General features: G+C 70.1%; 32 protein-coding genes, 2 tRNA genes and 3 pseudogenes (1 of these 37 cut by a window edge). 20 read left to right on the top strand and 17 right to left on the bottom strand.

Going from position 1 to position 43,388, the window contains the following annotated elements; all coding sequences use genetic code 11:
- Nucleotides 1-1,415: 1,415 nt before the first annotated feature.
- A pseudogene (locus tag AB0L59_RS30530) lies at nucleotides 1,416-1,643 on the top strand (site-specific integrase); the annotation flags it as partial.
- Nucleotides 1,644-1,672: 29 nt separating this feature from the next.
- Here the strand turns inward: AB0L59_RS30530 and AB0L59_RS30525 are convergent.
- Nucleotides 1,673-1,790, bottom strand: a tRNA-OTHER gene (locus AB0L59_RS30525).
- Between the two features lie 961 nt (nucleotides 1,791-2,751).
- On the opposite strand from AB0L59_RS30525, the gene AB0L59_RS30520 reads away from it, so the two are divergent.
- Nucleotides 2,752-3,765 (top strand): AAA family ATPase, encoded by a 1,014-nt coding sequence (locus AB0L59_RS30520; protein ID WP_365589847.1) that lies wholly within the window; start codon nucleotides 2,752-2,754, stop codon nucleotides 3,763-3,765.
- Between the two features lie 579 nt (nucleotides 3,766-4,344).
- On the opposite strand, the gene fxsT is transcribed toward AB0L59_RS30520, so the two are convergent.
- Nucleotides 4,345-6,774: an FxSxx-COOH system tetratricopeptide repeat protein gene (fxsT, locus tag AB0L59_RS30515; RefSeq protein WP_365589854.1), complete on the bottom strand. Its 2,430-nt coding sequence runs from the start codon at nucleotides 6,772-6,774 to the stop codon at nucleotides 4,345-4,347.
- Nucleotides 6,775-8,042: 1,268 nt separating this feature from the next.
- On the opposite strand from fxsT, the pseudogene repSA reads away from it, so the two are divergent.
- The 3 genes and pseudogenes from repSA to AB0L59_RS30500 all read left to right on the top strand — a co-directional run.
- Nucleotides 8,043-9,167: pseudogene (repSA, locus tag AB0L59_RS30510) on the top strand (replication initiator protein RepSA); the annotation flags it as partial.
- The gene (locus AB0L59_RS30505) at nucleotides 9,164-9,352 is read left to right on the top strand and encodes a helix-turn-helix domain-containing protein (protein ID WP_365589846.1); all 189 of its coding nucleotides are present in this window, start codon (nucleotides 9,164-9,166) and stop codon (nucleotides 9,350-9,352) included. The pseudogene repSA and the gene AB0L59_RS30505, both read left to right, overlap by 4 nt.
- Nucleotides 9,352-10,520: pseudogene (locus tag AB0L59_RS30500) on the top strand (site-specific integrase). Before AB0L59_RS30505 ends, AB0L59_RS30500 begins: the two are co-directional and overlap by 1 nt.
- A gap of 97 nt (nucleotides 10,521-10,617) precedes the next feature.
- Here AB0L59_RS30500 and AB0L59_RS30495 read toward each other — a convergent pair.
- The 3 genes from AB0L59_RS30495 to AB0L59_RS30485 all read right to left on the bottom strand — a co-directional run bounded on the left by AB0L59_RS30495 (nucleotide 10,618) and on the right by AB0L59_RS30485 (nucleotide 12,515).
- Nucleotides 10,618-10,691: transfer RNA gene (locus AB0L59_RS30495), tRNA-Pro, on the bottom strand.
- A gap of 65 nt (nucleotides 10,692-10,756) precedes the next feature.
- Nucleotides 10,757-11,515 (bottom strand): Pr6Pr family membrane protein, encoded by a 759-nt coding sequence (locus AB0L59_RS30490; RefSeq protein WP_365589845.1) that lies wholly within the window; start codon nucleotides 11,513-11,515, stop codon nucleotides 10,757-10,759.
- A 73-nt stretch (nucleotides 11,516-11,588) separates the two neighbouring features.
- A complete protein-coding gene (locus tag AB0L59_RS30485; RefSeq protein WP_365589844.1) occupies nucleotides 11,589-12,515 on the bottom strand; it encodes a metallophosphoesterase in 927 nt (308 codons plus the stop codon).
- 94 nt (nucleotides 12,516-12,609) lie between these two features.
- Here AB0L59_RS30485 and AB0L59_RS30480 point away from each other — a divergent pair, with 94 nt between their 5' ends.
- Nucleotides 12,610-13,077, top strand: a complete 468-nt coding sequence (locus AB0L59_RS30480) for a GatB/YqeY domain-containing protein (RefSeq protein ID WP_365589843.1) — start codon at nucleotides 12,610-12,612, stop codon at nucleotides 13,075-13,077.
- A gap of 123 nt (nucleotides 13,078-13,200) precedes the next feature.
- Here the strand turns inward: AB0L59_RS30480 and AB0L59_RS30475 are convergent, their stop codons facing one another.
- Entirely contained in the window at nucleotides 13,201-15,531 is a 2,331-nt protein-coding gene (locus tag AB0L59_RS30475; protein WP_365589842.1) for a transglycosylase domain-containing protein, read from the bottom strand.
- 494 nt (nucleotides 15,532-16,025) lie between these two features.
- Between AB0L59_RS30475 and wblA the strand changes: the two genes are divergently transcribed.
- Complete coding sequence (gene wblA, locus AB0L59_RS30470; RefSeq protein WP_063777071.1) at nucleotides 16,026-16,364, top strand: transcriptional regulator WblA; 339 nt, start codon at nucleotides 16,026-16,028, stop codon at nucleotides 16,362-16,364.
- A 537-nt stretch (nucleotides 16,365-16,901) separates the two neighbouring features.
- Here the strand turns inward: wblA and AB0L59_RS30465 are convergent.
- Both AB0L59_RS30465 and AB0L59_RS30460 read right to left on the bottom strand, forming a co-directional pair.
- On the bottom strand, nucleotides 16,902-18,266 hold the full coding sequence (locus AB0L59_RS30465; RefSeq protein WP_365589841.1) for an ArsA family ATPase: 1,365 nt from the start codon (nucleotides 18,264-18,266) through the stop codon (nucleotides 16,902-16,904).
- Entirely contained in the window at nucleotides 18,263-19,240 is a 978-nt protein-coding gene (locus AB0L59_RS30460; protein WP_365589840.1) for an ArsA-related P-loop ATPase, read from the bottom strand. The genes AB0L59_RS30465 and AB0L59_RS30460 overlap by 4 nt, the downstream gene beginning before the upstream one ends.
- Nucleotides 19,241-19,382: 142 nt before the next feature.
- Between AB0L59_RS30460 and AB0L59_RS30455 the strand changes: the two genes are divergently transcribed.
- From AB0L59_RS30455 to AB0L59_RS30440, 4 genes are all read left to right on the top strand, one after another.
- The gene (locus AB0L59_RS30455; RefSeq protein WP_003975360.1) at nucleotides 19,383-19,544 is read left to right on the top strand and encodes a DUF4177 domain-containing protein; all 162 of its coding nucleotides are present in this window, start codon (nucleotides 19,383-19,385) and stop codon (nucleotides 19,542-19,544) included.
- Nucleotides 19,541-20,005, top strand: a complete 465-nt coding sequence (locus AB0L59_RS30450) for a RidA family protein (protein WP_365589839.1) — start codon at nucleotides 19,541-19,543, stop codon at nucleotides 20,003-20,005. Before AB0L59_RS30455 ends, AB0L59_RS30450 begins: the two co-directional genes overlap by 4 nt.
- Nucleotides 20,006-20,084: 79 nt before the next feature.
- The gene (locus AB0L59_RS30445) at nucleotides 20,085-21,074 is read left to right on the top strand and encodes an NUDIX hydrolase (RefSeq protein ID WP_365589838.1); all 990 of its coding nucleotides are present in this window, start codon (nucleotides 20,085-20,087) and stop codon (nucleotides 21,072-21,074) included.
- Entirely contained in the window at nucleotides 21,071-21,901 is an 831-nt protein-coding gene (locus tag AB0L59_RS30440) for an MBL fold metallo-hydrolase (RefSeq protein WP_365589837.1), read from the top strand. Before AB0L59_RS30445 ends, AB0L59_RS30440 begins: the two co-directional genes overlap by 4 nt.
- 646 nt (nucleotides 21,902-22,547) lie before the next feature.
- Here AB0L59_RS30440 and AB0L59_RS30435 read toward each other — a convergent pair.
- Nucleotides 22,548-23,222: a Crp/Fnr family transcriptional regulator gene (locus AB0L59_RS30435; RefSeq protein ID WP_351618669.1), complete on the bottom strand. Its 675-nt coding sequence runs from the start codon at nucleotides 23,220-23,222 to the stop codon at nucleotides 22,548-22,550.
- A gap of 276 nt (nucleotides 23,223-23,498) precedes the next feature.
- Here AB0L59_RS30435 and nth point away from each other — a divergent pair, with 276 nt between their 5' ends.
- From nth to AB0L59_RS30420, 3 genes are all read left to right on the top strand, one after another.
- Nucleotides 23,499-24,437 carry an endonuclease III gene (gene nth, locus AB0L59_RS30430; RefSeq protein ID WP_365589836.1) on the top strand — a complete coding sequence of 313 codons (939 nt, stop codon included), beginning with the start codon at nucleotides 23,499-23,501 and terminating at the stop codon, nucleotides 24,435-24,437.
- A 54-nt stretch (nucleotides 24,438-24,491) separates the two neighbouring features.
- Nucleotides 24,492-25,187, top strand: coding sequence for a CoA pyrophosphatase (locus AB0L59_RS30425; RefSeq protein WP_365589835.1), 696 nt, complete (start codon nucleotides 24,492-24,494; stop codon nucleotides 25,185-25,187).
- Nucleotides 25,188-25,279: 92 nt separating this feature from the next.
- Nucleotides 25,280-26,479, top strand: a complete 1,200-nt coding sequence (locus AB0L59_RS30420; RefSeq protein WP_365589834.1) for a MarP family serine protease — start codon at nucleotides 25,280-25,282, stop codon at nucleotides 26,477-26,479.
- A 14-nt stretch (nucleotides 26,480-26,493) separates the two neighbouring features.
- Here AB0L59_RS30420 and AB0L59_RS30415 read toward each other — a convergent pair whose 3' ends face one another.
- From AB0L59_RS30415 to AB0L59_RS30390, 6 genes are all read right to left on the bottom strand, one after another.
- Nucleotides 26,494-26,673: a hypothetical protein gene (locus tag AB0L59_RS30415; RefSeq protein ID WP_365589833.1), complete on the bottom strand. Its 180-nt coding sequence runs from the start codon at nucleotides 26,671-26,673 to the stop codon at nucleotides 26,494-26,496.
- 208 nt (nucleotides 26,674-26,881) lie between these two features.
- Nucleotides 26,882-27,802, bottom strand: a complete 921-nt coding sequence (locus tag AB0L59_RS30410) for an alpha/beta hydrolase (protein ID WP_365589832.1) — start codon at nucleotides 27,800-27,802, stop codon at nucleotides 26,882-26,884.
- Nucleotides 27,799-28,287, bottom strand: coding sequence for a phage holin family protein (locus AB0L59_RS30405; protein WP_365589831.1), 489 nt, complete (start codon nucleotides 28,285-28,287; stop codon nucleotides 27,799-27,801). The genes AB0L59_RS30410 and AB0L59_RS30405 overlap by 4 nt, the downstream gene beginning before the upstream one ends.
- A 105-nt stretch (nucleotides 28,288-28,392) precedes the next feature.
- Nucleotides 28,393-29,835 (bottom strand): Na+/H+ antiporter NhaA, encoded by a 1,443-nt coding sequence (nhaA, locus tag AB0L59_RS30400; protein WP_365589830.1) that lies wholly within the window; start codon nucleotides 29,833-29,835, stop codon nucleotides 28,393-28,395.
- 204 nt (nucleotides 29,836-30,039) lie between these two features.
- Complete coding sequence (acs, locus tag AB0L59_RS30395) at nucleotides 30,040-31,995, bottom strand: acetate--CoA ligase (RefSeq protein WP_365589829.1); 1,956 nt, start codon at nucleotides 31,993-31,995, stop codon at nucleotides 30,040-30,042.
- 116 nt (nucleotides 31,996-32,111) lie between these two features.
- The gene (locus tag AB0L59_RS30390; protein ID WP_365589828.1) at nucleotides 32,112-34,433 is read right to left on the bottom strand and encodes a SulP family inorganic anion transporter; all 2,322 of its coding nucleotides are present in this window, start codon (nucleotides 34,431-34,433) and stop codon (nucleotides 32,112-32,114) included.
- Nucleotides 34,434-34,711: 278 nt separating this feature from the next.
- On the opposite strand from AB0L59_RS30390, the gene AB0L59_RS30385 reads away from it, so the two are divergent.
- The gene (locus tag AB0L59_RS30385; protein ID WP_365589827.1) at nucleotides 34,712-35,977 is read left to right on the top strand and encodes a hypothetical protein; all 1,266 of its coding nucleotides are present in this window, start codon (nucleotides 34,712-34,714) and stop codon (nucleotides 35,975-35,977) included.
- 3 nt (nucleotides 35,978-35,980) lie between these two features.
- On the opposite strand, the gene AB0L59_RS30380 is transcribed toward AB0L59_RS30385, so the two are convergent.
- Nucleotides 35,981-36,973: an ATP-binding protein gene (locus AB0L59_RS30380; RefSeq protein WP_365589826.1), complete on the bottom strand. Its 993-nt coding sequence runs from the start codon at nucleotides 36,971-36,973 to the stop codon at nucleotides 35,981-35,983.
- A 101-nt stretch (nucleotides 36,974-37,074) separates the two neighbouring features.
- Between AB0L59_RS30380 and AB0L59_RS30375 the strand changes: the two genes are divergently transcribed.
- Complete coding sequence (locus AB0L59_RS30375; RefSeq protein WP_365589825.1) at nucleotides 37,075-37,899, top strand: Fic family protein; 825 nt, start codon at nucleotides 37,075-37,077, stop codon at nucleotides 37,897-37,899.
- A gap of 417 nt (nucleotides 37,900-38,316) precedes the next feature.
- Here AB0L59_RS30375 and AB0L59_RS30370 read toward each other — a convergent pair whose 3' ends face one another.
- Complete coding sequence (locus AB0L59_RS30370; protein ID WP_365589824.1) at nucleotides 38,317-39,147, bottom strand: HAD-IB family hydrolase; 831 nt, start codon at nucleotides 39,145-39,147, stop codon at nucleotides 38,317-38,319.
- A gap of 592 nt (nucleotides 39,148-39,739) precedes the next feature.
- On the opposite strand from AB0L59_RS30370, the gene ssd reads away from it, so the two are divergent.
- From ssd to AB0L59_RS30350, 4 genes are all read left to right on the top strand, one after another.
- A complete protein-coding gene (gene ssd, locus AB0L59_RS30365) occupies nucleotides 39,740-40,846 on the top strand; it encodes a septum site-determining protein Ssd (protein ID WP_365589823.1) in 1,107 nt (368 codons plus the stop codon).
- Nucleotides 40,843-42,048 (top strand): TadA family conjugal transfer-associated ATPase, encoded by a 1,206-nt coding sequence (locus AB0L59_RS30360; RefSeq protein WP_365589821.1) that lies wholly within the window; start codon nucleotides 40,843-40,845, stop codon nucleotides 42,046-42,048. The genes ssd and AB0L59_RS30360 overlap by 4 nt, the downstream gene beginning before the upstream one ends.
- Entirely contained in the window at nucleotides 42,038-42,901 is an 864-nt protein-coding gene (locus AB0L59_RS30355) for a type II secretion system F family protein (RefSeq protein ID WP_365589819.1), read from the top strand. The genes AB0L59_RS30360 and AB0L59_RS30355 overlap by 11 nt, the downstream gene beginning before the upstream one ends.
- Before the next feature lie 106 nt (nucleotides 42,902-43,007).
- A protein-coding gene (locus AB0L59_RS30350; RefSeq protein ID WP_365589817.1) for a type II secretion system F family protein crosses the window boundary here: on the top strand, nucleotides 43,008-43,388 show its start. It continues 399 nt past the right edge of the window; 381 of the gene's 780 nt are visible here — the first part of the coding sequence; it begins with the start codon at nucleotides 43,008-43,010; the stop codon falls past the right edge of the window.

The raw sequence follows: 43,388 nt of genomic DNA, 5'->3' as shown, positions 1-43,388 counted from the left end.
CCTGCTCCCACGCCAGGAGCCAGATCACCTGAGGCGACGAGCGAAACGGACCAGATCATCTGAGATTCCGACCAGACCGACTGAGACGGGACAGCTTGGTGCCGTTGGTGGGGCCTATGGCGTCGGGTTGGCGGGATTTGAACCCCCGACCTCTTCGTCCCGAACTATCGGCTGCATGGCCCTCGCGGCCCAGGACGCTTGTCGTGAGGTCTTCGAAGACCTTTGCTGGGCGCCTGCGGTTGCGGTGCTTGCTGTACTCCGCTGCTGTACAGCAACCACCAGCGTGCGCTCGTTACCTTGGGGGATTGGCCGCCAGCCGGCAGGCACCGTTCGCGGCGCCGCCCGGCACGCCGGCCTCGGTCAGGCCCTTCACACAGCCTTGTAGGTCGTTGTGCACACCTTGGGTGCATGCCGTTCTGACGGCATCCGAGACTTCGACGCCCGCCCCCTGGACCAGGTTTGTGCAGGCCGGGATGTCCGCATGGGCGGCGGGGGCGGCGAAGACGACGCCAAGTACGAGGGCTAGACCGGTGAGGAGACCGGCTGCGCGGGACGACGTGCACATGGGAGCCACCTACTCTCCGGGATTGGTCGGGACTCGCGGATTCAAGGCGCCGAGCAGCGGACGTGGCGGTGTGCAATCGGAGTCCCGCCCCGGCGACCCTCGGCTCGGCAGTATCTCCCCTCCCCCATACGACGCTAGAACAGCCCGTCACCCCGCGCACTTCGGTCCGGCCGCGGGGCAATCCTTGTAGGGCGAGCACCACCTGAAAGGCGAAGACCGCTTCAGCGTGCCGACGTTGGCGAAGATGGCTGGCACCGCAGCTTGTAAAGAGTTCGTGCGCGCGGCAGGAGACCAGGTCCGAGTTGCGTCGTCTCACCGGAGGTTGAGTAGTGCGGGCACGTCACGTTCTGCGCAGAGAGCCCCGACGGATCTGCCAGACCATCAAAAGCCACCTGTACACGGCGATTCTCCATGATGCCAGGGCCGCCATCCCGCCCGTCTGGTCCGGCGCGCTCAGGTAATGCTTTCCGAGTGCCCGTCGGGGAACCTGCACGTGGGGCCGGAGTAGGGGCCGCCCGGGTGGACCGTTCCGCCCTGGGCCGTGCACTGTTCGGCCGAGATAGTCGGATACGTCGATGCCTGAGCGGTGGCGGCGCCGGCGGCACTCACGCAGGCGAGGGTTGCTGTGGCGAGGGCGAGCCCAAGCAGTCGTCGTATGTGCATGGCTTTCTCCTCTCGCGTGCCCCTGGTTCGGTGCTTCGGGATGACCGGGCTTATGCCAGGGACGGCCTATTACTCAGAATGGGTGACGATGAGCAGACATGCGAGTCGTGGCGGGCGGGCGCCGCAACCCCTCCGACGCTGGAGGGGGCGAAGAGAAAAGACGTCGATCCCCATGGCCTTCCCGACCGAACTCCACTTCCACGACCTTCGGCACGCGGGCGACACGCTCGCCTCGACGGCCGGGGCGAGCACCCGGGAGCCGATGACCCACATGGGCCACAGCAGCTCACGCGCCGCGCTGATCTATCAGCACATGGCCAGAGACCGTGACCGGGACAGGGCCACCGCGGATCGGCTCGGGGCCATGATCCGGGGTGGCGGGGGAGCGGGCTCCGACTCCGACGAGAAGGGCTGAGAACCCTCCCGAGTCGGCCCTTCTCTCTGTGCCCCCGGCGGGATTCGAACCCGCGACACCGCTTCGCCGGAGGAACAGGAAGTGGCGAAGGCGGCGGCAAAGGATCTCTGGACGGAATCGGATCTCGTCTTCACCACGCGCTACGGCATTCCGGTCGAGCCCCGGAACTCTACCCGCGAGTTCAACCGGCGGTGCGACCGCGCCAAGGTGCGGCAGATCCGACGTGCACGGCACCCGCCACGCCTGCGCCTCGCTCCTGGCAGCCCTGGACGTCCGCCCCCGGATCGCGACGCAGATCCTTCGGCACTCCGAGATCGCAGTGACGATGGAGGTCTACACGCACGTACCTTCCGCCGAGACCCGGCGGGCGCTCCGGAAGCTCGGAAAGGCCACTCGGCGGGAGCAAGCAGAAGGACGGCAGGAAGAAAGGCACGAGCGAGCAGGAAGAGCAGCCGGACAGGGACGGCCAGCAAGAGCCATAGAGGTTGCTGTACTCCGCTGCTGTACAAACGCTCAGAGGCCCATTCGCGATCATGCGAATGGGCCTCTGGCCTGTGTCGGGGTGGCGGGATTTGAACCCACGACCTCTTCGTCCCGAAGCAACTCAGTAGAGGCCTCCGCCTTGGGCTAGGTCATCTTTCACCTGCGTTGATGGTCCGCTGACGCCCATGCTCGTCTGCCGTTGCCCGTGGGCGTTGTCACGCAGCCAGACACTCAGTGGGGCCAGCGGCCGACCGGCCATGCGCCGGCGGTCAACTCCATGGTCACTTCCGGCCCAACACAGATTTCGCGGATTCTTGCCGAGATCACTCAAAAGGCGTGCGGATGTGACGCATGTTTAGCATCATGGGTGGTGGAGCTGACCGGCGTGATGTGAGGGTGGGGTATGGAAACTCTAGAAAATATCGGAGACGCTAGCCAGTTTTCGGTAGGCCTCTCTGGGGTCACTTTGCCCGGAGGGTAAAGTATTGATTTTCCAAAACCTGGCGTTACAGTTTTCGTCGGACCTAATAATGTCGGAAAGTCGACCATTCTTAAGCAGATTCAGGTGCGACTAAATCAAGGGGCTAGGTCGCATTTCCATCCCGCGCCAACCTTGATCGAAGCTGTGGGCGTTCAGATCACAGGTAAAGAGGAAGACGCGATTGCCTGGCTTGAGGAGACTTCTCACGTAAATAGATACGTCCCCAATCCGACCTTCTCCAGACACGTGGCTGGGAATGTGAACTTGTTCGAGGTGAGCCAGTGTCTGGCTGGCGCGGCAAGCGGTATGGGGCTGAATTCACTAACATCATTTGTACTTTTCTATGGCGACCCATGGCACAGGATTAATTTTGTCAATCCAGTAGAGATGCGTAATACGCTTGAAGAGCATCCGACTCACCCAGTGCATGCGCTTCAAGACCAGCATGAGCTATTTGAGGAGCTAAGCGACCTATCCATGCGTGTTTTCAAGAGCCCGCTTACATTGGACCTCTTGAGTAAAATGTTGAACATTCGAGTCGGCGCCCCGTCCGTAGAGGCCCCTCCGTTCGATAAGGTCACACTAGAATACAGAAACGCAATTTCCGTTTTGCCGCGATTGGATAGTCAAGGTGATGGCATGCGGAGCTTCATTGGATTGATGCTTCCGCTGATTACGGCTACTTACCAAGTAGTGATGATTGATGAACCAGAAGCTTTCCTCCATCCGCCGCAGGCAACACAACTTGGCCGAGTTCTCGGCCAACTGGCTAAAGAAATGTCGATGCAGGTCGTGCTGGCGACCCATGACAAAAATCTGCTGGCTGGCTTGCTCCAGTCAGATGCAGACATCTCCATTGTTCGGTTGGATCGCTCCCCGTCCAACGTGACGACGGCTCATCAACTGAGCGTTGCCAACCTGCGGCGTATTTGGGCCGATCCTGTGTTGCGTCACACGAACGTCCTCGACGGGTTGTTCCACAAGCTGACTGTCCTCGCTGAGGGGGACCGCGATTGTACTTTCTACAGTGCCGCCTTGGAGTTTCTGGATACTCAACAGGAACTACCAGTGCCCCCGTCGGAGATCCTCTTCGTTCCTTCCGGCGGAAAAGGAGGCCTGCCTGTGCTGATCGACCGTGATTTTGAAGTCATTGAATGATGCCTTCAAGGGGCGTGAGGGGAATGTTTTCGATTCGGCTACCGCCGATGAATTTCGCACTTTGGTCCGCTCGAAGGAAAGTCCATGGAAGGCGCTCAAGCAATACGGTGAATCAGCTTGGCGGGGCAACCCGGGTGCTGCTGCGGCGGCTGTGCGTCTCCTGGAGAATTTGGATGAGCTTGGGATTGTCGCAGTGAAGGTGGGGGAGCTTGAAGGCTTCGCTCCTACGCTAGATGTGAGGAAAGGGCCCGAATGGGTCCCTGCTGCTATTTGGGGTGGCTATCATGAACAGTCGGCGGCGCAGGATCACTTGAGGAGAATGATCAGGCGGGCCGTAGGATGATGTGACCGAAGCTTCCTGGCGTGTTGATGTAGTGAGCCGGCAGTGTCACCTTGCACGATCGTAGGCGCTGTGAGAACGGCCTCTGACCCGGGTTTTCGGTCGGGGGCCGCTCTTGTGTTCCAAGTGCCGTGACTGCCCGATGTTTCCCGTTGTTCCTCGCTTGCTCGGGCACGACTGGGGCACGGCACCTTCTGATCCGTAGCTCTACAGAGATTGGCCGGAGACGGTCATACCGGTCACTTAGGCGTTTCTGAGGGGGGTTGGCGGTCGGGTGTGGTTGACGGGGTTGCTGTATCTGGTTGCTGTACAGCGGTCGCAGCTTCGCGGGCCCGGGCAAGGTTGTTGCGGACTTTGAGGGTGTCGGGGTGGTCGGGGCCCAGGATCCGTTCGTAGTCGGCCAGGACCCGCTCGCGCAGGTCGAGGGCGTCTTGGACCCGCCCGGCTGCGCCGTAGAAGAGGGCGAGGTTGTTGCGGGCTTTGAGGGTGTTGGGGTGGTCGGGGTCCAGGATCCGTTCGTAGTCGGCCAGGACCTGCTCGCCGAGGTCGAGGGCGTCTTGGACCCGCCCGGCATCACGGTAGAAGAGGGCGAGGTTGTGGCGCGCGGTGAGGGTGTTGGGGTGGTCGGGGCCCAGGATCCGTTCGTAGTCGGCCAGGACCCGCTCGCCGAGGTCGAGGGCGTGTTGGACCCGCCCGGCATCACTGTAGAAGTTGGCGAGGTTGTTGCGGGCTTTGAGGGTGTTGGGGTGGTCGGGGTCCAGGATCCGTTCGTAGGCGGCCAGGACCTGCTCGCCGAGGTCGAGGGCGTCTTGGACCCGCCCGGCATCACTGTAGAAGAGGGCGAGGTTGTGGCGCGCGGTGAGGGTGTTGGGGTGGTCGGGGCCCAGGATCCGTTCGTAGGCGGCCAGGACCTGCTCGCCGAGGTCGAGGGCGTCTTGGACCCGCCCGGCATCACTGTAGGAGTTGGCGAGGTTGTGGCGCGCGGTGAGGGTGTTGGGGTGGTCGGGGCCCAGGATCCGCTCAAAGTCGGCCAGGACCCGCTCGCGCAGGTCGAGGGAGTCTTGTACCCGCCCGGCTGCGCTGTAGCAGAGGGCGAGGTCGCCGCGGGCTTGCAGGGTGTGGGCGGGGTGGTCGGGGCCCAGGATCCGTTCGTAGTCGGCCAGGACCTGCTCGCCGAGGTCGAGGGCGTCTTGGACCCGCCCGGCATCACGGTAGGAGTTGGCGAGGTTGTTGCGGGCTTTGAGGGTGTCGAGGTGGTCGGGGCCGTGGATGCTGTTGCTGAGCCTCACGGTCGTTACGTTGTACTCAATCGCCTGGTGGTAAAGACCTGCTTCGGCCAGACTGTGGCTGACCCTGTAGATGCATGGGTGGGCTGCGGGCTGCCACAGGGCCGGCCGGGTCAGCTGGTCGAGATGGACCACGTTGGCGCGGAGCAGGGCGGCCAGTTCCCGCTTTTCATGGTCGTGGCGAGGCCACAGACTCCTGATGGCGCTGGCGGCGGTGCGAGCTGTGGTGGGCAACGTGCCGGGCGGGATGGTCTCACGCACGGCGCGGGCGGTCAGGGCATGCATACGCAAGGGGGCGGTGGCGGCGTCCTGGGTGATCAGGGCGTAGGTACGCAGGCATTCCAGCGCGTAGTGCACTTCCATCTCGGTTACGGGCGGGTAATGCTTGAGTAGCCACCGGCGTTGCGGCGGACGTGCGGTGCGCAGGTGGTCGAGTGCTTCGGGTGTCGTCCATGCGGCGGCGGGGTGGCCGAGGGGGTCCATGAGGGAGGCGAGGTGCAGCAGGGGCCTAGCCAGGCGACCGGCGTCGGACTCCTCTACCGCGTCGAGGGAGAGCAGCAGCGAAGCGGTGACGGGACGCCCGTAGCTCTCGGTGTCCGCGCTCGCCGGCAGTAGATCGCCCAGCTGGCTGCCGTTGTCGCGCAGCAGGGCGAGATAGTCGGCCATCGAGGTCCGCTTGTTGATGAGATACGCGGCAGCATGACCAAGTGCGAGGGGAAGGTGACCGAGTTCAGCGGCCATCTCGCCCGCTTGGGCGCGATCGTGCAGATAGGCGTGACCGGCATCGGCGAGCCGGCGCTTCAGGTAGGCGCGGGCCTCGGGGTCCGTGTAGAGGCCGATCCGGATTAGGGCGCGCCCCTGACCGCTGAGCTGGGCGTCCTCACGCCGACTGGTGGCGAGGACCCAGCCGTGGCCGGTCCCGCTGTCGGGCCACCAGTCCCGAACGCAGGTAGGGTCGCCGATGTCGTCCAGTACCACCAGCCACCGCCGCCCGGTCGCCGCCAGCCACCGCAGAAACAGCCGTGCCGCACCCTCCTCATCCTCAGGGGACACTCCGGGAATGTGTAACCGGCCGGCCGCTTCCGCGTACGCGCTGATGATTTGGTCAATGCCGGTGGCACGCACCCACACCAGCACATCCACCCCGGCCTCATCCGCACGCTCCTGATCCCGTAGCTCCCGCGCCAGGGACGCCGCAAGCTGGCTTTTGCCTACCCCGCCAGGACCGGACAGCACTACGTCACGGCCCCCGCCACGCGCCGCCTTCACCTTCTTGTGCACCTGTGCGCGGGGCTGGAAAGCCGCGGCCGGACGCGGGACATCCCCTACCCATACTGGCCACTCGACCGACGGATCCTGCACCGGCGCAGGATGCACATGCATGTCCCCCGCCACCTGCGTCACATTGCCGTGCGCCTGTGCCTGCTGGCGCACACGGTGCTGCCCCGAGCCCCCCGCCACCCCTCGCCTCCTTGGCCTCAGGCCCGGTCCCCGCCGACCTGATCGATGTCCCCTGCGCCGTCGGAACGGGCCTTCTGCCGCAGGTCCTCACCCACCGCAGCACCTGGCGACCCGGCCCCTACGCCCTGACTGCCACCCGTCTGCCGGATGCGGCCCCCACCGCGGGCAGACTGTCGCACCCGACGAGTCCCGGCCCCGCCGGCCTGCGATGCCCACCAGCCCAGGGCGGCCAGTACCCCCGCTGCCACCACACCCGCCACCGGACTGATCACATCCCACGGAACATCGCCCCCCGTCGACAGCACTGCCCACGGCACCGCCACCACAGCGAACGCCAGAGCCGAACCCACCACCGCCACCAGCCACCGCAGAGCAGCCTGCACAACCCACCCCCAAGAACAGTCAGGCATCAGCCTTTAGACCGACCATGTTGGCACGTAGATATCTCCACCCGCCGCATGAACCCACAACCCCCACCAATCCACATCTGGCACCGTGCCACTGAGAGTGCGGAGCCTCAACGGACGAGTCAAGCCCCATTGAGTGCGATCAGTCACCGAAGAAGTGACGGGCCGGGTCCCTGGCCTGCGGCCGTGTAATCGATCGACGCTGCGACCTGCGACTTAACCGTCGGTGGTTGTCAGCGTTGGTCGTCGTTGAGCGCCCCCGCACGGCCCAGAGACGGCCCGAGCGGGGGCGTCGTGGTGTACCCCCTCGATGCGAACTATGGGCACGGGGGGGTGTTGAGGTCTCTACGGCCGGTCAGAGAGCCTGTGACGGACCATGACGAGCGATAAGAGACGTCGCGGTTGCTGTACTCCTCTGCTGTACAGCAACACCAGCGGAGACGGCGGTAACCGCCTCCAAGACCAATGCGCATGCAGTGACGATGTCGCTCACTTCACGCCAGGTGACCACGATGATCACAACGACTATGACCACCCACAATTTCGGGCGTGGGTTTGACAGCTCCTGCAGGGAAAGAAGCACACTCATCTCTGAGCCCTCCTAAGGGTTCACCGCCCACCTCTGCCGCCTCGCCGGGAAGCCTGCGCGGCGAGGTGGGCCTTCTTGTTGTCCTCTCATGCATGGTGCAACACCGGCGCCCGTGAGCAGAGTTGTTAGGGATTTGTTTATAGGCGGCGACCAAGTGGAGCTAGTTGGCTGCCAACTTCAATGGCCTTACACGGGCCTGGACCTACGCGGGCGACACCTACCACCTCATCCGCGCCGGTCTCGCCGGGGACGACCGCCGCGACATCCCCGCCACGGTCCGCGACCACCCCCGCGTCTTCGCCACCCTCACCGCCCCGTCCTTCGGGCCCGTCCACAACCGCCCCGACCGAGGCACCTGCCGCTGCGGCACCCGCCACCCCGACGACGACCCGGCCCTCGGCACCGCGCTCGACCCGGAGACGTACGACTACGCGGGCGCGGTCCTGTTCAACAACCACGCCGGACAGCTCTGGCAGCGCTTCACCACCCGGCTCCGCCGCGAGATCGCCGCCCGCGCCGGCCTCACCCGCAGCGAACTCGCCGACCGCTGCCGCGTCTCCTACGGCAAGGTCGCGGAGTTCCAGAAGCGCGGATCCCTGCACTTCCACGCGGTCATACGCCTCGACGGCCCCGACGGCCCGGAGACCCCGCCGCCCGCCTGGGCCACCGTCGACCTCCTCGCCGACGCGATCCGTGCAGCTGCGGCCCACTCCTACACATCCGTCTCCGTCCCGGCCGCCGCAGACCAACCCGCCCGGACCTTCCGCTGGGGCACGCAACTCGACGTACGCCCAGTCAAGGCCTTCGGCGACGGCTCCGACATCACCGAGCAGGCCGTCGCCTCCTACGTCGCCAAGTACGCCACCAAGGCCGCCGAGAACACCGGCACCCTCGACCGCCGCATCGGTGAACTCTCCGAGCTCGACCGCCACCAGGTCCCCGACCACACCCGCCGCCTCATCACGGCCTGCAAGGAACTCGACCGGCTCTACCCCGACCGCCGCCTCTGGGCCTGGGCCCACATGCTCGGCTTCCGCGGCCACTTCAGCTCCAAGTCCCGCCGCTACTCCACCACCCTCGGCACCCTCCGCCAGGAACGCGCCGACTACCGCGCCGCTCAGGAACGGGAAGCCCTCGGCCTGGACGACACCGAGCCGGACACCGTCCTGGTCCTGGCCGACTGGCAGTACGCCGGCCACGGCCACACTCCCGGCGAATCCGCCCTCGCCGCCACCATCGCCCGCGACCTCCAGCTCAACCGCGACACCGCCCGCGAAGCCCTACGCGACCAACTGGCCCAGGAAGGAGCCGCAGCATGACCACCGCCACTCCGGAACTGCTGACCGTGTCCGACGTCATGGCGCGGCTGAAGGTCGGTCGGTCCAAGGTCTACGACCTGATCCGGACCCACCGCCTCGCTTCCATCAAGATCGATGGGGCTCGTCGCATCCCCGCCGATGCGGTCCGCGACTTCATCCAGAGCCAGTTGGCGGAGGCCGCCTGATGACCAAGCGCCGTAGCCGCGGTGACGGGGGCCTGCACTGGGACGAGAAGCGGCAGAGGTGGATCGCCACGGCGAACCTCGGCTACGACCCGAGCGGCAAGCGGATCGTCAAGCGGGGGAGTGGCAAGATCAAGACCGAGGCCAAGAACAAGCTCAAGGAGGTGTTGCGGGACCACGAAGACGGCCTCGCCATCGCGCCGACTGGGTACACCGTCGCCGACGCCGTGAACGACTGGCTCGCTTATGGCCTGGCGGGCCGCGACCCCGGCACCGTCGAGACCTGCACCATCTTGAGCCAGAACCATGTGATCCCCGCGCTGGGTGCCCGGAAGCTCCGAGATCTCAGTGCGGAGGACGTTGATCGTTGGCTCGCTGCCAAGGCGCAGACACTCAGCACTCGCACACTGCAAGCCGTCCACTCTTGCTTGAACCGCGCGGTCAAGCGGGCTATGGCGCGGGACAAGGTGAAGCGCAACGTCGTCGAGCTGTGCTCGGTACCCCAGGGCCAGCAGGGGCGGCCGTCCAAGGCGCTGACCTTCGCCCAGGCCGAGTCGGTACTGAAGGCAGCCGAGGGACCTCGATGCACGCGTACATCGTCGTCGCCCTGCTGACCGGTGCCCGCACCGAGGAGCTGCGCGCGCTCACCTGGGACCACGTCTCCCTGAAGGGCCGCCCGGACGCCGACCCGCCGCAGCCTCCGCACATCGCGGTGTGGCGCTCGGTCCGGCGCGGCGGGGACACGAAGACCCGCAAGTCTCGGCGAACGCTCGCTCTGCCGGCGCGTTGCGTGGAGGTCCTGTGGCAGCACTTCGAGGACCAGGGCTGGGAACGACTCGCCGCCGGTGACAAGTGGGAGGAACACGGGCTCGTCTTCTCCTCGGCCGTCGGCAAGCCGCTCGACGCCACCAACGTCCGCCGCGCCTTCCGCCAGGCGCTCAAGGACGCCGACGGGATCAACGCCGACGAGTGGACCCCGAGGGAGCTGCGACACAGCTTCGTGTCCCTGCTCTCTGACCGTGGCGTCCCGCTGGAGGAGATCTCTCGACTCGTCGGCCACTCCGGGACGGCCGTGACCGAGGAGGTCTACCGGAAGTAGATCCGGCCCGTGATCCAGACCGGGGCTGTGGTCATGGACGGGATCTTCGGCGCGCAGGAGCGGCGCCCGTAGACACGCGGAAAGCGGTAGTCACGCAGATAGACACGCAGGCAAAAACAGGTGAGGCACCTACCAACATTGGTAGGTGCCTCACCTGCTGTTTCGGCTGTCGGGGTGGCGGGATTTGAACCCACGACCTCTTCGTCCCGAACGAAGCGCGCTGCCAAGCTGCGCTACACCCCGATGTCGCTGCTCTCGCGGCGACGACGTTTACTTTAGCCCACCGGTGGCTGTAGACGAAATCCGGTTCAGACCCGGCGGCGGACGGGGGTCGGGCGGGTGTGGTCCACGGCCACGAGGAGGACGGCCAGGGCGTAGATCGCCAGGCCCAGCAGGAGGGCGTTGGCCAGGGTGCTGCGGTAGCCGTGGGCGGCCACGTCCAGGAAGGGATAGAGGTAGCGGGCGGGGTTCGAAGGCGTGAAGAAGGCCGGTCTGCTGAGGCAGAAGACCAGGTAGACCAGGGGGTAGAGGAGCCAGGTGGCCGTCTGGCGCAGGTGCAGGCGGGCCGCGGGGGTGAGCAGCAGCCAGTCCAGCAGGGCCGCCACCGGCGTCAGCGTGTGCAGGATCTGGAGCGTGGCCCATGAGCCGTGCCAGCGCTGCGGGACCGTCGTCGCGCCGGTCATGGAGAACGGGGGCGTGGTGTGGGCCAGGAGCAGGTGGTAGACGACCGCCGCGATCACGACGTAGAGAAGTGTGGCGCCTGTCACGCCGGACGGCAGCGGGCGGCGTGCCCGCCAGGCCCTCGATGCCGACATGAGCATGACGATGGCCAGCAGGATGTTGGCCTGGACGCTGAAGTAGCTCAGGGTGCGGGCCGGGGCGCCCAGCAGGACTTCCAGGGCTACGCCGGCTGCCGCCGCCAGGGCGGTCAGCAGGCGGAAGAGCGCGACGACGGGGCGGCGGACCGGGGCCACCACCGCCGTGGCCGGGACCGGGGAGGGCAGCAGCAGGGGCGGGCGCGGCACCGCGGGCAGGTCCGGGATGTCCCTGGGTATCGGGGCGGTCATGCCCTCACGCTAGGAGCGGGGGAGGGGCGGGGCCACGCGGCTTGCTCCGAGTGGGTTACCAGGTCCCCGGGGGCTACGACCGCCCCACCAACGTGAGCAGCGTCGCCTCCGGTGGGCACGCGAAGCGGACCGGGGTGTAGCGGTTGGTGCCGCAGCCCGCCGAGACGTGGAGGTAGGAGGTGTGGCCTTCCGCGGTGTGGGTGGACAGGCCCTTCACCCGGTCGGTGTCCAGGTCGCAGTTGGTGACCAGCGCGCCGTAGAAGGGGATGCACAGCTGGCCGCCGTGGGTGTGCCCGGCCAGGATCAGGGGGTAGCCGTCCGCCGTGAACGCGTCCAGGGTGCGCAGGTACGGGGCGTGGACCACGCCCATCGAGAAGTCGTACGTGCCGGAGGGGCCGCCCGCCACCCGGGCGTAACGGTCGCGCTTGATGTGGGGGTCGTCGAGGCCCGTCAGCTCGATCGAGACGCCCTCGACCTTCAGGACACCCCGCGTGTTCGTCAGGTTCAGCCAGCCCGCCTCGTCGAAGCCGTCACGCAGGTCCTCCCACGGGTTGTGGATGACGCCCACGGCCGGCGGGTTGCCGTTCAGTCCGTGCCGGCCGCTCGTCTTCTCCAGCAAGTAGCGGGCGGGGTTGCGGAGTTTGGGGCCGTAGTAGTCGTTGGAGCCGAAGACGTACGCACCCGGGAACTCCATCAGCGGGCCGAGCGCGTCCAGGACCTCTGGGACGCCTTCCGGGTCCGACAGGTTGTCGCCCGTGTTGATCACGAAGTCGGGGCGCAGGCCGGCGAGCGACCGCAGCCACCGCTGCTTCTTGCGCTGACCGCCGACCATGTGGATGTCGGAGACCTGGAGCAGGCGCAGCGGGCGCATACCGGGCGGGAGGACCGGGACCGTCACCCGTCGCAGGCGGAAGGAGCGGGCCTCGAAGCCCGCCGCGTACGCCAGACCGGCGGCGCCTGCCGCCATGATTCCCAGGGGTACTCCGTATCGCGCGCGCATGCCTCCATCGTGTCAGACCCGCAGGCGCCGACGAGACCGGCCGTCCCTTAAATCAGCGGGCGTTCACGCGGGCACACCTGCGACAATCGACCGCATGACCACCACGCTCAAGTCGAAGCTGCACGACGACCTCAACGCCGCGATCAAGGAGCGCGACGAGCTCCGCTCCTCGACGCTCCGGCTGACGCTCGCCGCGATCACCAAGGAGGAGGTCGCGGGCAAGGAGAAGCGGGAGCTGTCCGACGACGAGGTCCTCAAGGTGATCACCCGCGAGGCGAAGAAGCGCCGCGAGGCGGCCGACGCCTTCGCGCAGGGCGGTCGTCCCGAGCAGGCCGAGCGGGAGAAGGCGGAGGGCGAGGTGCTCGCCGAGTACCTGCCCAAGCAGCTGTCCGACGACGAGCTCAACGCGATCGTCGCCCAGGCCGTGGAGGAGGCGAAGGCGGCCGGTGCCGAGGGGCCGCGGGCCATGGGTGCCGTCATGAAGATCGTGAACCCGAAGGTGGCCGGCCAGGCCGAGGGCGGCCGCGTCGCCGCCGCGGTGAAGAAGCTGCTCCAGGGCTGAGCCGAGCCGGCCGGGGACGACGGACGGCCACAGATACGGCGGCGGGCCGCACCCCGAACCGGGGGGTGCGGCCCGCCGCCGTACTCATGTCACCGGGACCGGGATCCGGACCCGAGTCAGGGCTTAGCCCCGCCGGCCCCCGTTCCCGTTGCCGCCGGCGTTCCCCTGGCCCTGGATGAAGTTGCCCGGGAGGGAGAGGGTCGGTGACGGGAAGGGGCCGCCGGTCGGGTCACCCGTGGTGCCGCCCACCGTCGTTCCGCCGCCTGTTGTTCCCCCGGCCGTCAGTCCGCCGATCAGTCCGCCGATCCCGCCCGTGCTGTCCCCGTTCGTTCCCCCGGTGCCCCCCCCTTGGCCTTTTCCCTGGGCGTCCCCCTTGTTGTTGTCGTCGGGGATGTCGATCAGATTGAAGTCCTCCACGGGCTTGCCGCTCAGCGCGCCGGTCATCATGTCGCGCCAGATCGGGCCGGGGACCTCACCACCGAACACCTTGTCGTGCGGGACGCCGCCGATGGTGATGTTGGTCATCTGGCGCTTGTGCGCCGGGTCGCCGACCCAGACCGCGCCCGCCATGTTCGGGGTGTAGCCGTCGAACCAGGCCGCGTAGCGCTCGTCCGTCGTACCCGTCTTGCCCGCGCTCGGGCGGTCGCCGAGACCGGCCTCCTGACCCGTACCGTCCTCGACCACGCCCTTCAGGAGCGTGCTGACGGTGTCCGCGGTCTTCTCCGACATCGCGCGCGTGCAGGTCGACTTCGGCACCTCCAGCGGCTTCTCCTCGCTGCCGATCTTCTGGCTGATCGACTCTATGGCGATCGGCGTGCAGTACATCCCGCGCGAGGCGAAGGTGGCGTACGCGTTCGCCATCGTCAGCGGAGACACCTCCTGGGTGCCGAGCGCGATGGAGGGGGCCTGGTCCATGGTCCGGCCGTCCGCGCGCTGCACACCCATCTTCGCCGCCATCTGGGTCACCGGGCAGATGCCGATGTCGCTGATCAGCTGCACGTAGTAGGTGTTGACCGACTTGGCGGTCGCCTCCTTCATGCCCATCGGGCCGTGCTCGGACTCGTTCTCGTTGGTCAGCTTGGCCGGGTTGTGCGGGTCGTTGCGCCAGACCTTGCCGTCACATGCCTGCACCGGGCTCGGGTACGGCATCTCGTACGGCGACGCGTACTGCTGCGTCGGGGGCTTGCCGCCCTCGATCGCGGCCGCCGCGACGATCGGCTTGAACGTCGAACCGCCCTGGTAGCCCGCGCCGCCGCCCATGTCCGCGTTGACGGAGAGGTTGATCTGCGTCTCGTCCTTGCCGAAGCCGTACGGGCGGGACTGGCCCATGGCGAGGATCTTGCCGGTGCCGGGCTCGACGATGGCCGCGGCCGTCGCCACCGGGTCGGACTTGTAGACGTGCTTCTTGATGGACGCCTGGACCGATTCCTGCGCCTGCGGGTCGAGCGTCGTACGGATCGTCAGGCCGCCCTTGTTCCACAGCTTCGCCCGGGCCTCCTTGGTCTTGCCGAAGACCGGCTCGTTCAGGACGACGTCGCGGACGTAGTCGCAGAAGAAACCGGCGCCCTTGACGGCGGTGATGCAGCCGTTCTTGGGCTGGCTCGGGTTCAGCCCGAGCGGCTTCCTCTTGGCCTCGTCGGCCTCCTTCTGCGAGATGTCGCCGACCTCCGCCATCCGCTGGAGCACGACGTTGCGCCGCTTGGTGGCCTCCGCCTCGTCGTTGACCGGGTCGTAGCGGCTCGGGGACTGCACGATGCCCGCCAGCAGCGCGGATTCCTGGAGGTTGAGGTCCTTGGCGTGCTTGGAGAAGTACCGCTGGGAGGCGGCCTCGACGCCGTAGGCCTGCTCGCCGAAGAAGGTGATGTTCAGGTAGTTCTCGAGGATCCGCTTCTTGCCGAGCTTCTCCTCGATCTGGATCGCGTACTTCAGCTCCTTGATCTTGCGGCCAAGGGTCTGCTGGGTGGCCTCGGCGACCTTCGTCGGGTCGTCGCCGGCCTCCTCGATGAAGTAGTTCTTCACCAGTTGCTGGGTGAGCGTGGAGGCGCCCTGGGCGACGCCGCCTTCCTGCGCGTTCTTGTTCAGGGCACGCAGTACGCCCTTGAGGTCGATCGCGCCGTGCTGGTAGAAGCGCGAGTCCTCGATCGCGACGATCGCCTTCTGCATGTACGGCGAGATGTCCTTGAGGTCCACCACCGTACGGTCACGCGAGTAGACGGTCGCGATCTGGTTGCCCTGGTTGTCCAGGATCGTCGTGCGCTGGCTCAGCTGGGGGCTCTTCAGGTTGGCCGGGATCTCGTCGAAGCTCTTGACCGAGCCCTTGGCCGCAAGGCCCAGCGCGCCGGCCGCGGGCAGCGCGATGCCCGCCATCACGGCTCCGGCGAGCACACTGACACCGAGGAACTTGGCGGCCTGCTGCGTTGGCGACAGACCACCGCCCGAGCGCTTCTTTGGCATGGGGGCAGCCTAATCCGTACTTGTGAGCGTTCCGAAAGAGCGGCCGCGTCACGGCACGGCAAAGCAGGGAGGACTACCTTCCCATTCGCCGGACACGCGCGCAGGCCTTGGCCTAAGCTGCTCTCAACTGTCACAGCAGTGCGGTCACGTATCAATACGTCCGGCGACCCCGAATCGTTCCGGGCGTAGCCCGTTCTTTCGCGCGGGGGCGTGACCGGCTTCCGAGGGGGACGTGTCCGAATCCACCTCATGTGTCACTCGGCGCCCGGTGTGGCGCACCACAGCTGTCCCGCTTTGCCGGGGTGGTCGCATATGTCGCCAGCTCACTCCCGCGGGTGATCTGCCGTTAACCCATAGTCCGTTCGGGCCATTCAAGATTGGGCCCGAAGGGGGTGTTGCGCTGTGCCCACCTTCCGTAACGTCCTCAACTGGCGGCGGTGAATATGCCGCTGCCGCCGTGGGGGAGCCTCGATTCGGGAGAGGACGGCGCCGGTATGGGCTGGGTAACCGACTGGAGTGCGCAGGCTGCCTGCCGCACTACCGATCCGGATGAACTGTTCGTTCAGGGAGCAGCGCAGAACAGGGCCAAGGCGGTGTGCACCGGATGTCCGGTACGCACGGAGTGCCTGGCCGACGCGCTGGACAACCGCGTCGAGTTCGGCGTGTGGGGAGGCATGACGGAGCGGGAGCGCCGCGCACTGCTGCGTCGCCGACCCACCGTGACCTCCTGGCGCAGGCTGCTGGAGACCGCCCGCTCGGAGTACGAGCGGGGGACGGGCATCGTGCCCCTCGACAACGACGAGGTGTACGAGAACTACGCGGCGGTGAGCTGAGGGCATTGCCTCCGGCACATCCCCGGGGCACACCGCTCCGGCCCCGCATACGTCCCAGGAAGCTTCGGGCGTAGGCCACGGAAGCAGGGCCGGCACAGGCCCGGGGACGCCGAGTGGGCACGTGCCCGGGGCACGGCAAGCGGTGGGGTGCGGGGAGCGCCGGTCGGGTTCACGCCTGGGGAAACCACGATCGGCCTTGCGGCCCCGCTTGCGTTGGGGGTCGGCCTCGCGGCCTGCGCTCGCGGAGCCCCGCGGAAGGCATGCCGTACGTCCGTACGACTGCTGTCACGCGTGTGCCGCCCGCCTCGGGCGCCCGTACGTCACTCACGCTGTCGCCGCGTGCGCCACCCGCGCACGTACGACGGTCGGCCGCACGCCTGTGACGGGCGCCCGCGCGCGGGCCCCTGTCACCCGTCCATGCCCGCCACTCACGTAGGCAGACGCCCGCCCACGCGTGGACGACCGCTCGCCCCGCGCGGTGCCGCACAGTCGCCGGCCACCCGCCTCGGGACGACCGGGGCGAGCCTCAGGGGCGCGTTACGGCAGCTCCGTACGCGTACGCTCCGCCGCGCCCGCGGCCAGTCGGGCGCCGATGTCGCGCAGGCCCACGAGGTCGTGGACGTCACCGGGCAGTGCGGGAACCTCGACCACCGCCACCTCGGGGTGACGGGCGGTGAAACGGTCACGCGTGCGCTGCTCGCGGGAGAGCAGCTGCATGCGATCGGCGTGCAGTCGCAGCAGGCCCGCGGCGAGCCGGTCGACGGAGCGTTCCGTGTCGGCGGGGGAGCCTTCCTCGGAAGCGGGGGCGTCGGTTGCGGTCTCGGACGCGGGAGATCGCGAACTGCCGTATGGGTCGGGAGAGTTACGAAGTCCAGCTTTCCCGTCCCCCTGATCCACAATGCGGGGGTCCTCAAGATTTTCGGCGGCGGCGAGCGCCCGCTCGGCCGACAGCCGGCCGGCGCCGGTGCCGTGGACCCGGTTCAGCACCAGTCCCACCAGTGGCATCTTCTCCGCGGCCAGCCGCTCCACGAAGTACGCCGCCTCCCGCAACGCGTCCCGCTCAGGGGCCGCGACCACCAGGAACGCCGTGCCGGGCGCCTGGAGCAGCTTGTACGTGGCGTCCGCGCGCGTACGGAACCCGCCGAAGGTGGTGTCCATCGCGGCCACGAACGTCTGGACGTCCTTGAGCAGCTGACCGCCCAGCAGCTTGCCCAGGGTGCCGGTCATCATCGACATGCCGACGTTGAGGAAGGCCATGCCCGCGCGTCCGCCCAGCTTGGCGGGGGCCGTCAGCAGGCGGATGAGCCGGCCGTCCAGGAAGGAGCCCAGCCGCTTGGGCGCGTCCAGGAAGTCCAGCGCGGAGCGGGACGGAGGGGTGTCGACCACGATCAGGTCCCACTCGTCCTTCGCGCGCAGCTGGCCGAGCTTCTCCATCGCCATGTACTCCTGCGTGCCCGCGAAGCCCGCCGAGAGCGACTGGTAGAAGGGGTTGGCCAGGATCGCGGCCGCCCGCTCGGGGTCCGCGTGCGCCTCCACGACCTCGTCGAAGGTGCGCTTCATGTCGAGCATCATGGCGTGCAGCTCGCCGTCGCCGTCCGTGCCCTTGACCCGGCGCGGGACGTTGTCGAGGGAGTCGATGCCCATCGACTGGGCCAGCCGCCTGGCCGGGTCGATGGTCAGCACGACCACCTTGCGACCCCGCTCGGCCGCTCGCAGACCGAGGGCCGCCGCGGTCGTCGTCTTGCCGACCCCGCCCGAGCCGCAGCACACCACGATCCGGGTCTTCGGGTCGTCCAGCAGCGGGTCGACGTCCAGCGCGCGCGCCGGGGAGAGACCGTGGGTCTTGTCCCGCCCCTCGGCCGTCTCCGCTGTCTCGGGCGCCTCGGCCGGGTCCGCACTCATGACAACCCCTGCTTCCGCAGCTCGGTGGCGAGCTCGTACAGACCCGCCAGGTCCATGCCCTCGGCGAGCAGCGGCAGTTCGCCCAGCGGCAGGTCCAGCTCGGCGAGGACCGCGCGCTGCTCCTGCTCCAGCGCGTACCGCTCGGCGTACTCCGCGGCCTGCTGCAGCAGTGGGTCCACCAGCTTCTGCGCGTTACCGCCGCGCCGGGCCCCGCCCAGTCCGGCCGCCGAGAGCGCCTGTGCGACAGAGGAACGCTCCACGGTTCGTACGAGTTCCAGGTCGGTCGCGTCCAACACCTCCGGACGGACCATGTTCACGATGACCCGGCCCACCGGCAGCCGGGCCGCGCGGAGTTCCGCGATGCCGTCCGCGGTCTCCTGGACCGGCATCTCCTCCAGCAGCGTCACCAGGTGCACCGCCGTCTCCGGCGACTTCAGCACCCGCATCACGGCCTGCGCCTGATTGTGTATCGGGCCGATCTTCGCCAGGCCCGCCACCTCGTCGTTCACATTCAGGAAGCGGGTGATGCGGCCGGTCGGCGGGGCGTCCATGACCACGTAGTCGTAGGCGAACCGGCCGCTCTTGTCCTTGCGGCGCACGGCCTCGCACGCCTTGCCGGTGAGCAGGACGTCCCGGATGCCGGGCGCGACGGTGGTGGCGAAGTCGATCGCGCCGAGCTTCTTCAGGGCCCGTCCCGCGCCGCCCAGCTTGTAGAACATCTGGAGGTAGTCCAGAAGGGCCAGTTCCGCGTCGATGGCGAGGGCGTACACCTCGCCGCCTCCCGGAGCGACCGCGATCTTCCGCTCCTCATATGGCAACGCCTCCGTCTCGAAGAGCTGCGCGATGCCCTGCCGGCCCTCGACCTCCACGAGAAGCGTCCGCTTCCCCTCGGTCGCGAGGGCCAGCGCGAGTGCGGCGGCGACCGTCGTCTTTCCGGTCCCGCCCTTGCCGCTGACGACCTGGAGCCTGCTCACGTCTTCGAGACTAACCAGTCCGGCCGACACTCACGCGGGAGGCTGTGGATAACGGGGGTCACGGCCGGCCGTCCGACCTGTGGACAACGCCGCTGACGGTCGGCCGCCTGCCCCACCGGCCACAGCGGCTACAGTCGGCGCCATGACCAAGTGGGAATACGCAACCGTGCCGCTGCTCGTCCATGCCACGAAGCAGATTCTGGACACCTGGGGCGAGGACGGCTGGGAGCTCGTCCAGGTCGTGCCCGGGCCCAACAACCCCGAGCAGCTCGTGGCCTACCTGAAGCGGGAGAAGCAGGCATGAGCGTGGTCGAGGCCAGGCTGGCCGAACTGGGCCTGACCCTGCCGGAGGTCGTACCGCCGCTGGCCGCGTACCAGCCGGCCGTGCAGTCCGGTGTCCACGTCTACACCGCGGGCCAGCTGCCGATGGTCGAGGGCAAGCTGCCGGTCACCGGCAAGGTGGGCGCCGAGGTCACCCCGGAGGAGGCCAAGGACCTGGCCCGCGTCTGCGCACTGAACGCGCTGGCCGCCGTGAAGTCCGTCACCGGCGACCTGGACCGCATCGCGCGCGTGGTGAAGGTCGTCGGTTTCGTCGCCTCCGCGTCCGACTTCACCGGGCAGCCCGGTGTCGTCAACGGCGCCAGCGAACTGCTCGGCGAGGTCCTCGGCGACAAGGGCGTGCACGCCCGCAGCGCGGTCGGCGTCGCGGTGCTGCCGCTGGACGCGCCGGTGGAGGTCGAGATCCAGGTGGAACTCGCTCAGTAAGCCCGCCCGTGATCCCGCGGAACGCCTCTGACCTCGGACACCTCTCGAACATTCGCCCTACACGGGATAGCCTCCGGCCATGGCGAACGGTCAGTGGTACCCCCCGGAGTGGCCGGACCGCATCCGCGCGCTCGCGGACGGCACCCTCACGCCGGTGTCCCCCAGGCGCGCGGCCACGGTGCTGCTCCTGAAGGACACCCCGGACGGTCCCGTGGTCCACATGCTGCGCAGACGCGCCTCCATGGCCTTCGCCGGAGGCGCGTACGCGTATCCCGGGGGCGGGGTCGACCCCCGCGACGACGACCGTCTGGTGCGCTGGGCGGGCCCCACGCGCGCGTGGTGGGCCGACCGGCTCGGCGTCGACGAGTCCGGCGCCCAGGCGATCGTCTGCGCGGCCGTACGGGAGACGTACGAGGAGGCGGGCGTCCTGCTCGCCGGGCCCGACCCGGACTCGGTCGTCGGGGACACCACCGGGGAGGACTGGGAGGCGGACCGGGCCGCGCTGGTCGCGCGCGAGCTGTCCTTCGCCGAGTTCCTGGACCGGCGCGGTCTGGTGCTCCGCTCGGACCTGCTGGGCGCGTGGACCCGCTGGATCACCCCGGCGTTCGAGGCCCGCCGCTACGACACCTGGTTCTTCGTGGCCGCCCTGCCCGAGGGACAGCGCACCCGGAACGCCTCCACCGAGGCCGACCGTACGGTGTGGATCCGCCCCGAGGAGGCCGCCGCCGGCTACGACAAGGGCGAGCTGCTGATGATGCCGCCCACCATCGCCACCCTGCGCCAGCTGCTGCCGTGCGCCACCGCGGCCGAGGCGCTCGCGGCGGCCCCGGAGCGCGACATGACGCCGGTGATGGCGAGCGCCCGCCTCCAGGACGGCCGGATCGTGCTGTCCTGGCCGGGGCACGAGGAGTTCACGAAGCACATCCCGACGGCTCCGCCTAGCACGGAGCCGGCCGATCCGTCAGCCTCCGGACCGGCCGGTCCGGCACCCACCGAACCGGGCCCCGCGGCGGCCCCCGGCACGAGCACTGCGACGACCTCTGAGACGACGGGTGGAGGCCCCGCATGACCGACGCAAGCGCGCTGCCCGGCCAGCCCCGCGGGCAGGTGCTCTCCGGCCCCGCCACCGCACGGGCCGTCAACGTCCTCGCGCCCAACGCCTCCGCGATGACCTTGGACGGCACGAACACCTGGATGGTCGCCGAGCCCGGCTCCGATCTCGCCGTCGTGATCGACCCGGGCCCGCTGGACGACGGCCATCTGCGCACCGTCGTCGACACCGCCGAGAAGGCGGGCAAGCGCATAGCGCTGACCCTGCTCACCCACGGCCACCCCGACCACGCCGAGGGCGCCGCCCGCTTCGCGGAACTCACCGGCACGCGCGTGCGCGCCCTCGACCCGGCACTGCGCCTGGGCGACGAGGGACTGGGCGCGGGAGACGTGATCACCGTCGGCGGCCTGGAGCTGAGGGTCGTACCGACCCCGGGACACACCGCGGACTCGCTGTGCTTCCATCTCCCGGCCGATCAGGCCGTGCTGACCGGTGACACCGTCCTCGGGCGCGGTACGACGGTCGTGGCGCACCCGGACGGCCGTCTGGGCGACTACCTGGACTCCCTGCGCCGGCTGCGGTCCCTGACCGTGGACGACGGAGTGCACACCGTCCTGCCGGGCCACGGACCGGTCCTGGAGGACGCCCAGGGCGCCGTCGAGTTCTACCTCGCCCACCGCGCCCACCGGCTCGCCCAGGTGGAGACGGCGGTCGAGAACGGCTACCGCACCCCGGCCGAGGTCGTCGCCCATGTGTACGCCGACGTGGACCGCTCCCTGTGGCCGGCGGCGGAACTGTCCGTACGGGCCCAGCTGGACTACCTGAGCGAGCACGGGCTGATCTAGCCCGTCCCCGCGAGGATGAACGGCAGGTCCCCGGTTGTGACTCACCTCACAGCAAGCCTCCGGGGGCCCCGCGTCAGTCCTCCGGGCCGGGAGCCTTCACGCGTGCACGCGCGCGTACCTCTCGGCGAGTCAGGGCCACGGGTCGCCCACGTTCGACCGCGGCACGTCCGGATCACTGACGGCGGCCTGGGCCGCTGGCCGTACAGCGGCGCGCCGACGCCGTCGATCCGGATCGCCGCGCCCCACGCGCGGTGCCACGCGGATCGACCCGTGGAGATACGCAGATACGCGCTGTGCAGGCGCGCGCCGAAGACCGCCGGCAGCCGGTCCCGTTCGGCGGCCACGGCGGAAAGCTGGCGGCCAAGACCTGGAGGCAGCGGCCACGACGGAAGGCGGCGGTACGCGCGCGGGGGAGCCTTTGCGCGCGATGAGGCCGGGGGCGTCGAGGTCGCGCGGGGCGGGCGGTTCGGGGGCGGGGCCCTTCTCGGCGCAGGCGGGCCTCAACAGCCCGTCCTGCCGCTCGAGGACGAGGTCGTTCAGGCCGAAGCGGGGGTCTGGGGGCGCCGGTCCCCGGGAACGGCGGGCACGACGGCGGGGCCGGCCCCCGCGGGAGCGGGACCCCGGAGCCGTACGGCCGGGACCAGCGTCAGCGCGACCGCTTGGCCAGCCTCTCCACGTCCAGCAGGATCACGGCGCGGGCCTCCAGGCGGAGCCATCCGCGCTGGGCGAAGTCCGCCAGGGCCTTGTTCACGGTCTCGCGCGAGGCGCCGACCAGCTGGGCCAGCTCCTCCTGCGTGAGGTCGTGGACGACGTGGATGCCCTCCTCGGACTGCACGCCGAAGCGGCGCGACAGGTCCAGCAGGGCGCGCGCCACGCGGCCGGGGACGTCGGAGAAGACCAGGTCGGACATGGCGTCGTTGGTCTTGCGCAGGCGGCGGGCGACGGCGCGCAGCAGAGCGCCGGCCACCTCGGGGCGGGCGTTCAGCCAGGGCTGGAGGTCGCCGTGGCCGAGACCGAGCAGCTTGACCTCGGTCAGTGCGGTCGCGGTGGCCGTACGGGGGCCCGGGTCGAAGAGCGCCAGCTCGCCGATCAGCTCGCCGGGACCGACGACGGCGAGCATGTTCTCGCGGCCGTCGGGGGAGGTGCGGTGCAGCTTGACCTTGCCCTCGATGACGACATACAGCCGGTCGCCCGGGTCGCCCTCGTGGAAAAGGGAGTCGCCGCGCGCGAGGGTCACCTCACTCATGGAGGCGCGAAGCTCCGCGGCCTGCTCGTCGTCGAGAGCCGCGAAGAGCGGGTTGCGCCGCAGAACGTCGTCCACTGAGTTCTCTCCTTGTCGACCTGCTCAGGGGATCTTGCTCCCCCGAGTGCCAGGGGACCGTGTTCCCCATTTTGCCGGACGGTCCAAACAGTGTGATCTGTCACAAGGATGCCGCACAGGTGTCCCGAGGTAAGCGCCAGGGGTCCAATCGGGGTCCGATCCTCGGGGTCCGGGGCGGATGTCGGTGCCGGGCTTTAGGCTGGCCGGGTGTCCAAATCGCCGGTGAGAGCACAGGCCAAGGGGGCTTAGCGGGTGGTTGTACGTCGCGATTCCGCTGTGGGCGAACAGAGCTCGGGCGGCAGTAAGAAAACCGGAAAAACCGCAAAAAAGGCCGCCTCGGCCAAGAAGGTCAGCCCTGCCAAGAAGGCCGTGGCGACCGGGAAGGCCGTGGCCGTGAAGAAGGCGGCGCCCGCCAAGAAGGTCGCCGTGAAGCCGCCGAGGGACGAGTCCCCCACCGCCCTGGTCCGCCGCGCCCGCCGCATCAACCGCGAGCTCGCCGAGGTGTATCCGTACGCCCACCCCGAGCTGGACTTCGAGAACCCCTTCCAGCTTCTGGTCGCCACCGTGCTGTCGGCCCAGACCACCGACCTGCGCGTGAACCAGACGACCCCGGCCCTCTTCGCCAGGTACCCGGCCCCCGAGGACCTGGCCGCCGCCAACCCGGAGGAGGTCGAGGAGATCCTGCGTCCGTGCGGGTTCTTCCGGATGAAGACCAAGTCGGTCATGGGGCTCTCCAAGGCCCTCGTGGAGGACTTCGGCGGCGAGGTCCCGGGACGGCTGGAGGACCTGGTCAAGCTGCCCGGAGTCGGCCGCAAGACCGCCTTCGTCGTACTCGGCAACGCCTTCGGGAGGCCCGGGATCACCGTGGACACCCACTTCCAGCGGCTGGTGCACCGCTGGCAGTGGACCGAGGAGACCGACCCGGACAAGATCGAGGCGGCGGTCGGCGCCCTGTTCCCGAAGAGCGAGTGGACCGACCTGTCCCACCACGTGATCTGGCACGGCCGGCGGATCTGTCACGCCCGCAAGCCCGCCTGCGGCGCCTGCCCGATCGCCCCGCTCTGCCCGGCCTACGGCGAGGGCGAGACCGACCCGGAGAAGGCGAAGAAGCTCCTGAAGTACGAGAAGGGCGGCTTCCCCGGCCAGCGGCTCAAGCCTCCGCAGGCCTACCTCGACGCGGGCGGCAGGCCGGCCCCGCCGCTGGGGGCCGCGTGACGGAACGATCTCGGGGTGCTCGGGCGTTGGACAGGCAGAGCGACGGGGGTGGCGATGGCGAGGGCCAGTGAGGCGCGGGGCGGCGCGGTGACGCTGAGCGAGGAGGGGCTGCCCGATTGGCTGGCGCCCGTGGTGCGGGCCGCCGAGACGGTCGAGCCGCTCCAGCTGAGCCGCTTCCTGCCGCCGGAGAACGGCTCGGGCCGCAAGTCGGCCGTGCTGATCCTGTTCGGCGAGGGCGAGCGCGGCCCGGAGCTGCTGCTCATGGAGCGCGCCGGCTCCCTGCGCTCGCACGCCGGGCAGCCGTCCTTCCCGGGCGGTGCGCTCGACCCCGAGGACGGCGACCCGCACACCGACGGGCCGCTGCGGGCCGCGCTGCGGGAGGCCGAGGAGGAGACCGGGCTGGACCCGTCCGGCGTCCAGCTCTTCGGCGTGCTGCCCGCCCTTTACATCCCGGTCAGCGGTTTCGTCGTCACGCCCGTGCTCGGCTGGTGGCGCAGGCCCAGCCCGGTAGGCGTCGTCGACCCGAACGAGACGGCGCGCGTCTTCACGGTCCCCGTGGCGGATCTCACGGACCCCGCCAACCGCGCCACCACCGTCCACCCCAGCGGTCACCGGGGCCCGGCATTTCTGGTCGAATCGGCCCTGGTGTGGGGTTTCACAGCCGGAGTGATCGACCGCCTGCTGCATTTCGCGGGCTGGGAGCGCCCCTGGGACAGAGGGAAGCAGGTCCCACTCGACTGGCGGTCATGACAGGGTGACCCCGTGCTGTGTTTTCCGGGGGACACCCCCCGGACCCCCGGCCGGGCCGCGGGGACCGGAGTGAGTAGGCGAGGCCTGAAGCGGTGAACGTGCTGGACATCCTCTTGCTGGTCGCGGCCGTGTGGTTCGCGGTCGTGGGTTACCGCCAGGGCTTCGTCGTCGGCATCCTGTCGGTGATCGGGTTCCTGGGCGGCGGCCTCGTCGCCGTGTACACGCTGCCCGTCATCTGGGACGCCGTGACCGGCAACTCCGACGTCGGGACCACCGCCGCCGTGGTCGCCGTGGTCGTCGTCATCGTGTGCGCCTCCGTCGGCCAGGCCCTGACCACCCATCTGGGCAACAAGCTCCGCCGGTACATCACCTGGTCCCCGGCCCGCGCCCTGGACGCCACCGGCGGCGCCCTGGTCAACGTCGTCGCCATGCTGCTCGTGGCGTGGCTGATCGGATCCGCCCTCGCCGGCACCACCCTGCCCACGCTCGGGAAGGAGGTCCGCGGCTCCAAGGTGCTCCTCGGGGTCTCCCGGGCGCTGCCCGCGCAGGCCGACACCTGGTTCGCGGACTTCTCCTCCGTCCTCGCGCAGAACGGCTTCCCGCAGGTCTTCAGCCCCTTCGCCAACGAACCGATCAAGGACGTCCAGCCGCCCGACCCGGCTCTCGCGAACAGCTCGGTCACCCTGCGCGCCCAGAGCTCCATCGTCAAGGTCACCGGCACCGCCCCGAGTTGCGGCAAGGTCCTGGAGGGCAGCGGCTTCGTCTTCGCCGACCGCCGGGTCATGACCAACGCGCACGTGGTCGGCGGGGTCGACGCGCCCACCGTGCAGATAGGCGGCGAGGGCCGCAGGTACGACGCCAAGGTCGTCCTGTACGACTGGAAGCGCGACATCGCCGTGCTCGACGTACCCGACCTGAGGGCGAAACCCCTGCGGTTCTCCGCCCAGGACGCGGCCGGCGGTGACGGCGCGATCGTCGCGGGCTTCCCGGAGAACGGCTCGTACGACGTGCGCGCCGCGCGTGTGCGCGGGCGCATCACGGCCAACGGCCCGGACATCTACCACCGCGGCACCGTCCGCCGTGACGTCTACTCGCTGTACACGACCGTCCGTCAGGGCAACTCCGGCGGCCCGCTGCTCACGCCCGACGGCCGGGTCTACGGCGTGGTGTTCGCCAAGTCCCTCGACGACGCCGAGACCGGTTACGCCCTCACGACGGACGAGATCCAGGCCGACATCGAACAGGGACGTAGCGCGAACCAGCAGGTGGGTACGGACAGCTGCGCCCTGTGACCTTTGTGGGAGGCTCAGCCGCGCGGGTGACGCAGACGCACCGAGACCCAGCGGGCCCGGCGACGCAGGATGCGCGGGATCCCCACGCGTAGGTCCCCTTCCGCGACTTGCGGGTTGCCTCGCTGAGGCGTGCTCAGACCAGTGGCCGAGCGGCGATTGCGGGGTGCGTCACTGTAGTCGTGCGTCCAGCCCATACCCCGACGTGTGCCCCTGCCCGAAGGTCGATAACCGTGTGAGCGCCGCCCAATTGGCCTATGCGGAGGGCATGTGGCCGTTCGGGGGACAACTGTTCAGGAACCGGGTACTCCACGCAGCGAACCGTCACCGTACGGTCACCGGGGTACGTCACCGATTCGGGTGAAGAACACCGGCCACGGGTGTGTGTCCCGGCGGCCCCGTCCGTCACCGGTCCGGCTCGGGATCCTTCAGCCAGTTGACGAGCTCGGTGGAGAACGCCGCGGGGTCCTCCTCGTGCGGGAAGTGGCCGAGCCCGTCGAACAGGCGCCAGCGGTACGGCGCTTCGACGTACTCGCCCGATCCGGCCGCGCTGCGCGTGCGCGTCACCGGGTCCAGCGAGCCGTGCAGATGCAGCGTGGGCACCCGCACCGGCCGCTTCATCCGGCGGTTGAACTGGAGGCCGTCCGGGCGGGCCAGCGAGCGCACCAGCCAGCGGTACGGCTCGATCGAGCAGTGCGCGGTCGACGGGATGCACATGGCCCGCTGGTAGGTCTCCACCGCCGCGTCCTCCGGGGAGCGCGGCCCGGACCAGTCCCGGATCAGCCGACCCACCAGCGCGCCGCCGTCCGCGGTGAGTTGGCGCTCCGGAATCCACGGCCGCTGGAAGCCCCAGATGTAGGAGTTCGCGGCCGTCTGCCGGGCGTCCCGCAGCATCGCCCCGCGCCAGCGGCGCGGATGCGGCATCGACACCACGGCGAGGCGCCGGACGAGCTTGGGCCGCATCGCCGCCGCCGTCCACGCCAGATAGCCGCCCAGGTCGTGGCCGACCAGCGCGGCGTCCGGCTCACCGAGCGAGCGGATCACGCCGGTGACGTCGAGTGCGAGGTTGGCGGGGTCGTACCCGCGGGGCGTGCGGTCGCTGCCGCCGACGCCCCGCAGGTCCATCGCCACCGCCCGGTATCCCGCGTCTGCGAGCGCCTCCAGCTGGTGCCGCCAGGTCCACCAGAACTGCGGGAAGCCGTGCAGCAGCAGCACCAGGGGGCCGTCGCCGAGCTCGGCGATGTGGAAGCGCGCGCCGTTCGCGGCGACGTCCCTGTGCGTCCAGGGTCCGTCCAGCCGCACGGCCGAAGGGGCGGGGTCGGTCATGACTGTGAGCGTGCCACAGCCTCGATGGCCGCGGGGGTACGGTCCCCGGGCAGCTCCGCGCGCGGATGCGGCTTGGCGTTCTGCAGGACGCCCGCCGTCTGCTTCATCGAGGCGGCCACCTTCTGCGGGCCCTGGCCCTTCTTGGCCTTCTTCGCGAAGACCGTGCCGATCAGCGCGAGGAGGCCGGCGACGACCACGTTCGCCGCGAAGGACAGCACGAAGCAGACGGCCATGTTCCAGCCGCTCCACGTCCGGATGCCGTACGCCAGGGCGAAGTTGAGCATCGGAAGCGAGAAGACCAGCAGCACCCCGGCCGCCGAGAAGGCGCCACCGCTCGCCGCGCCGCGCTTGACGTCCTGCTTCAGCTGGGCCTTGGCCAGGGCGATCTCGTCGTGCACCAGCGCCGACATCTCGGTCGTCGCCGAGGCGAACAGCTGGCCGATGCTGCGTTCGGCGCCGACCGGGCTGCCGTCGGGTGCGCTCATCGCGTTCTCCCTCAGAGGTCTCTCGTGCCGTGGGCGCGCCGTGCCGTCGTACGCGGTCGGCGGGCCCGCTCGTGTGGCCGTCTTGTTTTGTACCGTCTCGTCAGATCATGCCGGACGCTCGCCCTCCTCGCCTGCCCCGCCCGGCACTTCCTGAAGCCCGTGGCGTGCCGCGGCTGCCCGCTCGGCGGCGATCCGCCGGTGCTCGGCGGCCTTGCGCTCGTGGATCTCGGCCATGCGCAGGTGATAGGCCGGGTCGTCCTGCTCGTACACGTCCGGGATGCCGTCTCGGTCGTCGTCCCGGTCCTCCTCCTCGCACAGTCTGCGGTAGGTGGCGTTGCGTATCTTCAGCAGCACCGTCGCGGAGAGCGCCGCGATCAGCGATCCGCTGAGCACGGACGCCTTGACCTCGTCGGTGAGGACGGCGTCGCCGGCGAAGGCGAGTTCGCCGATGAGCAGGGAGACGGTGAAGCCGATGCCGGCGAGGCAGGCCACCGCGAAGACGTCGGCCCAGGCGAGGTCCTCGCTGAGCGAGGCACGGGTGAAGCGGGCGGCAAGCCAGGTGCCGCCGAAGATGCCGATCGTCTTGCCGAGGACGAGGCCCAGCACCACACCGAGCGTCTCCGGCTTGGTGAACACATCCCCGAGCGCCCCGCCGGAGACCGCCACGCCGGCGCTGAACAGGGCGAACATCGGTACGGCGAGCCCTGCGGACAAGGGCCGTACCAGGTGCTCGATGTGCTCGCCCGGCGAGTGCTGTTCGCCCTCCCGGGTGGTGCAGCGCAGCATCAGGCCCATCGCCACGCCGGCGATGGTGGCGTGGACGCCGCTGTTGTACATCAGCGCCCAGATCACGACGGCGAGCGGCACGTACACGTACCAGCCGCGTACGCCCTTGCGCAGCAGCAGCCAGAACACCACCAGTGCGGCGGCGGCTCCGCCCAGCGCGGCGAAGTTCAGCCGGTCGGTGAAGAAGATCGCGATGATCAGGATCGCGAAAAGGTCGTCGACGACCGCGAGGGTCAGCAGGAAGGCGCGCAGCGAGCCGGGCAGGGAGGTGCCGATGACCGCGAGGACGGCGAGTGCGAAGGCGATGTCGGTGGCGGTGGGCACCGCCCAGCCCTGAGTGGAACCGTGCCCGGTGAGGGTGGTGAGGGTGTAGACGAGCGCCGGTACGGCCATGCCGCACAGCGCGGCCACCACGGGCAGTACGGCCGCCCTCGGGTCGCGCAGGTCTCCGGCGACCAGCTCCCGCTTGAGCTCGATGCCGGCGACGAAGAAGAACACCGCGAGAAGACCGTCGGCGGCCCAGTGGGCGACGGAGAGGTTCAGGCCGAGCGCGGCGGGGCCGACGTGGAAGTGGCTGACGGTCTCGTAGCTGTGGTGGAGGGCGGGGACGTTCGCCCAGATCAGCGCCGCCACCGCGGCGAGGAGCAGCAGGACGCCGCCGACGGTCTCCGTCCGCAGCGCGTCCGCGACGAAGGCGCGCTCGGGCAGGGAGAGCCGGCCGAGTGCCTTGCGGGCTGCTTTCCGGGTGCGGGGCGCGGCCACGGGGGACCTCCGGGGGATAGGCGGGACGGCTCGCTTTGCCGACCAGACTTCCCGGCACACCCTTGTCGCGTCCTTGACGCTTTACTTACCTTACCTAAGGTTGCCTGGTCCTCAAAGGGCGCGGTCCGGGACCGGTGGTCCTCACGCTAGACGCAGAAGGGGCACCCGGCCCGTTGGCCAGGTGCCCCTGCGGAGCGGTGCCGCTCAGTCCTCGCTGGGGGCCGCCGGCAGCTTGGTCTGGATGAGGTCCATGACCGTGCTGTCCGTCAGCGTGGTGACGTCACCGAGCTGGCGGTTCTCGGCGACGTCGCGCAGCAGGCGGCGCATGATCTTGCCGGAGCGGGTCTTGGGCAGCTCGGCCACCGGCAGGATCCGCTTGGGCTTGGCGATCGGGCCGAGCGTGGCGCCCACGTGGTCGCGCAGCTCGCCGACGAGCGCCTCGGTCTCCGCGGCCGTACCGCGCAGGATGACGAACGCGACGATCGCCTGACCGGTGGTCTCGTCGGCGGCACCGACGACGGCCGCCTCGGCGACGGACGGGTGGGAGACGAGCGCCGACTCCACCTCGGTGGTGGAGATGTTGTGCCCGGACACGAGCATCACGTCGTCCACCCGGCCCAGCAGCCAGATGTCGCCGTCGTCGTCCTTCTTCGCGCCGTCACCGGCGAAGTACTTGCCCTCGAACCGGGACCAGTAGGTGTCGATGAACCGCTGGTCGTCGCCCCAGATGGTGCGCAGCATCGAGGGCCACGGCTCGGTCAGCACCAGATAGCCACCGCCGCCGTTGGGCACCTCGTTCGCCTCGTCGTCGACGACGGTCGCGCTGATGCCGGGCAGCGGGGTCTGCGCGGAGCCGGGCTTGGCGGCCGTGACGCCGGGCAGCGGTGAGATCATCATCGCGCCGGTCTCGGTCTGCCACCAGGTGTCCACGACGGGCGTCCTGTCCGCGCCGATGTGCTTGCGGTACCAGATCCACGCCTCGGGGTTGATGGGCTCGCCCACCGAGCCGAGGACGCGCAGTGAGGACAGGTCGAACTTGGCGGGGATGTCGTCGCCCCACTTCATGAACGTCCGGATCGCCGTCGGCGCGGTGTAGAGGATCGTGACCTTGTACTTCTGCACGATCTCCCAGAACCGGCCCTGGTGCGGGGTGTCCGGCGTGCCCTCGTACATGACCTGGGTGGCGCCGTTGGCCAGCGGGCCGTACACGATGTACGAGTGCCCGGTGACCCAGCCGACGTCGGCCGTGCACCAGTACACGTCCGTCTCCGGCTTGAGGTCGAAGACCGCCCAGTGGGTGTATGCCGCCTGGGTGAGGTAGCCGCCGGAGGTGTGCAGGATGCCCTTCGGCTTACCGGTCGTGCCGGAGGTGTAGAGGATGAACAGCGGGTGCTCCGCCCCGAACGCCTCCGGGGTGTGCTCGGCGGACTGCCGGCCCACCAGTTCGTGCCACCACACGTCCCGCTCGCCGTCGAACGCCACGTCCTGACCGGTACGGCGCACCACCAGCACGTGCTCGACGCCCGCCGCCTTCTGCACCGCCTCGTCCACGGCCGGCTTCAGCGCGGACGGCTTGCCGCGCCGGTAACCGCCGTCGGCGGTGATGACCACCTTCGCGTCCGCGTCCTGGATACGGGTCGCCAGGGCGTCCGCCGAGAAGCCGCCGAAGACCACCGAGTGCGCGGCGCCGATCCGGGCCGAGGCCAGCATCGCGATCGCGGTCTCCGGGATCATCGGCATGTAGATGGCGACCCGGTCGCCCTTGCGGACACCCAGTTCCAGAAGGGCGTTGGCCGCCTTGGAGACCTCGTCCTTCAGCTCGGCATAGGTGATCGAGCGGCTGTCGCCGGGCTCACCCTCGAAGTGGATGGCGACACGGTCCCCGTGTCCGGCCTCCACGTGCCGGTCCACGCAGTTGTACGCGACGTTCAGTTCGCCGTCCTTGAACCACTTCGCGAACGGCGGGTTCGACCAGTCCAGCGTCTCGTTCGGTTCCTTGGCCCAGGTCAGGCGGCGGGCCTGCTCGGCCCAGAAGCCGAGCCTGTCAGCCTTGGCCTCTGCGTACGCCTCCGCGGTGACGTTGGCGTGCTCGGCCAGGTCGGCGGGCGGCGCGAACCTGCGTTCTTCCTTGAGCAGGTTGGCCAGGCTCTCGTTGCTCACGACATCTCCCTTTCCAAGGGTGTCCGTTGTGTCCCAGGCCACAGCTCATCAGACGCGGGGGTCCGATGACAAGGGTGGTCGGCAAAATTGGTGTAGACCTGTCCATGCCTGGGTCTTCACACCGCTGCGCCCTCCTCTCCTGCGCCGACACCTTCCGAGACGCCCTCGAACACGTCGTCTCCCGCATCCGCCGCCAGCAGATAAGCCTGTGCCTCGCCCACGTCGAAGTACATGCCGTGCAGTTCCAACTCGCTCCTGGCCAGCGCCCGGGCCACCGGGGTGTGCGCACGCAGGTGCTCCAGCTGCTGGACCACATTGGTCAGGCACAGCTGCTCCACCGCGTCCACCGGGGACCGGCCGGCGAGCCGGGGCCGGCCGCGGCGGTCCTCGGCCAGCCGCGCCAGACTCGGCAGCCCGTGCCGGAGCCAGCGCCGCAGCGGGGTGCCCCCAACCGCGTCGCCCGTGCTCAGCAGCGCCTGCATGGCCCCGCACCCCGAGTGCCCGCACACGGTGATGGAGCGCACCCCGAGCACCTCCACGGCGTACTCGACGGCGGCCGCCACCGAGTCGTCACCGGCCTCCTCGCCCGGCGCCGGCACCAGGTTGCCGACGTTGCGGACGACGAACAGGTCGCCGGGACCACTGGCGGTGATCATCGACGTCACGAGCCGGGAGTCGGCACAGGTCAGGAAGAGCTGCGCGGGGCGCTGGCCCTCCCGGGCCAGCCGTGCCAGCTCATCCCGCACCAGCGGCGCGGTGTTGCGCTGGAAGGAGCCGATCCCACGGGCCAGCTCCCGCCCGGCCTGCCGCCCGGCCGGTGCGGCCACGGCCTCGGGGATGCAGGACCTGTGGTCGCGCCAGGGTGTCCAGGGCCGGCACCGGCACCCGGCCGACGGGGTCGGCCCGGCGGTCCGGATTCCGCCGCGCCGGCCCGACAGCTCGGCCGTGCCACCGCGGGCGGTGTGGGTGCTGTGCCAGTCCCGCAGTGACTCGTACGCCGCCTGGTCCATGAACGATCCGTCCAACTCCACGACGGCGTGCGCGCCTTGGGGTACGAGATGCAAGGTCTGGCTGAGCCGCGGCACCGCCAGGAACGTCAACTGGCCTCGAATGCGTACGTGATGGACTCCTTCCTTCTCTTCGTGGGTGACACGGGTGCGGGCGAGGCGCTGCAGGGCGACGGCGACCGCGACGGCGACACCGAGGAGCACGCCCTGGAGGACGCCGAGGAGCACCACGCCGAGTGTGGTCGCGGCGTAGACCAGCACTTCGCGGTGGCGCGTCACCGTGCGGATGTGGTGCAGGGACACCATCTGGATGCCGACAGCCATCACCAGGGCGGCGAGGGAGGCGAGCGGGATCTCCTCGAGGACCGGGACCATCAGCAGCGCGGCGACTACTACGAGAACGCCGTGCAGCATCGTGGAGTTCCGGCTCAGCGCACCGGATTTCACGTTCGCGGTACTGCGCACGGCCACCCCGGCGACCGGCAGTCCGCCGAGCGCCCCGGAGACGATGTTGGCGGCGCCCTGGCCCAGCAGCTCCCGGTCCAGGTCGGAGCGGCCGACGCGGGGGACCGGGCCGGGGCGGGCGGCGACCAGCTTGTCCACGGCCACCGCCCCGAGCAGCGACTGCACGCTGCACACCAGGGTGGTGGTGAGCACGGCGGCGGCGAGCCCGAGTGCCGGGCCCTCGGGCAGCCCGGCCAAGGCGTGGCTGCGCCAGGACGGCAGGTCGACCCGGGGCAGCACCAGATCGGTGAGCGCCGCCGTGGCGGTGGCCCCGGCCACGGCGACAAGGGCGGCCGGCACTCCGCGCAGCAGCCGGCCGGCGCGGCCGGGCAGACGGGGCCAGGCCAGCAGCAGGGCGAGCGTCAGCGTGCTCGTCCAGACGGCGGCCGGCTGCAGGTGGGCCAACTGCTCCGGCAGCGCACGCAGGTTGGCGAGGACGGAGCTGTCCGGGCTGCCGCCGAGGACGATGTGCACCTGGGCGACGGCGATGGTGATGCCGATCCCGGCGAGCATGCCGTGCACCACGGCCGGACTGACCGCGAGCGCGCCGCGCGCCACCCGCAGACAGCCGAGACCGAGTTGGGCGAGTCCGGCGAGAACGGTGATGCCGCAGGTCGCCCGCCAGCCGTAGCGGTGGATCAGGTCGGCGGTGACCACGGTGAGCCCGGCGGCGGGCCCGCTGACCTGGAGCGGGCAGCCGCCGAGCCGGCCGGCGACGACTCCGCCCACGGCGGCGGCGACCAGACCGGCCTGGAGTGGAGCGCCGGTGGCCAGGGCGATTCCCAGGGACAGGGGCAGGGCGATCAGGAAGACGGCGACGGACGCGGACAGGTCGGCGCCCGCGGGCCGGAAGCGGCGCCTTCGGTCCGGCGGCGCGCCGTGCGGCGGGGGCGGGTGCTGGGTGTGCGGGGGTGCGCAGGCTGACATGGTCCCGTCTCCTCCGGGTGGGCACGGTCGGACTGGGCGGGATGGCTCAACACCAGTAAAGGAAACGTAATGAAGCGTAAAGACAATGCATAGCGTTCTAGGGCAAATGCCCCACCACATCGCTCAGATGAGGGAACTAACCGTTTGATCGGCTTGTCGTACTAATTCCTTCTCGGTCCCGTGCGACCTTGGCGGCGCTGTCGGTGCAAGCCCGGCAGATCACCACAGAAAGGCCCTCGCCAGCGTTTGCCTGAGAGAAGGAAGAAGGTGGGCGGAACATGGCCGCCACCCAGAGGATCGCCGTCGGCGTCATGGTCGCCGCGGCCTGTGCCTCGTCGCTCGCCGGTTGCGCGACCGGCTCCCACGGTTCGAAGGAAGCGGTGCCCGCCCCGAAGAAGGGTGCCCCGGCGCCAGGCAGTGTGTTCCGGCTGATCGGCGACGGATCCACCGCGTACACCGGCGCGCAGCCGCATCTGCCCAGACCCGAGCGGCTCCAGCCCGGTCAGAAGCCGCCGCAGTTCGTGGTCTTCTCCTGGGACGGCGCGGGCGAGGACAAGCAGAAGCTGTTCTCGCACTTCCGTGAGGTCGCCAAGGCGAACCACGCGACGATGACGTACTTCCTCAGCGGTGTGTACACGCTGCCGGAGGAGAAGCGCGACCTGTACAAGCCGCCGCAGCACGCGCCCGGCAGTTCCGACATCGGCTTCAACGACGAGAAGGGGATCGCCGCCACCGTCAAGCAGGCGCGGCTGGCCTGGCTGGAGGGCAACGAGATCGGCACCCACTTCAACGGCCATTTCTGCGGGCCCAACGGCGGGGTCGGCACCTGGTCGGTGGACGAGTGGAAGAGCGAGATCACCCAGGCCAAGCAGTTCGTGAAGACCTGGAAGACCAACAGCGGAATGAAGGACGCGGCTCCGCTGCCCTTCGACTACGAGAAGGAGCTGATCGGCGCCCGCACCCCCTGTCTCGAAGGCCAGAAGAACTTCATCAAGGCCGCCGGCCAGTTGGGCTTCCGCTACGACTCCAGCGGGGTCGACAACCAGGTCTGGCCCAAGAAGAAGGAGGGGCTGTGGGATCTGTCGATGCAGCTGGTGCCCTTCCCCGGGCACACCTATGAACAGCTGACCATGGACTACAACTTCATGGTCAACCAGTCCGGGACGCAGACCCAGGGCGACCCGGACAAGTTCGACTACTGGGGCGACCAGATGCGTGACGGTCTGATCAAGGGCTTCTACCGGGCCTACGACGGCAACCGTGCCCCGCTGATCATCGGCAACCACTTCGAGTCCTGGAACGGCGGCACCTACATGCGCGCCGTCGAGGAAACGGTGAAGGAGGTGTGCAACAAGCCCGACGTGCGCTGCGTGTCCTTCCACCAACTCGTCGACTGGCTGGACGCCCAGGACCCGAAGGTCCTGGCGAAGCTGCGCACCCTGGAGGTGGGTGAGGCCCCCAGGCAGGGCTGGGCGTCCTTCCTCTCCGGCCGCCCGGCCCCGGCGCCCAAGGGAGTCCCCGGGGCGCCGGCGGTCAAGCAGTAGGTGTCAGACGGGAGTTGTCACGCCCGCGCCGACGCCTTCGCCGAGCACAAAGGCGGGGTCGACCTGCGCAGCCAGGTCGGCCCCGGTGCGCTCGTTGCCCCACGCCTCGGCGTTCTTCAGGTGGAAGTGCACCATCTGGCGGGTGTAGCGCTCCCAGTCCCGCAGCTCGTACGTGGCATCCGCGGTGGCCCGCAGGGTGTGCAGGGCGCGGGCGTTGGCCTCCTCCAGGAGATCGAACCGGGGCGGCCGGCCTTTCTCCATGGCGCGCACCCAGTCCGAGCGCCCGACCGTGACGAGCAGGTCGTCCCCGACCTCCGCGCGCAGGAAGTCGATGTCGTCCTGTTCCTGGATCTTGTTGCCGACGACCTTCAGGGCGACGCCGAAGTCGCGGGCGTACTCCTTGTACTGGCGATAGACGGAGACCCCCTTCCGGGTCGGCTCTGCGACGAGGAACGTCATGTCGAAGCGGGTGAACATGCCGGAGGCGAAGGAGTCCGAACCCGCCGTCATGTCGACCACGACGTACTCGTCGGGGCCGTCGACGAGGTGGTTCAGGAACAGCTCCACCGCTCCCGTCTTGGAGTGGTAGCAGGCGACCCCCAGGTCGGCGTCCGTGAAGGGGCCGGTGACCATCAAACGGACGGCGCCACCGTCGAGTTCCACCGGTCGCGCGCAGGCGTCGTAGACCGGATTGGGTTCCCGTACCCGGACCAGCCGCGAGCCCTCGCCGGGCGGGGTCGTCTTGATCATCGTGGCGGCGGACCGGATGCGCGGATTGGTGCCGCGCAGATAGTCCTTGATCAGCGGCAGCCGTTCGCCCATGGCGGGCAGTGCGGCGGCCTCCGTCTCGTCGAGGCCGAGGGCGGGCCCGAGGTGCTGGTTGATGTCCGCGTCGATGGCGACCACCGGGGCGCCGGCGGCCGCGAGGTGGCGGATGAAGAGGGAGGAGAGCGTGGTCTTGCCGCTGCCGCCCTTCCCGACGAAAGCAATTTTCATGTTCACCAAGAGTAGTCAATCAGTAGCTCTATGTGTCAGGTGGAAGTGAAGAAGACCACTCCTTCGAGGGGTCGGCCGAGGGGGTGCGTAGTGTCGTACTCATGAGTACGACAGGCGCGAACGCCGACCCGCTCGCGGCCCTGGGCTCGCTGCCCGGTGTGGCCGACTCCGTGGAGTCCGTGCGCAAGGCCGTGGACCGGGTCTACGGGCACCGGATCATGCGGCGCCGCAGCACCGAGATCACCTCCGAGGCGGCCCTGCGCGGTGCCCGCGGCTCCGCGGCGCTGTCCGGCGCCGACTGGGCCCTGGAGGAGGTGCGGCGGCGCACCGACTTCGGCGGCGACGCCGAGGCGCGGGTCGTGGGGGCGGCCCTCAGGCTGTCCGCGGAGGCGGGCCAGTTGCTGTCCATCTGGCGGCAGTCGCCCCTGCGGGTGCTGGCCCGGCTGCACCTGGTGGCGGCGGCGGGCACGGGCGACGAGGTCGGCAGGCCGCGCCAGGACGGCGAGACGGTGGAGGAGCCGCTGGTCGAGCTGCCGCTGCCGGACGCCCAGGAGGTCTCCGGCCGGCTGGAGGGACTCGCGGACCTGATCATCGCCGGATCGTCCGCGCCCGCGCTGGTCACGGCCGCCGTGGTGCACGGCGAGCTGCTCGCGCTGCGGCCCTTCGTGTCGCACAACGGCCTCGTCGCGCGCACGGCGGAGCGGATCGTGCTGATCGGCAGCGGCCTGGACCCGAAGGCGATCTGCCCGGCCGAGGTCGGCCATGCCGAACTGGGCCGCGCCTCCTATCTGGCGGCGCTGGACGGATACGCCTCCGGCACTCCCGAGGGCATGGCGGCCTGGATCGCCCACTGCGGCGGGGCGGTCGAGCTGGGTGCGCGCGAGTCGACGGCCGTGTGCGAGGCGCTGCAGCGCGGCGCGGCCTGAGCGGACTCCGGGGGAGGAACCGTCCCGGACATGGGTTGCGGCGGTACGAGTGTTCGTACCGCCGCTGGCATGTTCACCGAGTTACCAAGCGTCCTCGATATGTGCCCATCAGGTCGGGGACTTTGCCCGTCACCTGGTGCGGCTGGCCCGTAATCGACGGGTCGACGTCGCGTGGGTGCCCGGTGTCCATACGTGGTCCGTGGGGCCAACTGCGTAGTGGTTGGTGATCCTCTCGGATGTCCCTTGGTCTCGCGGGCCTAAAGCCTTTGTACCGCGAGGCCGAGGGAAGCGAAAGCCCAGCCTGTACTTCTTTACTTTCAGGCTCAAACTCGGATGAAACGGGCGCACGGGTGGTGCTGGCGTGTCCGGCGGTGCTCGGGCGTCAGCGGTGCTGTCGCGTCAGGCGGTGCTCCCGCGTCAGGCGGTGCTCCGGCGTCGGCTGGCGTACCAGACGAGTCCGGCGGTGGTGGCCGCCGCGCCTATGGCCGCCGCCGCGACCAGGGCGGGCCGCGGCGGGACGGAGAAGGTGGGCAGCCGCTTCTTCAGCCGGACCGGCCGGCGGAACTCCAGAACCGGCCATCCCCGCGCGAGCGCCTCGCGGCGCAGCGCGCGGTCCGGGTTCACCGCGTGCGGGTGCCCGACCGCCCGGAGCATCGGCAGGTCGGTCGCCGAGTCGCTGTAGGCGTAGCAGCGGTCCAGGTCGTAGCCCTCGGAGGCGGCCACGTCCCGGATCGCCTCGGCCTTGGTCGGGCCGTAGGCGTAGTACTCCACCTCCCCGGTGAAGCAGCCGTCTTCGCCGACGACCATGCGCGTGGCCACCACCCGGTCCGCGCCGAGCAGTTCGCCGACGGGCTCGACCACCTCGGCGCCCGAGGTCGACACGATCACCACGTCCCGCCCGGCCGCGTGATGCTCCTCGATGAGGGAGGCGGCCTCGTCGTAGATGATCGGGTCGATGAGGTCGTGCAGCGTTTCGGCGACGATCTCCCGCACCTGCTGTACGTTCCAGCCGCGGCACAGGTCGGACAGATACTCGCGCATGCGCTCCATCTGGTCGTGATCCAGGCCGCCGACCAGGAAGACGAACTGGGCATATGCGGTGCGCAGCGCGGCCCTGCGGTTGATCAGCCCACCTTGGTAGAAGGACTTGCTGAAGGTGAGCGTGCTCGACTTCGCAATGACCGTCTTGTCCAGATCAAAGAAGGCTGCGGCGCGGGGCAAGGAGTGGTTTTCCACGCCCCCGAGCATAGGCGCCCACCATTCGGCGTAAGGTGGGGCGCGTGGGTTTGCCTGAGAGGGCTCTCGGGTACACCATGGAAGTCACGGATCGTTCGCGACCGTGCTAACCCGGCCCGACTCCTCCCCCCCGAGTCGGCCGTGGGGACGACCCCCGCTCTCCCCCCCGGCGGGGGTCGTCGCATGTCCGGGTGGGTTTTCCCCTCTCTCTCCGCTCTTCACACGACCGTGCGGCCGAGGTCGCGACGCCACGGCCGCCGCTGTGGTGCGCCCGTGATCCGTTACTCGGTGTAATCGTCGCGCTGCTCTGTGGAAGTCGCACAGGGATCGGTGCAGAGGTCACCGGTATGGGTGACGGCGATATTCACAGCCCCCGAGTTGTCCACAGTTTTCCACCAAGATCCACATGATTTCGCGGATCGCTGCACCGTGATTCCAGCGCGCTCCGACCGTGGCGAGTTCATGGCCGGTTCCGATTGCCGGAGCGCGTATGGCCGGTTTCCGTCGGCCGCTCATATGGGTGGCCGCTTGCCGGTTCTTCACATCTTTGGGAATCGCGGGGCCGAAGAGGCCGCGCGGCCCACGCAGCGAAGGGGGAACACCCGTGACCGGAACCGTCACCCACGACCCGCCGCCCGGCACCTCCGACCGGCCGGGCCGGCCGCTCATCGTCACCGAGGACGCCGAGCTCCTGGACGACCTGCTGCGTCTGTGCGCGGCCGCGGGCGCCACACCCGAGGTCCACCACGGCGTACCGGAACACGGCGACGGCTGGGAGACGGCCCCGCTGGTGCTGGTCGGCGACGACGCCGCCCGCCGGGTCGGCGGGGCCACGCGCCGGCGCGGAGTGGTGCTGGTCGGCCGCGACCAGGACGACCCGGGCGTGTGGAAACGCGCCGTGGAGATCGGCGCCGACCATGTCCTGATGCTTCCCGACGGCGAGCAGTGGCTGGTCGACCGTATCGCCGACGTCGCCGAAGGAGTCGGCCGCCCGGCCCTCACCGTCGGCGTGATCGGCGGCCGCGGCGGGGCCGGCGCCTCCACGCTCGCGTGCGCGCTCGCCGTCACCTCCGCGCGCGAGGGAGTGCGCACCCTTCTCGTGGACGCCGATCCGCTCGGCGGCGGACTGGACGTACTCCTCGGCGGCGAGAGCGCCGACGGCCTGCGCTGGCCCGCCTTCGCCGCCTCCCGCGGGCGCGTCGGCGGCGGCGCCCTGGAGGAGTCGCTGCCCGAACTGCACTCCCTTCGGGTGCTGAGCTGGGACCGCGGCGCCTGCGTCGCCATTCCGCCGCAGGCGGTACGGGCGGTGCTCGCCGCGGCCCGTCGGCGTGGCGGCACGGTCGTGGTGGATCTGCCCCGCCGGCTCGACGACGGCGTCGCCGAAGCCCTCGCCCAGCTCGACCTGGCCCTGCTCGTCGTCCCCGCCGAACTGCGCGCGGTCGCGGCTGCGGGGCGGGTCGCCTCCGCCGTCGGCATGGTCGTGCGCGACCTGCGCGTGGCGGTACGCGGGCCGTACGCGCCGGGCCTGGACGACCAGGAGGTGGCCCGCCTGCTCGGCCTGCCGCTGGCCGGTGAGGTGCCGGTCGAGACGCCGCTGCTGCGCCCACAGGGCGGCGCCGAACCCCCCGGCGCGCGTGGACGCGGCCCGCTGGCCCACTTCTGTGCGAACTTCTGGGAGCGGGCGCTGGTCGAGGCCGGAGGCACCCGATGAGCCTCCCGGGACTCGACCGCGCGGACGGCGCGGCCCTGCTCGACGGCGTCCGCCGCCGGCTCGCCGAGAGCGGCGCCGATCCCACCCCCGCGCGCGTGGCCCAGGCCCTGCGCGAACAGGGCCGGGTGCTCGGCGACGCCGAAGTCCTCGGCGCGGCCCGGCAACTGCGCTCCGAACTGGTCGGCACGGGCCCGTTGGAACCGCTGCTGGCCGACCCGCACGTCACCGACGTCCTCGTCTCCGCCCCGGACCGGGTGTGGGTGGACCGCGGCGGCGGGCTGGAGCTGACCCCGGTGACCTTCCCCGACGCGGCAGCCGTACGACGCCTCGCGCAGCGGCTTGCCGCCGTGGCCGGACGCCGGCTGGACGACGCCCGGCCGTGGGCGGACGCCCGGCTGCCCGACGGCACCCGATTGCACGCGGTGCTGCCCCCGGTGGCCGTCGGCTGCACCTGCCTGGCCCTGCGCGTCGTACGGCCCCGGGCGTTCACGCTGGAGGAGCTGGTCGAGGCCGGCACGGTGCCGCCCGGCGGCGAGCGGATCCTGCGGGCGCTGCTGACGGCCCGGCTGTCCTTCCTCGTCAGCGGCGGCACCGGAAGCGGCAAGACGACCCTGCTCAGCGCCCTGCTGGGCCTGGTCGGGGAGGGTGAGCGGATCGTGCTCGCCGAGGACTCGGCCGAGCTGCGGCCGGACCACCCGCACGTCGTCCGGCTGGAGACCCGGCCCGCCAACCAGGAGGGCGCCGGCCTGGTCACCTTGGAGGACCTCGTCCGGCAGGCCCTGCGGATGCGGCCGGACCGGCTGGTCGTCGGCGAGGTCCGCGGACCCGAGGTCGTGCATCTGCTCGCGGCTCTCAACACCGGCCATGAGGGCGGCTGTTGCACGGTCCACGCCAACGCCGCCGGAGACGTCCCGGCTCGCCTGGAGGCCCTGGCCACGGCCGCCGGGCTCGACCGTGCCGCACTGCACAGCCAGTTGGCGGCCGCGCTCTCCGTGGTCCTGCACCTCGTACGGGACCGGTCCGGGCGGCGCCGGATCGCGGAGGTGCACGTCCTGGAGCGGGACGCCACGGGGCTGGTGCGGACGGTGCCCGCCCTGCGCTGGAGCGAGCGGGCCTTCCGGCGGGAGCGGGGCTGGCAGCGGCTTGCGCTGCTCCTGGACGCCGGAGCGGACTCGGAGAGGGGTGCGGAAGGTGCACGGTGAGACCTCCACGGGCGCCGCGCTGATCTGCTTCACCGCGCTGGTGTGGCTGCTGGGCGGGCGGCACTACGGCATGCGGCGGGCGCGGTTGCTGCTCGCGGGCGGCGCGGTGGTGACGACCGGCCCGTCCTCCTGGGACCAGACACTCGCGGAACTGCGGCGGCTACGGGCCCGGTGGGGTGCCGAATGGTGGGCGCTCGCGGTTGGCGTGCTGCTCGGGCTGCTGGGGACCTCGGTGATTCCGGTCGTCGCGGGGGCGGCCGGGGTGCCGGTGCTGCGCCGGGTACGGCTGGCCCGGCAGGCCCGGCTCTTCCGGGAACGGCGGGCGGATGCGGTGATCGCCCTCTGCGGCGCCCTCGCCGGGGAGGTGCGGGCCGGACGGCAGCCGGGCGAGGCGCTGCTGCGGGCTGCACGGGACTCCGGCGGGCTCGGCGAGGCACAGGCGGCCGTGGTCGCGGCGGCGCGGTTCGGCGGAGACGTGCCCGGCGCACTCGCCGCCGCGGCCCGGCAGCCGGGCGCCGAGGGCCTGCTCGGGCTGGCCGCGTGCTGGCGGGTGGCCGTGGACCAGGGCGCCGGACTCGCGGCCGGCCTGGACCGGCTGGACGCGGCCCTGCGCGCAGAGCGGGACCAACGCGCCGATCTCCGCGCCCAGCTGGCGGGTGCCCGGGCGACCACCGTGCTGCTTGCCGTACTGCCCGCCCTCGGCCTCCTGCTGGGCTCGGCCATGGGCGCGAAACCCCTCCATGTGCTGCTCCACACCGGTGCCGGCCTCGGTTGCCTGGCGGCCGGGTCGGTGTTCGAAGCGGCGGGGATGTGGTGGGCGGTGCGGATCGTGCGGGGAGCGGGGGTGGTGTGAGCGGGGAGACGGGGCGGGGCGCGGGGCCGTGAGCGGTCCAAGGGGCTGATCGGGGCGGTGTCCGTGATGCGGTGCGGGGTTCAGGACGTAGGGGGAGAGCGGCGGTATGAGCGGGGAAGTTGTCCACAGGCTGGGGATGGTCGGGGTCGTGGTTCTGGCCCTCGGCTGGGCGGTCCGGCGGTTGCATCTGGTCCGGCGGCGGCGTCGGGCGCGGCGCCGGGTGGCGGAGTTGCTGGGCCTGGAAGTGTCGGTGTCCAGGCCGGGGTTCACCTCGGCCGACGTGGCGCGGCGGTGGCTGCCGCCGGCCGGGGCGGCGTGCGGCGCGTGGGTGCTGCTCGGTGGTGTGACCGGGGCCGTGCTGGGGCTGGGGGCCGGGGTCGTGCTCTGGCGGTGGCGCGGCCGGCAGTCGGCGGCCGGCGGAGCGGAGCCGGTGGACACCTCGGCGGTCGCACGCCAACTCCCGCTCGCCGCCGACCTGCTGGCCGCG

Origin of the sequence: Streptomyces sp. NPDC052109, from assembly GCF_040680195.1 — a bacterium.
Taxonomy (GTDB): domain Bacteria; phylum Actinomycetota; class Actinomycetes; order Streptomycetales; family Streptomycetaceae; genus Streptomyces.
The sequence above is the reverse complement of the archived record's forward strand: the minus strand, read 5'-3'. Positions and strand labels throughout refer to the sequence as shown.

Coding starts and splice junctions, on each gene's coding strand:
- fxsT (WP_365589854.1), bottom strand. CDS start 6,774: ATGCATGTGCATCCTGCGCCGGTGCAGGATCCGTCGGTCGAGTGGCCA.
- AB0L59_RS30505 (WP_365589846.1), top strand. CDS start 9,164: ATGACCACCGCCACTCCGGAACTGCTGACCGTGTCCGACGTCATGGCG.
- AB0L59_RS30490 (WP_365589845.1), bottom strand. CDS start 11,515: ATGACCGCCCCGATACCCAGGGACATCCCGGACCTGCCCGCGGTGCCG.
- AB0L59_RS30485 (WP_365589844.1), bottom strand. CDS start 12,515: ATGCGCGCGCGATACGGAGTACCCCTGGGAATCATGGCGGCAGGCGCC.
- AB0L59_RS30480 (WP_365589843.1), top strand. CDS start 12,610: ATGACCACCACGCTCAAGTCGAAGCTGCACGACGACCTCAACGCCGCG.
- AB0L59_RS30475 (WP_365589842.1), bottom strand. CDS start 15,531: ATGCCAAAGAAGCGCTCGGGCGGTGGTCTGTCGCCAACGCAGCAGGCC.
- wblA (WP_063777071.1), top strand. CDS start 16,026: ATGGGCTGGGTAACCGACTGGAGTGCGCAGGCTGCCTGCCGCACTACC.
- AB0L59_RS30465 (WP_365589841.1), bottom strand. CDS start 18,266: ATGAGTGCGGACCCGGCCGAGGCGCCCGAGACAGCGGAGACGGCCGAG.
- AB0L59_RS30455 (WP_003975360.1), top strand. CDS start 19,383: ATGACCAAGTGGGAATACGCAACCGTGCCGCTGCTCGTCCATGCCACG.
- AB0L59_RS30450 (WP_365589839.1), top strand. CDS start 19,541: ATGAGCGTGGTCGAGGCCAGGCTGGCCGAACTGGGCCTGACCCTGCCG.
- AB0L59_RS30445 (WP_365589838.1), top strand. CDS start 20,085: ATGGCGAACGGTCAGTGGTACCCCCCGGAGTGGCCGGACCGCATCCGC.
- AB0L59_RS30440 (WP_365589837.1), top strand. CDS start 21,071: ATGACCGACGCAAGCGCGCTGCCCGGCCAGCCCCGCGGGCAGGTGCTC.
- AB0L59_RS30425 (WP_365589835.1), top strand. CDS start 24,492: ATGGCGAGGGCCAGTGAGGCGCGGGGCGGCGCGGTGACGCTGAGCGAG.
- AB0L59_RS30415 (WP_365589833.1), bottom strand. CDS start 26,673: ATGGGCTGGACGCACGACTACAGTGACGCACCCCGCAATCGCCGCTCG.
- AB0L59_RS30410 (WP_365589832.1), bottom strand. CDS start 27,802: ATGACCGACCCCGCCCCTTCGGCCGTGCGGCTGGACGGACCCTGGACG.
- AB0L59_RS30405 (WP_365589831.1), bottom strand. CDS start 28,287: ATGAGCGCACCCGACGGCAGCCCGGTCGGCGCCGAACGCAGCATCGGC.
- AB0L59_RS30390 (WP_365589828.1), bottom strand. CDS start 34,433: ATGTCAGCCTGCGCACCCCCGCACACCCAGCACCCGCCCCCGCCGCAC.
- AB0L59_RS30385 (WP_365589827.1), top strand. CDS start 34,712: ATGGCCGCCACCCAGAGGATCGCCGTCGGCGTCATGGTCGCCGCGGCC.
- AB0L59_RS30380 (WP_365589826.1), bottom strand. CDS start 36,973: ATGAAAATTGCTTTCGTCGGGAAGGGCGGCAGCGGCAAGACCACGCTC.
- AB0L59_RS30375 (WP_365589825.1), top strand. CDS start 37,075: ATGAGTACGACAGGCGCGAACGCCGACCCGCTCGCGGCCCTGGGCTCG.
- AB0L59_RS30370 (WP_365589824.1), bottom strand. CDS start 39,147: ATGCTCGGGGGCGTGGAAAACCACTCCTTGCCCCGCGCCGCAGCCTTC.
- AB0L59_RS30360 (WP_365589821.1), top strand. CDS start 40,843: ATGAGCCTCCCGGGACTCGACCGCGCGGACGGCGCGGCCCTGCTCGAC.